This is a genomic window from Spirochaeta cellobiosiphila DSM 17781, from assembly GCF_000426705.1.
GTDB classification, from domain to species: Bacteria; Spirochaetota; Spirochaetia; order DSM-17781; family DSM-17781; genus Spirochaeta_E; species Spirochaeta_E cellobiosiphila.
Genome location: NZ_KE384559.1, coordinates 87,538 through 145,208, shown reverse-complemented (window position 1 = coordinate 145,208; position 57,671 = coordinate 87,538). Strand labels below are relative to the sequence as shown.

The 57,671-nt window shown below is 37.6% G+C and carries 49 protein-coding genes and 1 pseudogene (1 of these 50 running past the window's edge); 32 read left to right on the top strand and 18 right to left on the bottom strand.

Annotated features, from left to right (window positions below; translation table 11 throughout):
• The 6 genes from K345_RS0118675 to K345_RS0118650 all read left to right on the top strand — a co-directional run.
• On the top strand, positions 1-149 hold the 3' end of the coding sequence (locus K345_RS0118675) for an MBL fold metallo-hydrolase (RefSeq protein WP_053228466.1). 550 nt of this gene lie to the left of the window's left edge; the window shows 149 of its 699 coding nt (coding positions 551-699); the start codon falls outside the window, past its left edge; it ends in the stop codon at positions 147-149.
• An 834-nt stretch (positions 150-983) separates the two neighbouring features.
• Entirely contained in the window at positions 984-2,045 is a 1,062-nt protein-coding gene (locus tag K345_RS0118670; RefSeq protein WP_028975459.1) for an ankyrin repeat domain-containing protein, read from the top strand.
• Between the two features lie 313 nt (positions 2,046-2,358).
• The gene (locus tag K345_RS0118665) at positions 2,359-2,544 is read left to right on the top strand and encodes a cold-shock protein (protein WP_028975458.1); all 186 of its coding nucleotides are present in this window, start codon (positions 2,359-2,361) and stop codon (positions 2,542-2,544) included.
• Positions 2,545-2,924: 380 nt separating this feature from the next.
• Entirely contained in the window at positions 2,925-3,194 is a 270-nt protein-coding gene (locus tag K345_RS0118660) for an RNA recognition motif domain-containing protein (protein WP_028975457.1), read from the top strand.
• Positions 3,195-3,348: 154 nt separating this feature from the next.
• Positions 3,349-3,543, top strand: coding sequence for a hypothetical protein (locus K345_RS0118655; RefSeq protein ID WP_028975456.1), 195 nt, complete (start codon positions 3,349-3,351; stop codon positions 3,541-3,543).
• A gap of 174 nt (positions 3,544-3,717) precedes the next feature.
• Positions 3,718-4,077: a hypothetical protein gene (locus K345_RS0118650; protein ID WP_028975455.1), complete on the top strand. Its 360-nt coding sequence runs from the start codon at positions 3,718-3,720 to the stop codon at positions 4,075-4,077.
• A gap of 312 nt (positions 4,078-4,389) precedes the next feature.
• Here K345_RS0118650 and K345_RS0118640 read toward each other — a convergent pair whose 3' ends face one another.
• The 4 genes from K345_RS0118640 to K345_RS0118620 all read right to left on the bottom strand — a co-directional run bounded on the left by K345_RS0118640 (position 4,390) and on the right by K345_RS0118620 (position 8,231).
• Complete coding sequence (locus K345_RS0118640) at positions 4,390-5,253, bottom strand: hypothetical protein (protein WP_028975454.1); 864 nt, start codon at positions 5,251-5,253, stop codon at positions 4,390-4,392.
• 62 nt (positions 5,254-5,315) lie between these two features.
• Positions 5,316-5,591, bottom strand: a complete 276-nt coding sequence (locus K345_RS0118635) for a DUF4258 domain-containing protein (protein ID WP_028975453.1) — start codon at positions 5,589-5,591, stop codon at positions 5,316-5,318.
• A gap of 101 nt (positions 5,592-5,692) precedes the next feature.
• Complete coding sequence (locus K345_RS0118630) at positions 5,693-7,432, bottom strand: hypothetical protein (protein ID WP_028975452.1); 1,740 nt, start codon at positions 7,430-7,432, stop codon at positions 5,693-5,695.
• Positions 7,433-7,841: 409 nt separating this feature from the next.
• Positions 7,842-8,231: a tetratricopeptide repeat protein gene (locus K345_RS0118620; protein ID WP_028975451.1), complete on the bottom strand. Its 390-nt coding sequence runs from the start codon at positions 8,229-8,231 to the stop codon at positions 7,842-7,844.
• A 111-nt stretch (positions 8,232-8,342) separates the two neighbouring features.
• Between K345_RS0118620 and K345_RS0118615 the strand changes: the two genes are divergently transcribed.
• Genes K345_RS0118615 through K345_RS0118595 form a run of 5 tightly spaced genes read left to right on the top strand, consistent with a single transcriptional unit; the run spans position 8,343 to position 17,685 of the window.
• Entirely contained in the window at positions 8,343-8,528 is a 186-nt protein-coding gene (locus K345_RS0118615; RefSeq protein WP_028975450.1) for a helix-turn-helix domain-containing protein, read from the top strand.
• Complete coding sequence (locus K345_RS0118610; protein ID WP_028975449.1) at positions 8,525-11,377, top strand: SNF2-related protein; 2,853 nt, start codon at positions 8,525-8,527, stop codon at positions 11,375-11,377. The genes K345_RS0118615 and K345_RS0118610 overlap by 4 nt, the downstream gene beginning before the upstream one ends.
• 3 nt (positions 11,378-11,380) lie before the next feature.
• Complete coding sequence (locus tag K345_RS0118605; protein WP_028975448.1) at positions 11,381-13,042, top strand: site-specific DNA-methyltransferase; 1,662 nt, start codon at positions 11,381-11,383, stop codon at positions 13,040-13,042.
• The gene (locus K345_RS21875) at positions 13,035-15,749 is read left to right on the top strand and encodes a DEAD/DEAH box helicase (RefSeq protein WP_053228465.1); all 2,715 of its coding nucleotides are present in this window, start codon (positions 13,035-13,037) and stop codon (positions 15,747-15,749) included. The genes K345_RS0118605 and K345_RS21875 overlap by 8 nt, the downstream gene beginning before the upstream one ends.
• A gap of 31 nt (positions 15,750-15,780) precedes the next feature.
• Positions 15,781-17,685: an ATP-binding protein gene (locus K345_RS0118595; RefSeq protein ID WP_028975447.1), complete on the top strand. Its 1,905-nt coding sequence runs from the start codon at positions 15,781-15,783 to the stop codon at positions 17,683-17,685.
• 140 nt (positions 17,686-17,825) lie between these two features.
• Here K345_RS0118595 and recQ read toward each other — a convergent pair whose 3' ends face one another.
• Together recQ and K345_RS22665 are read right to left on the bottom strand one after the other, a co-directional pair.
• Positions 17,826-19,646, bottom strand: a complete 1,821-nt coding sequence (gene recQ / locus K345_RS0118590) for a DNA helicase RecQ (RefSeq protein WP_245584642.1) — start codon at positions 19,644-19,646, stop codon at positions 17,826-17,828.
• A 13-nt stretch (positions 19,647-19,659) separates the two neighbouring features.
• Positions 19,660-20,433, bottom strand: coding sequence for a methyltransferase domain-containing protein (locus tag K345_RS22665; RefSeq protein ID WP_028975445.1), 774 nt, complete (start codon positions 20,431-20,433; stop codon positions 19,660-19,662).
• A 407-nt stretch (positions 20,434-20,840) separates the two neighbouring features.
• Here K345_RS22665 and K345_RS0118580 point away from each other — a divergent pair, with 407 nt between their 5' ends.
• From K345_RS0118580 to K345_RS0118560, 5 genes are read left to right on the top strand one after another with little or no spacing between them, the layout of a single operon-like run.
• A complete protein-coding gene (locus K345_RS0118580; protein WP_028975444.1) occupies positions 20,841-21,443 on the top strand; it encodes a TetR/AcrR family transcriptional regulator in 603 nt (200 codons plus the stop codon).
• Entirely contained in the window at positions 21,440-22,297 is an 858-nt protein-coding gene (locus K345_RS0118575; protein WP_028975443.1) for an ABC transporter ATP-binding protein, read from the top strand. The genes K345_RS0118580 and K345_RS0118575 overlap by 4 nt, the downstream gene beginning before the upstream one ends.
• The gene (locus K345_RS0118570; RefSeq protein ID WP_028975442.1) at positions 22,294-23,004 is read left to right on the top strand and encodes a fluoroquinolone export ABC transporter permease subunit; all 711 of its coding nucleotides are present in this window, start codon (positions 22,294-22,296) and stop codon (positions 23,002-23,004) included. The genes K345_RS0118575 and K345_RS0118570 overlap by 4 nt, the downstream gene beginning before the upstream one ends.
• Complete coding sequence (locus tag K345_RS0118565) at positions 23,001-23,711, top strand: hypothetical protein (RefSeq protein ID WP_028975441.1); 711 nt, start codon at positions 23,001-23,003, stop codon at positions 23,709-23,711. The genes K345_RS0118570 and K345_RS0118565 overlap by 4 nt, the downstream gene beginning before the upstream one ends.
• Before the next feature lie 22 nt (positions 23,712-23,733).
• On the top strand, positions 23,734-24,249 hold the full coding sequence (locus K345_RS0118560) for a DinB family protein (RefSeq protein WP_028975440.1): 516 nt from the start codon (positions 23,734-23,736) through the stop codon (positions 24,247-24,249).
• On the opposite strand, the gene K345_RS0118555 is transcribed toward K345_RS0118560, so the two are convergent.
• On the bottom strand, positions 24,233-26,767 hold the full coding sequence (locus K345_RS0118555; RefSeq protein WP_156888472.1) for a methyl-accepting chemotaxis protein: 2,535 nt from the start codon (positions 26,765-26,767) through the stop codon (positions 24,233-24,235). The two genes, K345_RS0118560 and K345_RS0118555, sit on opposite strands and share 17 nt — an antisense overlap.
• A 233-nt stretch (positions 26,768-27,000) precedes the next feature.
• On the opposite strand from K345_RS0118555, the gene K345_RS22660 reads away from it, so the two are divergent.
• Positions 27,001-29,163 (top strand): histidine kinase dimerization/phosphoacceptor domain -containing protein, encoded by a 2,163-nt coding sequence (locus K345_RS22660; RefSeq protein WP_211227927.1) that lies wholly within the window; start codon positions 27,001-27,003, stop codon positions 29,161-29,163.
• Here the strand turns inward: K345_RS22660 and K345_RS0118545 are convergent.
• Positions 29,148-29,846, bottom strand: coding sequence for a T9SS type B sorting domain-containing protein (locus tag K345_RS0118545; protein ID WP_028975437.1), 699 nt, complete (start codon positions 29,844-29,846; stop codon positions 29,148-29,150). The two genes, K345_RS22660 and K345_RS0118545, sit on opposite strands and share 16 nt — an antisense overlap.
• Before the next feature lie 3 nt (positions 29,847-29,849).
• Complete coding sequence (locus tag K345_RS0118540; RefSeq protein ID WP_028975436.1) at positions 29,850-30,746, bottom strand: LysR family transcriptional regulator; 897 nt, start codon at positions 30,744-30,746, stop codon at positions 29,850-29,852.
• Between the two features lie 145 nt (positions 30,747-30,891).
• Between K345_RS0118540 and K345_RS0118535 the strand changes: the two genes are divergently transcribed.
• Positions 30,892-32,013 (top strand): 5-methyltetrahydropteroyltriglutamate--homocysteine S-methyltransferase, encoded by a 1,122-nt coding sequence (locus K345_RS0118535; RefSeq protein ID WP_028975435.1) that lies wholly within the window; start codon positions 30,892-30,894, stop codon positions 32,011-32,013.
• Here the strand turns inward: K345_RS0118535 and K345_RS0118530 are convergent.
• From K345_RS0118530 to K345_RS21860, 3 genes are read right to left on the bottom strand one after another with little or no spacing between them, the layout of a single operon-like run.
• On the bottom strand, positions 32,010-32,381 hold the full coding sequence (locus K345_RS0118530) for a VOC family protein (RefSeq protein ID WP_028975434.1): 372 nt from the start codon (positions 32,379-32,381) through the stop codon (positions 32,010-32,012). The two genes, K345_RS0118535 and K345_RS0118530, sit on opposite strands and share 4 nt — an antisense overlap.
• Before the next feature lie 46 nt (positions 32,382-32,427).
• Positions 32,428-33,423 carry a ribonucleotide-diphosphate reductase subunit beta gene (locus K345_RS0118525; RefSeq protein WP_028975433.1) on the bottom strand — a complete coding sequence of 332 codons (996 nt, stop codon included), beginning with the start codon at positions 33,421-33,423 and terminating at the stop codon, positions 32,428-32,430.
• A 13-nt stretch (positions 33,424-33,436) separates the two neighbouring features.
• Positions 33,437-36,172 carry a ribonucleoside-diphosphate reductase subunit alpha gene (locus tag K345_RS21860; RefSeq protein WP_037573236.1) on the bottom strand — a complete coding sequence of 912 codons (2,736 nt, stop codon included), beginning with the start codon at positions 36,170-36,172 and terminating at the stop codon, positions 33,437-33,439.
• Between the two features lie 246 nt (positions 36,173-36,418).
• Between K345_RS21860 and K345_RS0118515 the strand changes: the two genes are divergently transcribed.
• The 9 genes from K345_RS0118515 (at position 36,419) to K345_RS0118475 (ending at position 45,125) form a co-directional block, all read left to right on the top strand.
• Positions 36,419-36,772, top strand: coding sequence for a hypothetical protein (locus K345_RS0118515; protein WP_028975432.1), 354 nt, complete (start codon positions 36,419-36,421; stop codon positions 36,770-36,772).
• Between the two features lie 127 nt (positions 36,773-36,899).
• Entirely contained in the window at positions 36,900-37,517 is a 618-nt protein-coding gene (locus tag K345_RS0118510) for a hypothetical protein (RefSeq protein ID WP_028975431.1), read from the top strand.
• Between the two features lie 3 nt (positions 37,518-37,520).
• Entirely contained in the window at positions 37,521-38,057 is a 537-nt protein-coding gene (locus K345_RS0118505) for a DUF2764 family protein (RefSeq protein WP_028975430.1), read from the top strand.
• Positions 38,058-38,069: 12 nt separating this feature from the next.
• A complete protein-coding gene (locus K345_RS0118500; protein ID WP_028975429.1) occupies positions 38,070-39,848 on the top strand; it encodes a V-type ATP synthase subunit A in 1,779 nt (592 codons plus the stop codon).
• A gap of 3 nt (positions 39,849-39,851) precedes the next feature.
• Positions 39,852-41,147 (top strand): V-type ATP synthase subunit B, encoded by a 1,296-nt coding sequence (locus tag K345_RS0118495; RefSeq protein ID WP_028975428.1) that lies wholly within the window; start codon positions 39,852-39,854, stop codon positions 41,145-41,147.
• Between the two features lie 9 nt (positions 41,148-41,156).
• Positions 41,157-41,759, top strand: coding sequence for a V-type ATP synthase subunit D (locus K345_RS0118490; RefSeq protein ID WP_028975427.1), 603 nt, complete (start codon positions 41,157-41,159; stop codon positions 41,757-41,759).
• Positions 41,756-43,582, top strand: coding sequence for a V-type ATP synthase subunit I (locus K345_RS0118485; protein ID WP_028975426.1), 1,827 nt, complete (start codon positions 41,756-41,758; stop codon positions 43,580-43,582). The genes K345_RS0118490 and K345_RS0118485 overlap by 4 nt, the downstream gene beginning before the upstream one ends.
• Positions 43,583-43,616: 34 nt before the next feature.
• On the top strand, positions 43,617-44,042 hold the full coding sequence (locus K345_RS0118480) for an ATP synthase subunit K (protein ID WP_028975425.1): 426 nt from the start codon (positions 43,617-43,619) through the stop codon (positions 44,040-44,042).
• A gap of 183 nt (positions 44,043-44,225) precedes the next feature.
• The gene (locus K345_RS0118475; RefSeq protein WP_028975424.1) at positions 44,226-45,125 is read left to right on the top strand and encodes a hypothetical protein; all 900 of its coding nucleotides are present in this window, start codon (positions 44,226-44,228) and stop codon (positions 45,123-45,125) included.
• Between the two features lies 1 nt (position 45,126).
• Here K345_RS0118475 and K345_RS0118470 read toward each other — a convergent pair whose 3' ends face one another.
• Positions 45,127-46,191 (bottom strand): metallophosphoesterase family protein, encoded by a 1,065-nt coding sequence (locus K345_RS0118470; RefSeq protein ID WP_028975423.1) that lies wholly within the window; start codon positions 46,189-46,191, stop codon positions 45,127-45,129.
• Positions 46,192-46,257: 66 nt separating this feature from the next.
• On the opposite strand from K345_RS0118470, the gene K345_RS0118465 reads away from it, so the two are divergent.
• The 5 genes from K345_RS0118465 to K345_RS0118445 all read left to right on the top strand — a co-directional run bounded on the left by K345_RS0118465 (position 46,258) and on the right by K345_RS0118445 (position 51,520).
• A complete protein-coding gene (locus K345_RS0118465) occupies positions 46,258-48,027 on the top strand; it encodes an aminopeptidase P family protein (protein WP_028975422.1) in 1,770 nt (589 codons plus the stop codon).
• 22 nt (positions 48,028-48,049) lie between these two features.
• On the top strand, positions 48,050-49,021 hold the full coding sequence (locus K345_RS0118460; RefSeq protein ID WP_211227926.1) for a dihydroorotate dehydrogenase-like protein: 972 nt from the start codon (positions 48,050-48,052) through the stop codon (positions 49,019-49,021).
• Positions 49,022-49,117: 96 nt separating this feature from the next.
• Positions 49,118-49,312 carry a hypothetical protein gene (locus tag K345_RS0118455; RefSeq protein WP_028975420.1) on the top strand — a complete coding sequence of 65 codons (195 nt, stop codon included), beginning with the start codon at positions 49,118-49,120 and terminating at the stop codon, positions 49,310-49,312.
• 47 nt (positions 49,313-49,359) lie between these two features.
• The gene (locus K345_RS21855) at positions 49,360-50,580 is read left to right on the top strand and encodes a M48 family metallopeptidase (RefSeq protein ID WP_053228464.1); all 1,221 of its coding nucleotides are present in this window, start codon (positions 49,360-49,362) and stop codon (positions 50,578-50,580) included.
• Position 50,581: 1 nt separating this feature from the next.
• Complete coding sequence (locus tag K345_RS0118445; protein ID WP_028975419.1) at positions 50,582-51,520, top strand: ribonuclease Z; 939 nt, start codon at positions 50,582-50,584, stop codon at positions 51,518-51,520.
• 8 nt (positions 51,521-51,528) lie between these two features.
• Here the strand turns inward: K345_RS0118445 and K345_RS0118440 are convergent, their stop codons facing one another.
• The 5 genes and pseudogenes from K345_RS0118440 to K345_RS23395 form a co-directional block, all read right to left on the bottom strand.
• Positions 51,529-52,506 (bottom strand): hypothetical protein, encoded by a 978-nt coding sequence (locus tag K345_RS0118440; RefSeq protein WP_028975418.1) that lies wholly within the window; start codon positions 52,504-52,506, stop codon positions 51,529-51,531.
• Between the two features lie 51 nt (positions 52,507-52,557).
• Positions 52,558-54,204: a motility associated factor glycosyltransferase family protein gene (locus tag K345_RS0118435; RefSeq protein ID WP_028975417.1), complete on the bottom strand. Its 1,647-nt coding sequence runs from the start codon at positions 54,202-54,204 to the stop codon at positions 52,558-52,560.
• Positions 54,197-55,681, bottom strand: a complete 1,485-nt coding sequence (locus tag K345_RS0118430) for a 6-hydroxymethylpterin diphosphokinase MptE-like protein (protein WP_028975416.1) — start codon at positions 55,679-55,681, stop codon at positions 54,197-54,199. Before K345_RS0118430 ends, K345_RS0118435 begins: the two co-directional genes overlap by 8 nt.
• Positions 55,678-56,616, bottom strand: coding sequence for a hypothetical protein (locus tag K345_RS0118425; protein WP_028975415.1), 939 nt, complete (start codon positions 56,614-56,616; stop codon positions 55,678-55,680). The genes K345_RS0118430 and K345_RS0118425 overlap by 4 nt, the downstream gene beginning before the upstream one ends.
• Positions 56,616-57,671, bottom strand: a pseudogene (locus tag K345_RS23395) (hypothetical protein); the annotation flags it as partial. The pseudogene K345_RS23395 and the gene K345_RS0118425, both read right to left, overlap by 1 nt.

Sequence of the window (57,671 nt, the reverse complement as noted above, 5' to 3'; positions counted from 1 at the left end):
ACAGCGAGAATCCTGTCCCTGTCGATATCATCCCTGAATTAATCGCTGGAGCACAGGCTCTACAGGATGGAAAACTAGAAGGAGTTAAGCCTCCTATGGATCTTCCTTGCAAGTTATACACTCAGGGGCGAGCTAAGTTCCTTTATTAGGAAAAGACAATAACAGTTTTGTCTCATTTGCTTAGTGTATATTTGACCAAAGTGTTATTGTATTCTCTAGTGTTTTCAGAGGTTTGATTGATGCTGTAGTTTAAAAAAGGGCGTGAAAATACACTATTAGTTTAGTTTAAGAGCCATAATTAAACCCATTGTGACAGAAATATTACTGTTCCTTTTACTCAACATGTTCTCTGTAGGGATACTTCTATATGAAAATCGTTCTATATATCTTTATTATCCAGTAAAACATAATACAAATGAAAGGCAAAACCATAAAAATATTCGTCCTGCAAGACTCAAAGTACCGTGACCTTAAAACAGTAGAACTCTCCAATTGGATCAGCTATCTATTATCTTCTTTCGGATAAATCTGAATCATCACAAATCGATCTCTATGTAGGAAAAGCAGATACGGGATCTAAAAGGGTAATTCAACATAGCTCAGAGGACTGGTGGGACACTTTTGTTGTCTTTGTTAGTAAAGATACAAATCTTACCAAATCTCATGTACGTTACTTGGAGCGAGTCTCTTATGATTTAGCTAAAAAAAATCCTTTTCATGTCATACCTATTATCCATTAAGGAAAAAGTTAGATAGTCAGGGGTAGTGAAGAACCGGGCGACCAATGGGAAGAAAGAATAGCTGTTGAAGAATGGGGTGACCTTAGCAAAGTATCTATCAGGAGAGTAAGACATATATTCCATATGGACAAAGAAGTTTTACAGACTACCTTGTCTCTCCATAAAATAATTTAAAATAAGAAAATCAAAACAAAGCTGATATAATAATACACGAACAGATAAAAACCCTAAAGGCAAGACCCCATGATAAAAATAAAAGACATCGGCAACTTCGAAACCCTCCCAGCAGTCATAACAGACATACTCCATAACGATATCCCCGCTCTAGAGAAGCACTTCTCAGATGGTTGGGATATCAACCAGCCCGTCCCCATAGGAGAATATGTCGCTGAAACTCCCTTGGCCATTGCCATTATTATGGGCTGTCAGGATTCCCTCCGATGGCTCGTAGAGCAGGGAGTAAATCTGAATGATTCGACTAACCCAGCTTTTCTCCTAGCTGTTCGCTATGCCGATGAAAAGATCATCCGTTATGTTTATGATCAGGGTGCTGATATCAACCAAGTCAACAATGTTCGCTCTGAAGCCTTTGGGCAAGCTCTCTATGGGGATAAATATGAAAACCTGGAACTGATTCACTCCCTGGGACATACTGTTCAAAAGTATGGAGGAGAGGCTTTTCGTAGTTCAGTATCCAAGGGAGATTTCCCGGCTATAGAGTTCTTTCTAAGACATAATGTGGATATCAACTATAACAAAGCGGATATGGTCTATCCCTTTAAACCAACGCCTCTCTGTGTAGCCGCGCGCTATGTGGATCTGGATATGTGCAAATACCTGGTAGATCATGGAGCGGATGTAACCCTAGCCGAAGAGGATGGCATGCGTCCCTATAGCATCGCTGTAGAGCGGGGTGACTCGGAAATGGCTGAGTATTTCAAAGCTCTTGAACCTGAAGATTTTCATAATATCCAGAACAAGATTCTGGAACTAAAGCCTTATAAACTATCCAAGGATCTTAGGGAATATCTTCAAGGAAATGATCTCCACTTAGATCTACAGGATAATGATTTTGAATATATTGATTTCTTTTCTCTGATGCAAACCGTCCCTATGAAGATAGGAAGAAAGAAATACCTACGCTTATCTAGAACTACTGGGGATTACAGTCATATCGTCTTCCTTTGGAATCCCCGAACAAGGAAGATCGCTTACTACGATAAGGAACATGAAGAGACAGAGGATATGGCAAGCTTTAAGGACTTCATCACTTCTCCTGGGGAATATTTGGGAAAACTCTTCTAGTAGTATCTATGGTCTCTGTTTATTTAATCTGTGTGATAACTTAAGAGGCTTTCTTTCTCCATGAAAATCCTTGTATTACTATTGAAATCCCCTTTTTCCGAAGAAAATATTCATCCCCGGAGAAGTTGGCAGAGCCCCTTAAATGCTTCGCCTTCCTCATGGATTACCTCTTTTGCCAACAGATTTATGTTAATTTTGCGTAAAATGACCGATATTGTAAAGAATTAATCAAAAAGTTTACTTTTTATGATAGCTATTCTTTGCAGAAGGGCTTATTATCAACGCATAATTTTTTTATTAAGAAGGTTTATTTATGACAGGAACTGTAAAATGGTTCAATTCGACAAAAGGTTTCGGATTTATTGAACAAGAAGAAGGAGACGATCTATTTGTTCACAAGAATGAAGTTGACGGCTATATCGATGAAGGCGATAAAGTTGAGTTTGAAGTCGGTAGTAGTCCAAAAGGACCATGTGCCGTTAAAGTGAAAAAAGCTTAACAATATTTATCTCATCTAATTATATCTGAATTGCTCGGTATTCTCCAGAAATCGTAGACACCAATTTTTCTTAGTTATAAGTGTATTGAGGTTCTACTGTTTCTAGGAGATAACCTGGCTATTTTGCCTCCGTGTTTTCATCTCTTAATATTCTATAAAACAATCGTTTCTCTTATTTCATAATTTTTATACATTGACAAAGGTTTCTAAAACAGGTACTACTTTTGAAGTAGTTTGATATTTTTATTTGTAGAAACGTTATATTGTTTTCATCGTAACCATTTTTTTGTTTTCAGTCTTCAATTTCCGATTCCAACAGTTTCAATATTCATTCAATACACATTATAAAACCGGATAACCCCCGGAAATAGGAGACATATATGTCAAAGAAAATTTATGTAGGTAACCTTAGCTGGAATACCACAGAAGACGATTTAACTAACCTTTTCGCACAGTATGGAGAAGTACTCTCTGTAAATATCATCATAGATCGAGATACTAACAGATCAAAAGGATTTGGATTTATTGAAATGGCTGAAGACGATGCGGCAACAGCTGCTATCTCAACCTTCAATGGAAAAGAACTAGATGGTCGTAATATTCGTGTTAATGAGGCCGAAGAACGTCGGGATAATAACCGAAGATACTAATCTTCTCATGACATCCTAAAGCGCTATCTTGTAATTGAATAGTGAGTCTTTATTGACTCACAAGGGTGTATCTAATGCATTTTTGTGATTTCCTTTTCCATTATTGAGATAGCTTTTTTTGTATTTCAAACTGTTGAGGAGGTTCTCATTGGCAATGCACAGATATTCATCTGAGAAACGTCAGAAAGAAATTAAGCGTCAGAAACGTAAAGAGCAAAAAAAACTCCGTAAAGAGCAAAAGGGTACCCCTGAGGCTGAACGGGATGAACAGGCATTGATTAATAAATACCTGGGAATAGAAGAGGAAGAATCAGATGAGTCAGATTCTTCTGAACAGGATTCAAAATAAATCTTTTACGTCTTACCTCTCTATATTAGAGAGGTTTTTTTATACCATCCTTAGAGGACGCTATGTATAAATCACTTATTTCTTTTATCAGAACTAAGCAAATTGATCAGCTCTTGATGAGCGATCTATCAGACTGGGCTCAACAGAACGGACTGACATCATTGGATGCAGACTATGATGTTAACATTTCAGTTTGAAGATCATGAGGGTAAGGTCATGCTATTAGGGAAGGCTAGAGACAAGAAAGTAGAAGTTTGCATTTGTCCTGTGAGTTATTGGCCTCTAGGTCATCAAATGTCAGAAGCTGAACGTAAAAGCCTGGATGATGACTACCATAATATAAGGAATTATCTTCTAGACCTACTTCAAGACAAGGGAATTGAGTCTATAGATGATGATAATCATGGCTTTAGAAGTACTAAGTGGTTTAGAGATCAAGGGGCTCTGTATTTATACCAAGACGCCAGAGATCCTATGTTTGGTACAGAACTCGCCCTCTCGATTGTCAAAAGCAAGGACGTCGGTCCTTACTAAGCATAGAAGGATGATCTCACTCCTCCAAATAATCCCTTATAATAGGAAGGAATAAAGTCCCATAGACCTCAAGCTTCTTCTCCCCAACACCAGACATTAGGAGGATCTCTTCTTCATTCAAAATAAAGCTATTATTCTATATATCAAAGATTTATAGCTTTATACAAAATTTATTTACAATGGCTATCTATTTATAACAGCTGTATTTCAGCAACAAAGGGTTAAAAGAGTTCATTGAAGTTCGATCATTAGCTTTTCTCCAGAGTTTTTTGAATTACATAATGGTGGTTATGAAGTATTAGACAAATGACTCTATTTTAGGAATTTAGCCGTTTTCATAATCTTAAATAGCTTATACCGTTCTGAAATACCTACTCCTGCTTTTAGGACATGACTATCTTTGTTATGAGTATACCGGTGTTTTATATAGTTTTTATCCTTATCCTTTTTTACTAATGACATTAGTTTCGAATAGACATCAGAGGAGAATCTTATTGATGCATTTTGTGAATGAATTGATGCTACCATTCTATCATAAATCTGAATCATATCAGTTACTTCATTTGAATTCCGTTCTTCTATAGATTTGAAATCCCTTCCATCATATGCTCCCCATACTTCAGTACCGGATTTTCTTTCTCTATTAATATTGAAGAGATCCAGTAACTGCCCAGTGGTTTTAGGATAGAGAAGACCATTTTTATTACTAAAGAAAGGCACTGCCATACTTTCCAATTCAATAATTCGAAGCTGATAGAAAATTGAGAATAGATGATCTTGGCTTCTGGTATTATGCTGTAAGGATTTTGAATATAGATATCCTAAATCAGCTCTTGAAACGCCAATCCCAGCAATAATTAAATCAGTCTGGTCGGGCTTTTCTTTAATTTCATTCCAGACATTCTCAAGGTAAGTAACGATTGCTTCTAATAATACCGTTTCGTTATCATGGTATCTCCAAATCCAGAAGTCTATTGTGTTCAGTTTCTTATCGGGTAATAGGGGGTTTTTTTTTGTAAAAGTTCCGCCCATCAAAAAATGACCTTCTTGAAAAGGGTTTGCTCTTAAATCTTTTCGTTCAGATTCTCTATCCTTCACAGGAACGTAAAATTCCAGATCAAAAAAAATGATTTGTGTTAGGTGTTTATATTGTCGGATGTGATTATTACTACTCATCAGAGCTCCTATCTGGGAAAATAGGAAATGATGGGAAACGAACTCCCCATCATTTCAGTTGATTAAATATTCTTCAAATACGCTGTTTTAAGGACATTATCCATCGATACAACTATTGTAGTGAAGAAGAAAGGAAAAAGGTTGACGCCATCTTCTTCGGCGAAGCTACAGGCATCAAGGTCGATGATTACCTTTCTGGCTCCATCATCAATAGTTTCTGTTCCATATTTACGAGTGAGCTCAACAGCCTCCAGTGAAATATGTCTCTGTGCAATTCTTTGAATTGCGTGGTTGGTGTAAATTATTTCTGTTGAATGGGTTGTGTTGTTTCCAAACATAACAAACGCTCCTAATTTTATTGAGATTAATTTCATAGGTTTGTTTCGATGGCCCTCGATTGAGGTTGGAGAATATTGGATTCTCAAGCCATTGTTATTGTTTATTTCTTCATTCTTACTTTACATCGTTCTACCTCCTTTGAGTAAGTGCGCTGAGCACCCCTGGTATCCAGACTGTTGATTCCTAATAAGGAAACATAATATGCCTGCCTTAAATACCAGAATACTCTTCTTATTGTAAGAACCCTTTCCATATTAGTAGGAAGAGGGTTGTTATGACGAACTTCTTTATAAGCTTTTGCCGCTTCAGATTTCACATCTGCATCCGGGTCTGAGTTGCGGGAAAAGTTAATGGTTTGATGTAATTTCCCACCTGGATTACAGTGAAGCGCTCTAATACAGCTTAAATAGGCTGTACGCCAGATAGAATTTGGTTCTATTAAATCGGACTCTTTTGGAGTCTCAGTTTTAACTCCTTTTTTTGTTTTAAGTCGTGTTCCAAAGAACTTTGCCAAGTCATCTCTCGCAACATCGATATCAGCTTCACCTAATTCAAAGAATGTACTGATTATCCATTCAGTTTTAGAAATAAACCATTCCGCATTTAGAGGTGGTTCTTGATCAGGATGCTCTTGCTGTTGAAGTGGGGCTAAAAAAGGATAATCCCTCTGCTTTGGCAATAGAAATGTTAGGTCATCGTTTATGGAAACTTTTCCATAATTCCGAAGAAGCTGAACTAATTGCTTAATTCCCTCAGCTGGTGAACTGAAATAGCACAAAAAATTTACCGCTTCATTTACAGTACTTAATCCTTTTAAATACTCATGTGTCGAGTAATCAGCATCTTTAATTGAGGACCTGAAGTTTCCTATTGCTTTTTGGCTTAAATATGTAAGTTCTTTTCTTATTGATTCTGGCATTGTGTCAGTCTTATACCTATATGCGATATGAGCTGACCGAAGAAGAACACTAAGATTTTCATCATCAAATTGAATCCTGTTGAATTCATCGAGAAGAAGATTAAAATATGCCTGTTGCTTTTCAAACAGCCATTCAAAAGAAGAGGCGGAAATATGTCTTGTACTTGGATATCCTGCAACCTCAAGAACATTGGACAGATAGATATCTGTATATTTGAATAGAAATTTACCAGACTCCTTTTTCAAATAATTTATGAGAAAGGTTTCGTCTACTTTGGTATATATTTCTTCAAATTGGTCTTCTGGAAGAGCAGTTCTCAAGGCGAACATCCAGAACCCCCATCCCTTTACAAACTTATATAGATTTTCATCTATGGTAAAATTTTCCAGTGTCCATTCCTTCCCATTTTTACACAAGTGGTAGAGTGCCTTAGGTACATCTTCAATCTTTATGAATTTTGCGTAGTCAATAAGCTTTTCTTTCAGCAAAAATACAGCTATTTCATGAGTGTGAATGTAGAGCGCCATACCTCCTGAATAAAGTCGATCTTCTCGTTCTTGAATAAACGAGTGCATGAAGCTGTGGTAATCAGGTGAATAATTTGAGGAAAGAAAACTTTTGATTTCTTCTTCCAACTCATGATTGGATTTTATAGGCAAGTTCGGAGCATTAATATACCCTTTGATTGTTAGCAAAAGACGGAAGATTGTATAATCTTCTGGTATTTCCTCTTTTCCGCCTAATATTTTTATATATTGAGCTAACAATAATGCTTGGTCGAGATCATCGTCATAAATTGATGATATTACCTCTACCAACCAATTTACGGTAGTATCTGAAAGATGGGTTTCGTTTATTACAGGACCTACTTTTCCTGCTAAGTTGTTGCTATAAGAGTTTTCTGGATTGATTAATTTCATAGTCAAAAGGTTTCCTGAGCATTCTCATGGAATCCTGACCCCCTTGGTTTGAATTTAGGACGTGGGGTCTTTCGTGTTGCACGAAATAGGGGCGCTATTAATCAATAGCAAGCTTCTCGTCCAATAATCAAAATATATGACAGAAAATCACAGTCGTCAAGATTTCACCTGAAATCTTTTATATGGATTATCAATCAAGCATTAATTGAGAAATTCTTCCACATTACTACCACCCATCCAGAAGACTGTACAATTCATGCACCAGGGCAGAACGCCTATCTCCCCGAGGGGTATCTTCCAGCTCCTTCTCAATTTTTATGTACCTGTTTAGCACCTTTTGGAAGCGGTCAGATTCATATCGTTCCCGAATCCAGGTCAAATCATACTCAGTTATGGCTTCACGAACCCTCTACGGCAGGTACTCAGCATAATCAGGTTGTTTCCAATTGGATGAATGAGGTACTTTTTCCGTCATTTCCTCTCCCTGTAGGTGAGGGAGGAGATAGATGTTGGAGAGCATAGTCCTGGCAAGTATCAAATCTCCATCCTTCCCCATACGATGTAATATTAGAGTCCAACACAGTAATGCAAAAGGCTCATCGCTGTCGTCTGGAAACTCATTCTGGAACCAGCGCAGATACTCTGAAGACCGGCGGTTTTCACCAAGTAGGAAGTAGAGATAGTACCTGGCACCGCCTGAATCATCATGACCACCGTACTCCAGTTTGAAGGCTGAGAGCTGTGAGCGGATTTTGGTGATTCTGTTGGATATGCCTTTCGGTGTTTTGGGGATGGTCATATCATATTTATCCTAAAATAATCCGTAATACTATTTTTAGAAGATAGTGATTGAAAAATCAACGATTTTCTTTATTATGTAGTAGTATCAATTGGACAAAAAAGGATTCCTATGGAAGACAGATGGCACTCGGTCGAAGAAGTAGCTGAGTATCTCGGTGTTAAGAAAGACACACTTTACAAATGGATTCAGAGAAAGGATATTCCTGCTCATAAACTAGGACGGCTTTGGAAGTTCAAACTGAAAGAAGTTGATGAATGGGTAAAACAACAAAGGGATACTAAAAACGGCAGATGACCAACTACCATGCTAAGTATTTTGCACATGAATTAGTAAAACGCTCACCGGCCAACAGCTATGAAAAGCTTACCAACACGATTCTGGATGCAAAGGTCGATCTCAACCCTCATCAGGTGGAAGCTGCTTTATTCGCCTTCCAATCCCCTCTTGGGAAGGGAGCAATACTGGCAGATGAGGTCGGTCTTGGTAAAACTATCGAAGCTGGTATCATCATCTCCCAGAATTGGGCTGAGCGAAAGAGGAAAATTCTCATAATTCTGCCCTCAAACCTTCGTAAACAGTGGTCTCAGGAGTTGATGGATAAGTTTTACATCCCATCAGTCATCCTTGAGACAAAAAGCTTCAACGCAGCAATCAAATCTGGAAACTTTAACCCATTCGATACCAATGAGATTGTTCTTTGCTCATATCACTTCGCCAGGAATAAGGCTGATTATATCGCCAGGACAAACTGGGACCTGATAGTAATAGATGAAGCCCACCGTCTTAGAAATGTTTATAAGAAGAATAATGTCATTGCTAATACCATTAAGAATGCCGTCAATCCTTACAAGAAGATATTGCTTACAGCAACACCACTTCAGAATTCTCTTCTTGAGCTTTATGGACTGGTGAGTTTCATTGATGAGTATGCTTTTGGTGATTTGAAGAGCTTCAAAGCTCAGTATTCACATCTCAATGGTGATAATGCTTTCCTCCATCTTAAAGAGAGACTAAAACCTGTATGCAAAAGGACATTGCGTAAGCAGGTTGTTGAGTATATCCGCTATACAAAACGAATACCGATGACCCAGGAGTTTATCCCGTCTGACGATGAACAGCAGCTGTATGAATGGGTTTCTGAGTATCTTCAACGTCCCAATCTAAATGCTCTACCCGCAGGACAAAGAACACTCATGACCTTGGTAATGAGAAAGCTTCTCTCCTCCTCAACTTATGCCATTGCCGGTGCTCTGAACTCTATCATGACCAAGCTTGAAAAGAAGCTGAAAGGATTAAGTAAGGTTCAGACTGGCGATAGTTCCTGGATAGAAGAAATCCTCGAAGAAGTAGCTGAAGATTATGAAGGTCTGTCTGAAGAATCTGATGAATGGGAAGATGAAGAAGGCAACCTCTATACAGAGGAAGATATTGAAGCAATCCAGAGAGAGATAGATGACTTAAGAGACTTCCGAGACCTTGCCATCTCTATTACTGAGAATGCAAAGGGTGAAAAGCTTCTTACCGCTCTTTCCAGTGGTTTTCAAAAGATAGAAGAACTTGGGGGAGTTAAGAAAGCTGTTATATTCACCGAGTCCAGGAGAACCCAGGAATATGTCCTGCAAATCCTTTCAGAAACTGAATATGAAGGAAAAATAGTACTCTTCAATGGTTCTAATAATGATGAGAAGTCAAAGGAAGTCTACAAGAACTGGCTTGAGAAGCATAAAGGTACTGACAAGATAACTGGTTCTAAGACTGCTGATATGCGCGCTGCATTGGTCGACTACTTCCGAGAAGAGGCTGTTATTCTTATAGCAACAGAAGCAGCTGCTGAAGGTATAAACCTCCAATTCTGCTCCTTCATCGTAAATTATGATATGCCTTGGAATCCACAGAGGATAGAACAGAGAATTGGTCGTTGTCACCGGTATGGTCAGAAGTTTGATGTTGTTGTCCTCAACTTCCTGAATAGGAAGAATGCAGCAGATGTTCGTGTTTATGAACTCCTGAATGATAAATTTCGACTCTTTGAAGGCGTCTTCGGTGTCTCTGATGAAGTTCTTGGTGCTATTGAATCTGGTGTGGATTTTGAAAAGCAGGTATTAGCCATTTATCAGAACTGCCGGACACAGGATGAAATCAAAGACGCATTTGATGAGCTTCAATCACAATTCCAAGATAGCATTACCACAGAGATGCACAATACCAGGCAAAAGTTGCTTGAGAACTTTGATGAAGAAGTTCATGAGAAACTTAAGGTGGCAAAAGAGCGTAGTGAATCTCTTCTGTCCACACATAAGCAGAGACTCTTTGATATAACCAAGAAAACCCTGGCTGGATATGCAGACTTCGAGGAAGGTGGTTTTGTATTAAATACAGTTCCTGATGCAGTAGATGCAACGGTCGGTCGGTATACTCTTTCTCAGGATGAAAACCTTGGTCATCGATATAGGATTGGACTACCTCTGGCTCATTATGCAATTACACAGGCTCAGAATCTTGAAACAAGTAATGTGGAAATTGTTCTCAATTACACCGGTATTCCAAAGGTCTCAGTTATTGAACCATTTATTGGGAAATCAGGTTGGATGATGGTTAAGAAGGTGACAATCGATAGCTTTGAGATTATTGATGAGATTATTGTTTCCTGTATCTGTGATGATGGAACTGTTGTTGAGCCCGATATCGCCCGACGTCTTTTCTCTGTAGATGGCAAGATCGTTGGAGATGTAGATTCTGCCCCAGATGCCATTGAACTGAATTATAAATCTCTCTTCAAAGGCTTTACTGGCTGGTTGGCAGAAGAGAATGCCAAGTTCTTTGATGAAGAAATGACAAAACTTGATGCCTGGGCCGACGACTTGAAGAAGTCTCTGGAGATTGAAATTAAGCAGTTGGACGTGGAGATTAAGACTCGGAAGACTGAATCGAGAAAGATTACTGAATTAGCTGCCAAAGTATCTGAGCAAAGGGAAATTAAGAAGCTTGAATCTCAACGGAACGAGAAGAGAAAGTTTCTTTTCACTGCTCAGGATGATATAGAAGAGAAGAAAGAAGGGCTTATCGATAACATTGAGAGCCGGATGAATCAAGAAATAACTGAAACAGAATTATTCACCATTAGATGGGAATTGAGAGGATAGAATATGGGAAAACAGCGATTAGAACTTACATGGATTGGAAAGAATACTCGACCGAAACTGGAACCGAGAATCTTGATAGAAGACCCGGAAAAATCGTATGGAGTTTCGGAAACAGATAATATGCTTATCCATGGTGATAATCTGCTTGCATTGAAAGCGTTGGAGCAAGAATACGCTGGTCATATAAAATGTGTTTTTATCGATCCCCCTTATAATACTGGTTCTGCTTTTGCTCATTATGATGATGGTTTAGAACATTCTGTTTGGCTTAATTTAATGCGTGACAGACTAATCCTACTAAGAAATTTGCTTTCGAATGAAGGGTCAATTTGGATTTCAATTGATGATGATGAAAGTCATTATTTAAAAATTCTTTGTGATGAGGTATTTGGTCGATCTAACTTTATTGCGAATGTTATTTGGCAAAAAAAATTCTCACCACAGAATGATGCGAAATGGTTGAGTGATATGCATGACCATATTTTAGTTTTCGCAAAGGACAAGTTAAACTGGTATCCTAACCGGATTCCTATTGATTCGAAAACAAGTAAAACTCGAAAGAATATCGATAATGACCCACGGGGATCATGGATTTCTGTTGACTATACATGTAATAAGAATAAGGACGAACGACCTAACCTATACTATCCGATAACGAATCCTAATACAGGAGAAGAAATCTGGCCTAAGGAAACTGCGGTCTGGAGATATAATCAAGAAAGGCACCAAGAGAATGTATTAAATGATTTAGTGTACTGGGGTAAGAACGGAACAAATAGTGTTCCAAGATTTAAAAACTTTAAATCAATCTCTATGAAGGGGCAAATACCTACTACTGTTTGGCTTCATCAAGATGTAGGTAATAACCAAGAAGCAAGAAAAGAATCTCTTGTATTCAATGATAAAGATCCATTTTCAACGCCAAAACCTGAACGATTGATTGAGAGAGTGTTACAGATTGCATCAAACCCCGGAGATTTAGTACTGGATTCATTCCTCGGTTCTGGTACCACTTCAGCTGTTGCTCATAAAATGGAAAGAAAATGGATCGGGATTGAGCTTGGAGAACATTGTTTAACTCATTGTAAACCTCGTATGGATATGGTTGTTTCTGGTGAAGATCAAGGAGGTATATCTAAATCAGTGGTTTGGAAAGGTGGAGGTGGATATAAGTTCTATTCACTTGCTCCCAGTCTTCTAAATAAAGATAATTACGGGAATTGGGTAATAAACCAAGAGTACAATGCGGATATGCTTGCTGCTGCAATGGCAAAACAGGAAGGGTTTAGGTATAGCCCTGACTCAGATATCTACTGGAAGCAAGGTCAAAGTACTGAGCAAGACTTCATCTTTACAACAACAGAGTTTCTGACTCAGGAGCATGTTGAATACATTCATTCTCAGATGAAGGAAGGAGAATCCCTTCTGATATGCTGTAAAGCATTCAATGCTAATGATTCTCACTTTCCCAACATCACTATAAAGAAAATTCCCAAAATGCTTATGGGAAAATGTGAGTTTGGTAAGGATGATTACTCCCTCAACATTATCAACATCCCGATTGATGATAATGAAGAGAATTTTCCAGATTCAGTTACTGAACCAAAACCCAAATATGTAGCTGGTCAGGCTGAACTTTTCGACTTGGAGGGAGACAATGAATAAAACAGCACAGATGATTACACAACGGCTTTCTCTAAGAACTCCACAGGCAAAAAGCCTTGAAATTCTTGCAAATATACTTGATGAAATGGAGCTCTCAAAATCGCCCGACTTAAATGCTCTTTTGGAACATGTGCATGATAAATTCGGTACCTGTACTAACTTTGAACGGGATTTCCCTTCCATCTGTTTTGCTCTTGCTACAGGTGTAGGTAAGACCAGGCTTATGGGCGCCTTCATTTCTTATCTTGCTATCGAAAGTGGTATCTCTAACTTCTTCGTTCTTGCTCCAAACCTTACTGTTTACAATAAGCTGATTGAAGACCTTTCCAATCCGGCTTGTGAGAAATATGTCTTCAAAGGGATTGCTGATTTTGCCCAGAACCCTCCCAGAATAATCACCGGAGATAATTACAATACCAAGATTGTGGATCAGACCAGGTATGCTCAAGAGTTTGAAGGTATGGAAACTATCAATATCAACATTTTTAACATCTCAAAGCTCAACGCTGAAACCAGAAGTGGTAAAGAGCCCAAGATGAAACGCCTATCTGAATATCTGGGAGAATCCTACTTCCAGTACCTGATGGGCTTAAAAGATTTGGTGCTGATTATGGATGAATCTCATCATTACCGTGCTGATAGAGGAATGGCTGTACTTAATGAGCTCAATCCTATCCTTGGTCTTGAACTTACTGCCACTCCTCAGACACAACAGGGGTCAAATGCTATTAAGTTCAAGAATGTGGTATTTGATTATCCTCTTGGTAGGGCAATGAAGGATGGGTATGTCAAAGAACCAGCTGTTGTTACCCGAAAGGATTTTGACCCATCACAGCATACTCCTGAGGAATTAGATAGGATTAAACTTGAAGATGGAATCCGTATTCATGAGAATGTTAAACCGGAAATAGATATCTACTGCCGGAATAACAACCTCCCACGAGTTAAACCGTTTGTTTTGGTTGTTGCTAAAGACACTACTCATGCCGGTCAGCTAATGGATTTAATAAAACAGCAAAACTTCTTTGATGGGTATTATGCCGATAAGGTTATGGAAATCCATTCTAATCAGCGAGGTTCTGAAAAGGATGAAAATATCCAGCAGCTTCTTAATGTAGAAGATCCTGACAATTCAATAGAGATAGTAATTCACGTAAATATGTTGAAAGAGGGATGGGATGTCACCAATCTCTATACAATCATCCCTTTGAGAACATCTGCATCCGCAACCCTTACAGAGCAGACGATTGGTCGTGGTTTACGCCTTCCGTTCGGAAAGAGAATGAATGATGATGCAATGGATAAGCTCTATATTGTTTCCCATGATAAATTCCAGGCGATTATTGAAGAGGCCAATAAACCGGATTCTCTCATCAACACCACGCAGATTGTTGATATGGGTGATTTAGAACTTGAAGGACATCAAGAAGTTATTACAGCTGGCAACTCATTAAATGAAGAACTTGATGAGACAGCAAAGGCTATTGAAGAAGCTGATATTAGTCAGGAAGAAAAACGAAAGAGAGTCTTTGTCGAGGTAGATTTAGTCAGAAAGGTTTCAACTTACTTACATACTCAGAATACAATCCATAAAGCTGAGGACCTTAAAAAAGAACAAGTCACTCAAGCAATTGTTGAACGGGTCCTTAGGGAAATGGATAGCCGAGACCAGAAGGAGCTTTTTGACAATCGAGAAGAGATTGTTGAGCAGGTAAAAGTGGCTATTCAGCGGGTCTATGAACATGAGATCACCAGCTCAATTAAGATTCCCCGTATTTCGATTGTCCCAGAAGAAGATTTCGAGGTAGGTTTCAGAGACTTCGACCTGGATACTCAAAATCTGAGGTTAAGCGAGATATCGGAAGACTTACAAGAAAAAGTTTTAACCCGGAAAGAAGGAATTAAGCTACTTCTTAAGGGAGGTAGGCACCGGGATGTTTCAGACCATCGGGATATCATAGTCAACGAACTCATCAACTACAATGAAGTGGATTATGATGAACATGCCGACCTTCTGTACAAATTATCAGGTCAGGCTCTCGATAGCATCAAAGAAGGTCGTGACCAGGAAGCCGTCGACAATATCATCTGGAACCGGAAGAAGAATATAGCAGAGTTTATCTATACTCAGATGAAGCCTCATTTCTTTCTTACCGCAAAGGGTTTTAGAACTGAGATTTCTACGAGTTTTTCTGAAATACGACCCCATAACATGAGTAAGATTGCAGCTGATAAAGTCCATCTCTATTCTGAGACAATAGAACCAGCCTCAAGGATTAAAAGCTGTGTTTTTAATGGTTTTAAGAAGAGTTGCCATTCTCTACTTAAGTTCGATTCTAAGAGTGAGAAGGACTTCGCATTCATCCTGGAAGAGGAAGCAGGAAGTCCTGTTCTGAAATGGCTGAGACCGGCACCTCACCAGTTCAATATCACATGGGGAGTTCTTAATCCTAAGCAGTATGAGCCAGACTTCGTAGTTGAGACTGGTGATTGTATTTATCTCATTGAGGTTAAGGCCGAGAAGGATATTCAAACTGCTGATGTTCAGGATAAAGCCAAGGCAGCTATCCAGTACTGTAAACATGCGACTGAGTATAATGCGGAGCATGGGGAGAAGCCTTGGAAGTATATTCTCATCCCGCATGACAAAATCACAATGCAGATGGGATTTATGACATTAGCTGAGCAGTATGAGGTAGGACTGTAAATCAAGATGATATTTATGGAAAGGAGTTGAAATGGAATCTGAATTATCCCACTTGAAGAGCTATCTATATCGAAACCCTAATTTCATGAATATTTATGAAGAAGCCGTTAAGAACTCATTAGATGCTGGTGCTGACAAAATAGATATCATTATCAAAAAAAAGAAGAAGATTAGCGATGCTGAGCTTACCATTATTGATAATGGAACTGGTTTTAACCAAAGTAGTTTCAACCGATTTTCTGTTTTAGGGAAGAAGGCTGATATTGAACATAAGGGACTTGGTCGTGTTGTTTATCTAATGTACTACGGTGAAGTTAAAATAAGTAGTACCTATCAGTTTAACGGTGAATGGTTGAAGAGAGACATTAATTTTACAGATGATTTTAATCCGAAAAGTGCACCAGACTTATATAAGGAAGAAAAAAGTTCTCAACAAATTTCTCGAACAGAGCTGATGTACAAACGACTTATTCATCAGAAGATTCATGATAGTAAGTTTATTGATGTTCACTATGTAAGGTCTTTTCTATTTGCAAAATTCTTATCTGAATTTTATACCCTCAAACAAAAAGGGAAAGATGTAGTAATAACGATACGAGATGAACAAGAAGGTGAAGATGATTTAGTCAGTAATGATGTGAAACTATCTTCTACTGATTTCCCCACTTTTGATACGAGGGATATTGATTTATCTGGGAAGGAACTTTTTGATATTGCTAATCCCAAGACTAAAATACTGTATAAGATTGAAAATGATTATAGCCCGATAAATAGCTATGAGCAAAGCATCATCACCGCGATAAGTGTTGACGGTAGGTCTTTTGAAGTCAATATAATCGATTTACTACCACCCGGTTTTAGAGTGATATTTCTCTTACATTCAGAGGAAAAGATTTTTAAGTCGAAACCAGATAGATCTGGTCTTGATATTGATAACGATAAACTAAAAAAAATAGAAGAGATATTTAAGTCTTACATTATCAATATGGTAGAAGAGAAAATCCCAGAAATTAAATCTGAAAATAAAAAGACTATACGGGAGATCAACAAAAAGTACCCATTCCTAATAGGGTATTTAGAGAGTACTGGGGTTACTCTGTATCGAAAGGACCGCCTCATTGATGATGCTCATACAAAATATAACAAAGATAAAAAAGCATTACTGGATTTACAGAACTTATCTGATTCCCAATTTGACAATGCTTTGAAAATTTCATCAAGAGTCCTTACAGAATACATTCTCCATAGAGAGACAGTGATCAGAAAAATTGATATACTCCAGAAAAATGGTGAAAATGATGAAACTTTGCTTCATAACGTAATTATTCCTCAAAAAGATGTATATGTTGATGCAGAAATTGAACTGCAACGTAACAACATCTGGTTGTTTGATGATAAATTTATGAGTTTTTCTACTGTCTTAAGTGAACAGTCCATAAAGCAGTTATTCAAGAGTCTTGATGATGAGAGAGAAGGAAATGATGATAGACCCGATATATCGATTGTCTTTTCTAAAAACGGAGATTCTGAACAGACGAAAAGCGCAGATGTGGTCATTATCGAATTGAAAGGACAAAGCCCACATAAAAATGATCTACCTATAATAGTCAAACAAATCGTTGATAGAGCTAAAGTTTTATCTGAAGAATACCCAAGTAAGATAAATCGTGTTTGGTATTATGGGGTATTAGGATTAAGCGATAGTCTAAAACGCGATCTATATGGAAGTGACCGATATCATAAGATGTTTTCCAGTGATGAATATTGGTATGGACAAGAGACATTTATACCAGATTATGAGAAAGACCCTTCACAGGCTAACCGTATACAAGTTGATTTCTTCTTACTTTCTTATAAAGCTCTTATTGATGATGCTAAGAGTAGAAATAGTACTTTCCTTAATTTACTTAGAGAAAACATAACTCATAATGACTGATTTATTTAGAAGCTGTGAAATAAATAGCGATTAATTTCCACATTTAAAGCGAAGGGGAAATCTGCCGCACCTCCCATTAGCTCCAACGGCGCTAGTTACTGTGAATTAAGAATGAATATTGTAATTCCTACCAATTAAAGTCACTCCTCCAAATAATCCCTTATAATAGGAAGGAATAAAGGCCCATACACTTCTAACTTCTTTTCCCCAACACCAGATACCAACAGAAACTCTTCCTCATTCTGAGGCTTTATCTGTGCCATATCCTTAAGGGTTTTATCAGAGAAGACAATATAAGGAGGGACCTGGTTCTCTTGAGCTATCTCTGTACGTTTATCCCTTAAGCGTTTATACAAGTCATCATCCTGGAAATCTGATCTATCTAAGAGATCATTACGGGAGAGACCTTCTTTTTCTGGAGATACGGCTGTATCACTAATGTAGAAATCCCTTTTCCCAAAGAGAATATCCTTCCCTAAGGAGGTAAGGCAGAGGACATTAAATCTCTCTGTGTCCTGATAGATCGCCTGCTGGGCTATCAACTCGGTAATAATATTTCGCCACCATTTCTTACTTTTATCTCTCCCCACGCCAAAGGTCTTGAGTTCTTGATGATTCCGGCTTCTGATTTTCTCCGTATCCGCACCCCAGACAATATCGATGATATGGTTAATGCCAAACCCTTCATTAGTTCTAATGATGGCAGATAGAACTTTCTGACCATCGATGGTGGCTTCTATCTTGTTTGTTGTATCATTACAAATGTCACAATTCCCACATTCGCCCCTATGATCTTCATCAAAGTATTCCAGTATCTGCTTACGACGGCATACATTAACCGTCGAATAACGGATGAGACGATTGAGGTTATCCTTAGCCTTGACCTGTTCTGTAGGATCGTCTATCTGATCGATGAAGTATTGCTGCTTACTAATGTCCCCTGTGCTGAAGAAGAGCACACATTGGGAATCAAGGCCGTCTCTTCCGGCTCTCCCTGTCTCCTGATAGTAGCCTTCCATACTTTTCGGGAGGTCTCCATGGATGACATAACGGATATTGTTTTTATTGATACCCATACCAAAGGCTGTTGTCGCTACTATGATATCCACTTCATCCTTATTAAAAGCTTCCTGATTCTGGCTTCTTTCTTCCTTGCTAAGACCGGCATGGTAGGGGAGGGCTTTTAAGCCTTGCCCTATGAGATAAGCTGCTGTCTTACTCACATCCTTACGGCTCAGGCGGTATACTATCCCCGATTCTTCAGGATGATTCTTGATAAAACCGGATATCTGGGACAGGACCTCTGTCTTAGGCTTAACCTGATAATTCAATTCCTGACGATTAAAAGACGCTCTCACCACAAGAGGATCTTTTAAACCAAGTATACGAATGATATCTGATTGGACTTTAGTCGTAGCTGTTGCGGTGAAGGCGGCCATAGGAACATCTGGGAAATGGGAACGAATGCTTGATAAGATCAGGTAATCAGGACGAAAGTCATGTCCCCATTCGGATAGACAATGGGCTTCATCTACGGCGAAGAAGTTAATATTGAACTGTTCCAGCTGTTCTAAGTAGCCCTCAATGGCTAAACGTTCAGGGGATAAATAGAGAAGCTTGATCTCCTTTCGATTAAGCTTAGAATAGATTTGGCTTATCTCTTCCTTCTGTAAGGTACTATTGAGGAAGGCCGCTGGTATCCCTTTACTGAGTGCTTCATCTACTTGATCCTTCATTAGGGCTATTAAGGGACTGATAACGACCGTGAGTCCTTCAAACATAAGTCCAGGTATTTGATAACACAAACTTTTGCCACCCCCTGTCGGCATGGAGGTAAAAACGTCCCGTCCCGAAGTAATAGCTTCTATAACATTCTCTTGGTTATCACGAAAAGAACTATAGCCAAAGATGCTTTTCAGGAGCTTATGGGCGGTCCCTGGTGTGTTGTTTGTATCAATCAAAACTTATCCTTTATTATTTCTTTTTACAATAAAACAATCCAAAACGAGCCATATGATAATAAGGGAACTTATCCGCCATATAGATCTCCAATTCTTTTTGCTTATTATAAAAGTCTGGTTCGTACTTTATTTCATTATTAACAATATAGTTATTTAAGGACATGACACCATATCGATGAAGGCAATCTAATCCGTTTTGTGTAATAAACTCTTCTACTTCCTCTCCTGTATAAGTCATCATGGTAATATCGAAGGAGGAATCAAACTCAGGAGTCTTCAAATATTTTTCCACTATATCAAGGTTATTTTGAAAGAGGGCAGGGGCAACCATATTGGTGTATCGATTTAAATGTCGAATAGAGAGTATCCCCTTATCCGATAGAAGGGATTTTAATATAGCTATAGCTTGCTTGGGATCGTCAATGTATTCCAATACATTATGGAATAAAATCAGATCATATTTCCCAGTAATCTTTGATTCCAGTTCATACACATTAGAAACGATAGCCTTATAAGGACTATTGAATCCGGCATGGGACAAGAATTGTTCCGCTTGATTTATCATCTCTTCTGAGTAATCAACTAGCAAGTGCTCTGCCTTAAGATCATCTAGCAAAAGAGATTCAATCCCATCACCACAACCTACATTGAGTATCTTAAGAGGTTTTTCTGTTATGGTCTCCATCAGAAAATGATGGCTTATCTCATATCGCATCTTTGCCCAAGGCAAGTCTTTCATTTTCACCCATGAGGAGGCCTCTGCATTAAATCTTTCTTGTTTATTCATCTGATTTTGATCCTTAACTTAGGGGAAGGTCTATTCTAACATCTTAAGTCTTCTCTTTATAGACCGTACAAAAGGGAATCCTGATTCATTTGAGCATTGAGGATGATACCAAAGTAGCCTGTCACCTACGCCCATCGTCAAGTGAGGATGACACCAAAGTAGCCTGTCACCTACACTCAACGTCACTTGAGGATGACACCAAACTAGCCTGACACTGACACCCATCGTCAAGTGACAATGACAGAATTCCTCAATTGACAAATTCCTCCAAGGTCAATTGACAAATAGGGAAACCCACAACTGTGCCATTGGAGAAATCTTAACTTTTCTCTTGCCTTTTAGTTCTTTAAGGTATCATAATGACTGTATGACCAGATATGAATATCGGTCATACGTAAGGAGATAGGATGCCAAAAGCTTTTGGTAATGAAGAAAAAGAAGAGATAAAACAGACCCTTATCACAGAGGGGCGTCGCCTCTTTGAACGTTATGGAATACGTAAGACAAGTGTCTCGGAGATAGCCAAAGCCGCCGGTATTGGAAAGGGGACATTCTATCTATTCTATCAATCCAAGGAAGAGCTTTTCATCGATGTACTAGATATCTTTGAAGGGGAGATGCAACAAGCCCTCATCTTACAAATAAAAGAATCCTCCCTTAGTAAAAAAGACAAGCTCAAGAAACTCTTGGGATTTCTCTTCGAAAAGCAATATGACAATCCCCTTATGGAGGTCTTGATGAATGAGAAGCAAATGGAAGAGATCCTAAGCAAAATCCCTGAGGATAAATTAGAAGGTTTTCTCAATCGAGATGAGGCTATGGTGGAACAATTAGGGGCTTTTTTCGGAGATAGCTTTACAGCCTTTCCTCCTAAAGTCCTAAGTGGTTTGTTCCGGAATTTGTATGTCATGAACTTCCAAAAGCGCCTTATTGGGGAAGATGTCTTTGATGAGGTGGCTAGCTTGATGATTGATTTTATAGCAGATGGTCTTGTTAAGGAGGACCAATGATTAGGGTATCAGATCTATACTATCATTATCCCAAGACAGAGGGTGATATTCTCAAAGGAATTAATTTCCAAATAGAACAGGGAGAAATCTTTTCCCTGTTAGGCCCTTCCGGGGCTGGTAAAAGTACGACACTTAAGATTCTCATCGGTATCTTAGATAAGTATCGAGGAACTGTACAGGTTGATAAATGGGATTTGGCCCATAAGAATCGCTCCTATTATGACAAGATAGGAGTCTCCTTTGAATTCCCTAATTTGTATCTCAAGCTTACAGCCCTAGAGAATCTTCGTTTCTTTGCTTCCTTGTACCATGATGTCAAACCTTCCTTTGATCAACTCCTGGATCAGGTTGGTTTATATGAATATAGGAACAAGCGGGTAGAGGATTATTCCAAGGGTATGAAGATGCGTCTTAATTTCTGTAGAGCCCTCATTAATGATCCTGATGTCTTATTCTTAGATGAACCAGTTAGTGGCTTAGATCCTGTTAATGCCCGTAAGGTAAAGGATATTATTCAGAACTTAAAATCCCAAGGGAAGACTATCTTTTTAACAACCCATAATATGACCATAGCTGATGAATTATCAGACCGTGTGGCCTTTATGGTCGATGGTAAGATTCCCCTTATTGATAGTCCTCATCATCTCAAAGTGGAAAGAAGTCAGGGAACGGTCAGGCTAGAATTAGAACAAGAAGTCTGTGAGTTCCCCTTAGCTAACTTGGGTGTTAATCCAAACTTTCTTCATAAAATCAAAGATAATACCATTCTATCCCTTCATTCTACAGAAGCTACTTTAGAGGATGTTTTCATTGAAGTAACCGGCCAACGGTTGGAGCAAGGGGAAGGGCTATGACCAGTTCCTTTATTCCTTTATGGAAAAACGAATGGAACCTTGCCCTTCGCTATGGTTTTGTTAGTATCTATATCGTTCTTTCTATCATTTATATTGTCATTGTGCGTCATGTTCCTACCAGTATCCGTTCAGAAGTCCTTCAGTTGTTGATCTTTACAGATCCTGTAGTTCTAGGCTTTTACTTTGTGGGAGGTTCCGTATTATTTGAAAAAAGTGAAAAGGTGCTCTCCTCCTTATTTGTTTCTCCTATTCCCTCTTACTCCTATCTATTAGCTAAAGCTTTGAATTTCTCCTTACTAAGTGTGATGGTCAGTTTTGTCATTACCATAGGAGGGATTGGCTTCTCCTTTCAACCTTTGATATTGTTTTTAGCCGTTGGCTTGACCTCCTTAGTTTTCACTTTATGGGGGCTGATTGTCGTATCACGAAAAGAGAATGTTCCCGAATACCTTTTATATAGCCTTGTCTATCTAATACCTTTTTTTATTCCTTTATTAGGATTCTTTCCCTTCACAGATGCCTGGTGGCTTTATCTTTTTCCAACTCAGGCCACCTTGCTTTTATTGAAGGGAAGTTTTCAGGGGATTAGTGCTTTTGATCTTGTCTACAGCATTGTTTATCTCTTGGTATTTATCTGTATCAGTGCTTTATGGGCGAAAAGATGGTTCGACAAATATGTCATTGCCCAAATAGGAGGGGGAGAATGAATGTTCCTGTCTTATTTAAGTCTTCATTAAAAAGTGTCCTTAGAGATCCTCTTCTCCTGTTTGCGCTTATATTGCCAATCTTTATGACCGTTCTCTTTCGCTTTCTTATTCCCTTTATCGCAGGGATAGTCAGTCACTATGTAGAACTACAGAATTATTATGGTCTTATTCAAAGTATCCTATTATTAATGTGGCCCATGATGCTTGGATGGTTAGGGGGATTCCTTGTCTTGGATGAGCGGGATGAGGGCACTCTCCAAAGTGTGGCTGTTACAAGGGGTGGTGTCGGTTTTCATCTTCTCATTCGTTTTGGCACAATCTTGCTCTTGGGTCTATTATTATGTTTAGGCTTGTCACCTATATCCGATCTCTATGCCATACCTTTTCTTCCTCGTCTCGCTTTTGTCTTTGTGAATAGTCTATTGGCTTTGGTATATCTCTTAATGCTACCCGCCTTTGCTAGTAATAAGGTGGAAGGATTGGTTGTGGCCAAGACTTTTGGCTTATCAATGTTACCTGCCTTCGCTGTTTTGCTTCCCACTCCCTATAGAAGCTTAGGTATCTTGTTTCCAACCTATTTTCTAACCCAGAGTGTCCTTAATGTGGATGACTTACCTAAGTTCCTACTGTATTTAATGGGGGGATTGATAGAAATATTACTATTAACTCTCTTCTTTTCTTATCGCTTTAGTAGGGACAATAGGTAATATTTCCTCTACAATAAGAACCATGGATAAACAAACTCTCATATTATTAGCCCAATATAATCGAGCTGCTAATTTAGAAATGAATCAGTTAATTAAATCATTAACAGATGATCAGTGGAATCAACGTTTTAAGGCCTTCTTTTCTTCCCTTAAATCTATGTGTAATCACATCTATGTTGCAGATAATGTGTGGCTGTATCGATTTAGTCAGCTTCGAACCTTTGAATATGTTAAATCTTTAGGTTCTACCAGTCCTCTCTCCTTCAAAGAATTATATACGCCAACTATCTCTGAGTACTTAACTAAGCGAGATATAACAGATCAGCTTCTGCAAGAGTTCGTGGAAGAGATCACCCAAGAGGACATCGATTCTGATTTAACCTATTTAGATTCCCGAGGGGGAGAACATTCCCATAACTTTGGAGACTTAGCTCTTCATATGTTCAATCATCAAACTCACCATAGGGGGATGATTTCTGTCTACCTGGAAGGCTTGGACATTGATAATGACTTCAATAGCATTATGAGTTATTTATAGGAAGCCTTGGTTGGGAATCCTTTGCTCTTAGTTTGAATTGTTTCATCATATTCTGAAGTTCCAGAATTTGACCAGTCAATTGTTCTGTAGCGGCCGAACTTTCTTCTGAGGCCGCTGCGTTCTCTGTTGTTATATTCGATATATGATTAAGATCCTCTGTAATCCGATTTACTCCTTCTGCTTGGGAGGAACTGCTTTTCTTGATTTGAGCAACAACTTCAGATAACTCTTGAGCTCCTTTCAGAATGGTAGATTGCAGGGAGGATGTTTTGGTAACAGCTTCCAGCGCATCTTCCATGTGAATACTTGCTTGTTCAATTATCCCAGAAGTATCCTTAACAGAGGCTTCACTTTTATTGGCCAGTGTTCGCACTTCATCAGCGACAACAGAAAAGCCCCTACCATGTTGGCCTGCTCTGGCCGCTTCCACATTAGCATTAAGGGCCAATAAGTTAATCTGAAAGGATAGACTGGAGATGATTCCTACGATTTTCTTTATCCCGTCAAAGCTATCTTTGATGTTATGAACAGATAGGATTAGTTCTTCAATCTGATTGGCACTGTCTTCTGCGTTTTTCTTACTCATTTGGGCGATTCTATGGGCGGATTGGGCTCCTTGGGAGTTTTCAGTTGACTGCTGGTCAATGGCTTTTAAGTTATCAAGAATTTTTTCTACAGAATCTGCCTGAGTAATGACTCCTCTAGACAGATCCTGACTGGCTGTTGATATGTGATTAGCTCCAATCTGGACTTCGCGAATGATGATATCGATTTGATAGAGGAGGTTATTCAAGTTATCAGACATAAGCAAAAGTGATTCTCCTAATTGATCCTCTTCACTGCTTTTGCTTATAAGAGGAGAAAAATCTCCCTTGGCAAATGAATTGATAATATCCGCTTTTTCCTTTAGTGAGATAACCATTTTATTAAAGGAGTCTTCTAATAATCCGATTTCATCTCTTTTCTTGTAATTCATGGGGTTAATATTGAAATCACCATTAGCCAGAATATCTGCATTCTTACTCACCTTTTGTAGAGGGATGGCCAGGGATTGGGCGAACTTAAAGGCTATGATCGTTCCTATAATGATCGTAAGTAAGATGATGATCATCATAGCAAAATTAATTCTTCTTAGTCCTTCCTCAAAGTCAGACATATTAACAATGGCCCCTAATTGCCATTCCCAGGGGGCAAAATAGCTTTGGCTGTATATAAGTCTATCTTGATAGGCTATAATGGGTGTCGATTCATGCGAGGTATATCGCTCTCCTTTATAATCACCTAAAAGGGATTCTCCTTTTTCATCGAGTATATAGATGCGTCCTGTTTTCCCTATGGTCAATTCTCTTAAGTTTTTAATGAGGGAATCCTGATATTGGGATTCCGGTACACCAACGTACAAGGCTCCTACTAAATGTCCATTATTATCCTTGAGAGGGTAATAGGCCGTCATATACCAATGTCCTAAGATATTAGCTCTACCTAAATAAGTATTCCCTTGCTTCATTTGATCATAAATGGCTTGAGATAGAATGGTCCCTGTGGCTCGTTGTCCACTGTCTAAAAGTATATTAGTAGATATCCGGTAAAAAGCATCTTTGTTGTTCCATTTTTGGGATAGGGAATCATCAGGTTTCCTTCCTTGAAAGGGTTTTAATTGAAACACTGTAGCTGTTGATCCTGTCAGCTTCGATATTCTATCCACTAAATCATGATCAGATTCAGGTATGTATTTTTGTTCATGGGCTCCTACATAGAGTGCGCCTATGATGATACCCTGTCTATTTTTGATAGGTTCATAAGCTGTCAAATACCAACTGTCCACAACATAGGCTCTCCCATAGTAGGTCGTTCCCTGAGATAATTGCTTTGCCACTTCAGATGAGTTTGGAATATAGGTATTAATGGCTCGCTCACCTTGTTTGTTAATAACATTGGTCGATACCCGCAGATAACCTTGGGGGATCTTTTGGAAAATAGTTGCTGTTTCTATTCCTGTTGTATTCTTGATTTGATCCACTAAGCCATAATCATAGGGGATATTTTTATCTCCTATCCTAAGAGGGTTAAATCTGAGGGTGGTCGTTTCAAGGGTAATCTGGTCCTTAACCTGTCTTGTCAATGTTTGATTTGTGTTTAATTCGGGTGTACCTAGATCATAGAATAATTTGTTGGCTATGATGATATCTGACTTAACCTTTTGTCGAACCAATTGATCCGCTTTTATATCAACGACTGATAGTTTACCACTATCATCCACCTGGATTTGGCCATAGTTGTTTAAAAGGTATTTGGCTATCTCCAGGTCCGTATTAACTTTTTGAAGGGCCAGGTCGTATATATTTTTGACATTTTGCAGGATTTGCTGGGTTTGTTGTTTGAGCCTGTCTTCATTTTGTGATTTTGTTTCCTTTGTTAGGATTTGATATGTCGTTAAGCCCAGTAATAATATGGGAATCAATACCAGTAGAAGGGACATGAGAATTAATTTGTCCTTGATCTTGAAATGAAACACCATAATAAATAGTCTGGTTAATTTTTCTTCTACTTGCAACCTTTTTTCTTTAGGATAAATTGGTTTGAAATTGAACCTGGTATAAACGAGACTGATTAGTAAGATCTCTTTTGAGAAGGTTAATGAAGAAACAGTTTCCAAAGTTAGCTTTTAATTTAAGTTTTATAATCTTGATAATAGAAACTTGTGTCATAACACTAGCTGGATATATATTTGTGTTCCTGATCTTTGGACAAATGAACCAAAACTGGGAAAATCGCATTCTTATTCCTTATACTCTGCTTCAATCAGGTGTTATTTCTCATAATACTTTGCCACAGGAAGACTTTTGGATGCCTCTTTTAGGTCAGTCTAATAGTCATATTTATATCACCGATAAGGATGGTTTTATTAGTGAATCTTATCCCTCTATGGATAAGGGCCTAAGAATTAATGATATTCCCTTGTTTTCTGATATATCATTACCTTTAAATTTCAAACGTAATTTGTATGATGATCAGGGTGAATCCTTTCGTTTAGGTGCGCAATTCTATTCAGATGATGAGCAAAAATATTATGTTTTTGTGGATCTTCCAAAAACATTACTGCATAAGCAGAAGCTCAGCATCCTTCATACGATATTCCTGGGAATGCCAATCTTTCTAATTGTTAGTTTTATTATGATTCTGATCATTATGGAATTTTTACTTGCCCATAGACTTACTATCATCGATGATTCCCTTAAAGAAGTAGAACAAGGAAATTTTATGGTCAGGACTCCTGTGGATCATCATCATGATGAAATCACAAGGCTACAGACAGATATTAATGCCGTATTAGTATCTCGCCAATCTTATATTGATCAGATAAATCACCTGAATAGAGTATTAGATGCTATTCGTAATATAAATCAGTTAATTGTACAGGAAAGGGATAAGGACAAACTTCTTCGTAAAGCCTGTGTTAGCCTATCCCATATTGATCAATATCAATTAGCCCGTATTTATTTGGAAAAAAAAGAAGAAGGACAGGTCAAATGCTTCTCTAGTATACGCGGGCAAGAAACGGTAACTATTGATCAGTTTTCGATTCATGATAATTCTATGGGTTGTCGTAAGGTTATTACCAATAAACAGGGGGCTCACATTATACCTGTCGCTACCTGTGACTGTAATGGTTGTCGTTTCTATAAAGATTCCCGAAGCTACAATGTTATGGGGATACGTCTGGAATATGGCACCCAATTCTTTGGTGTCCTTAATATCCATGTCAATCTTGACTATGAAATAGATGAACGTGAGTTATCACTCTTCGAAGAAGTAGCAGGTGATATCTCCTACGCTCTATTCAATATTGATCTAGAGAATGAACGTTCCAAGATAGCCAGCGCTCTTATAGAGAGTGAGAATCGTTTTAAACTTGCTATGAAAGCGTCTCAAGAAGGATTATATGATTGGAACTTTAGTAATGATGAGATCTATCTGTCACCAGGTTGGAAGAGTATGTTAGGTTATGGTTATAAGGATATACCTAATAATCTAGAGGCTTTAAAGCAATTAATGCAAGAGGAGGATTATCAAAAGTTTCTTTACTATGCCGATCAACTCAAAGAAGGCGCTAGAGAACGCTTTGTCCTGGAAGTGAAGATGCGTCACAAAGAGGGCCATTGGATTGATGTTTTATCAAGAGCTCAAATGATATTTGATTCAACAGGTAAACCTTCCCGTTTAATAGGCACTCATCTGGATATTACAAAACGTAAAGCCATTGAAGATAAAATTAAAGACGATCTGGAAGAAAGGAATACGTTAATAAAAGAATTGTACCATCGTACTAAAAACAATATGCAATTGATCATATCGCTATTAAGCATGAAGATGACGGGCATAAAGGATGAATCCTTGAATAATGTGTTATATGATGTTGAAAATAAAATCCAATCCATGGCACTTGTACATCAAATGCTATATGAAAGTCAGAACTTATCCAAGATTGATTTCAAAACATATATTCTTCAATTGGTAGACCATTCTATAGATGATGATATTAGCTTAGTGGAATCTTTGGAATCTATAGAAATATCCATTGATGTAGCATTGCCTTTGGGGATGATTTTTTCTGAACTTATCACTAACTCTATTCAACATGGTTTTTATAATCACCCTGATGATAAGCCTAAGGAAATACACATTAATCAGACAATAGGAGAAAATAATATTATTCACCTTACTTATAGGGACAATGGTATGGGGCTTCCTGTTGGTTTTGACCCTTCCTCCTCAGAGCATATGGGTTTTCAAACTATTATAAACCTTGTAGAAGGTCAGCTAAAAGGGAGAATTAAGTGGGAGAATGATCCAGGTCAAGGAGTAACCTGGTTTATTGATTTTGGAGAGTGGATACCTCAAGATCGGTTGTGAAGAACGATCTCTGATACGATATGTAAGGCTGTGGTTAAGGTTGTTATATCTGAATCAATGGACCCACTTGTTCCATCAGGACTGCCATGGCCAATGATCTTGAGTTTTGTATCTGTATGAGAATTGGTATCAACAGTTGTGGAATAAACAAGGGAAGGTTGTCCCGACCCTAGATGACCACCACTGTAGTTTTTATCCCCTTCGTGGGCGTCTTTGGGCCAATAATGATTCCAGTCTGTGGAATGATTCACTTCTACGAATATTGTGAAGCTTTTTAAGTCTTCGGGAATGGAAAAGTCTACTGCCAAGTCGCTCTTCGGTGTGGCTCCTGTAACCGCATCTGGTAAGGGTTCTTTCTTGGAAGGAAGCAAGATTCCTTTTTCATCAGCCTTGTTTCTTTTAAACATCCATGTGGGCAAAGCTTCTACTCTACGATTCCCTCCACTAAAGAGCCAACTTTGGGAGGCTATTTTGTCTGTGGCATAGAGGGTTTTGACATAGTGACCTTCTGTATCTTCTAACCAAATGACGATTTGGGGAGGATTCTTACGGTAAAAAGCAAAATCATGTATCCATTCCGGACCTGCTTTGATATCAAGTTCATAATTATGGACATCCGCCCATAAGGGGCTAGAACCTACGAGTCCTACCCAGCATAATAACGTAAACAATAGTGGCTTCATTTTTTACTCCTTTTGCATTCTATGATTCCGGGCTATCTCTATGAATGATCTTATGTAGTCTTTGTTAGGTGTTGATTTCTTTTTGATGATAAAAAGACTTTTATGGATCCCCATAGAACCAAGTGGTAATCCTTTGATGGATAAAGTATCTTTATATTCTTCGATGAGCCAATCAGGTAAAGTCGTTAATCCTCTTCCTGCATTAACCATCTGAAGCATAATGTCTGTGGTTTCAATTGTTTTGAACTGCTTGGGGTTACGATAGGCGGGGAGCAGAAATTGGGTATAGACATCCAGCTTTTCTTTTCCCACCGGGTAGGTAATTAGTATTTCCTTTTGCAAATCTTCTGGTTCAATATAAGCTTTGGAAGCTAAAGGATGATTGATTGAGAGAGCTAACAGTAATTCATAGTCAAAGATGGAATAGGATTCAAGTTCATCCGATAGAACAGGATCCGGGGTTACTAGTAGATCAATATCGTTATCCTTGAGGGCCCGGAGTCCATCAAATTGAAACTCTTGGCGAACGTCCAAATCTACATCAGGCCAGACTTGCAAGTAAGGATCTACCACTTTAACTAACCATTTGTAACAAGGGTGACATTCCATACCAATCCTAAGGACGCCTCTCTTGCCTTGGGATATTTGCTTAAGGAGTTCTTCACTATGAGTGACTTGAGGCAAAATCTGATCAGCTAGTTCTTTGAGAAGTAATCCCCCTTGGCTTAGACGTAGATTACGTCCCTCTTTTGTCCATAAAGGAAGTCCTAACTGTCCTTCGAGCTTCTTGATCGCATGGCTTAGCGCTGGTTGGGTAAGGTTTAATGTCTCTGATGCTTTGGTGAGAGTTCCTTGATTGTAGACGGTCTGAATGATTTGTAGATGAATTATTTCTATCATAACTATCCCTATGAAACACCTTGTGTGTTCCCTTTTATTTCTTTTAACCATGAAATATATTCATAGATCCATGAGATAATATCATTTTTATTTATCAATGTCCTTTGTTATGCTTGTTTTACATTAGTTATTAAGGAGTCAACCCATGTCATATAATCCTTTTAGATACGATATCGTAGGTAGTTACCTTCGCCCTCAGGTTCTTAAACAGGCACGGGACCAATTCTTGCAAGGACAGATATCTGAGGAAGAATTACAGAAAGTTGAGGATCAGGAAATCTTGAAGCTTATTGCAAAGCAGAAATCTCTGGGGTTAAAAGCTGTCACTGATGGGGAATTTAGAAGGTCCTGGTGGCATCTTGATTTTATGTGGGGCTTCAAGGGGATAAGAAAGACAGATTTACAAACAGGATACCCATTCCAAGGTGTTGAAACGCGGAAGGAAACGGCTCAATTAGAAGGAAAGGTCGAATTTGATGGGACCCATCCTTTTCTTAAACATTTTACATTTTTAAAAGAGGCGGTAGGAGAGGAGCTCATTCCTCGTCAAACTATTCCCGCTCCTAGTCAATTGTTATCTGAGTTACAGCGTCCTGAAAATCAGCCTTTTATCGAAAAATACTATGATAGTGAGGAAGAGTTGGCTCAGGATATAGCTCTGGCTTATCAAGGGTTCATTCAAGCCATATATGACTTGGGATGCAGGCATTTACAGCTGGATGATTGTACATGGGGAATGCTTAGTGATAAGAAGTTCCGGGATAATGTATCTACCCATGGTGTTGATCTGGATCAGATGGCGGATACTTTCTCTTCCATTAATAATAAGGCCATTGAAAAACGACCTGATGATTTGCAACTAACAACACATGTATGCCGAGGTAACTTCCGTTCAACCTGGGCTGGTTCTGGAGGGTATGATCCTATTGCTCCTCAACTCTTAGGTAAAGAGAAGGTTGACGCCTACTACTTAGAGTTCGATACGGATAGAGCGGGAGATTTCACTCCTTTAAAAGAGCTTACAGATAATAAGCATGTTGTTCTTGGGTTAGTGTCTTCAAAAATTGGTGAATTAGAAAAGAAAGAAGAAGTTATTGCCAGAATAAAAGAGGCGGCTAAAATCATTCCCTTAGATAGATTAAGTCTTAGTACACAATGTGGCTTTGCCTCCACAGAAGAGGGGAATGTTCTCTCTGAGGAACAGCAGTGGAATAAGATTTCCTTTGTGAAGGAAGTGGCTGAAGAAGTTTGGGCAGAAGTAAATTAATTACTTCTGTCTTTTCGTTCAAGAAGCTGAATCTTCAGTCCATCTGGATCTCTGATATAAATGAATTTAGTAGATGGATCTGGTTGAATAGGCCCTTCGATATCTGCAATACCATGGCCTTTCAGAAAGTCCATGGTTTCTTCCAGGGAACTGACGTTATAGCCAATTGATACATCACTACCATGATGGGGGGCTTTTTGTGTTTTGTTTTCTATCAACTCTAATTGGGAACCATTATGTTCCAGGAATGTGATTTTATTAGGTCCTGCCTGGATTTGCCGTATAATAGGCAATCCTAAGATCTTTGTATAAAATTCAAGTGATGTGTCCATATCCTTAACATAAGTAGTGATTAGGGAATAATTCATCTGTTATACTCCTTTTTGCCGAGTATAACAGATAATCATAACAACTTTAATCCCAAGAAAGGCTGGATCCTTGCTGGTATTCAGTAACTCTAGTCTCAAAGAAATTCTTTTCCTTAGACAAATCTGTAGATTGACTCATCCAGGGGAAAGGATTTTCCCTATGATATTGTACTGGTAGATTGATTCGTTCTAGACGCCTATCAGCTATGTGTTCTACATATTTACTGAACTCAGTAGCATTTATACCAAGAATCCCTCCCGGGCAGGCATCATTCGCATAGATTTTTTCCAGTTCTACGGCCTCTTTTATCAAGGCGATAATTTCTTCTTGAAACTCTGGTGTCCATATTTCTGGATTTTCGCTAACAATGGTGTTGATTAAATCACAACCAAAGGCGAGGTGAAGACTTTCATCGCGCATAATATATTCGAATTGTTCCCCAATACCGACCATCTTCTTTTGACGTTTCATGGCCAGCATCATAGCAAACCCTGCGTAGAAGAAAATTCCTTCCATTATCACATAGTAACCAATGAGATCATGGACGAATTTTTGAATATTATCAGAACCTTCTGTAGAAAAGTTTGGATTGAAGACAGACTGGGTCAAATTCACGACATAATCATCTTTTTCTTTTATAGAAGGAACGGTTTGATACATCTTATAGATTTCGTCAGGATCTAAGCCCAGGGAATCGCAACAGTAGATAAAAGTATCCGTGTGTATAGCTTCTTCAAAAGCCTGTCGTAAGAGGTATTGGCGACATTCCGGGTTTGTTACATGCTGATAGACTGCCAGAACGATGTTGTTTGCGGTCAAGGATTCTGCCGTTGAGAAGAATCCCAAATTCCATAATATCAAACGACGCTCTTCCTCTGTGAGGGTATGGGGATTCTTCCATTGCTCAATATCATCTTGCATAGGAATTTCTTCTGGAGCCCATGTATTGGCTATTCCGTCTTTATAATGCTGTCTGGCCCAACTATAGGTAATAGGTAAGATCTTATTAGGATCTGTTTTGCTATTGTTAATTATACTCATCTCATTATCCTTGTTATTGACATGATTCACACTCAGGGTCTGTTAGTGAACATATATTTCCTACAACAGAAGCAGGTTGTGTATATTCTCTTTTCTGTGTGAATCCGTAGGTTTTGGCATCTAGCGTCGATTTTTCAATTTGGGAAGCCGCTAGCGTTCGTAGATAATAAGTGCTTTTAAGACCTTTTTCCCAGGCTGTCATATAGATTTGGTCCAGCATTTTACCACTAGCTCCCTTCATAAAAACATTATGACTTTGACTTTGATCTATCCATTTGGCTCTTCTAGCGGCCATTTCAATCATTTGTATTGGTGATATTTCAAAGGCTTCTTTATAGAGTTGTTTATATTCAGCAGGAATCTCAGGTATCCCATCAAGATTTCCATCGAAGTATTTGATCTTGTCCAACATGTCTTTGGACCATAAGCCTTGATTCTTTAAATCTTCAACCATATAAGTATTAAGAATGGTAAATTCTCCACTCATATTGGATTTTACATAGATATTTTTGTAGATGGGTTCAATAGTCGGGAAGGATCCTGCGATATTGGAGATAGTCGCCGTAGGTGCTAAAGCCATTGTATTGGAGTTTCGCATTCCCTGTTCTTTGATCTTATCTCTAAGTTCATTCCATTCGAAAGTTTGACTACGATCTACGTCTACTGTTAGACCTCTTTGAGCCTCAAGAAGATCCAATGTATCAATGGGTAGTAAACCACGGTCCCATTTTGAACCTTTAAAAGAAGAGTAGCTTCCTCTTTCCTTGGCCAAATCAGAAGAGCCCTCCAGCGCATAATAGGAAAAGGCTTCTGTGAATCGGTCGGTGAATTCCAGAGCTTCCTTACTATCAAAAGGTATTCTTTGGATAAAGAGAGCATCCTGTAATCCCATCATTCCTAAGCCAACAGGTCTATGTCTCATATTGGAGTTTTTGGCTTCTTCAGTAGGATAGAAGTTAAGATCTATCACATTATCAAGCATTCGCATGGCTGTACGGATCGTTGCTTGTAATCTGGTCATGATGATGCCATGGCGTGTGACCATATTTCTCATATTAATGGATCCTAAGTTACAAACAGCGGTCTCATCAGCACTATTATTTAAAGTGATTTCAGTACAAAGGTTTGAGTTATGTACAACACCTACATGATCCTGTGGGGAACGTATATTGGATGGATCTTTGAAGGTTATCCAGGGATGTCCTGTTTCAAACAATCTCGTTAGCATTTTTCGCCATAGCTTTTCTGCTTCTATTTCTCTGTATTGAGCTATTTTCCCTTCTTTGGCTAATCCTTCGTAATATTCATATCTATCTTTAAAAGCGCGTCCATATAGATCATGAAGATCTGGTACTTCAGAAGGAGAAAAAAGTGTCCATGTTCCTTTATTTTTTACTCTTTCCATAAATAGATCAGGAATCCAGTTTGCTGTATTCATATCATGAGTACGTCTACGTTCATCTCCCGTATTACGTCTTAAGTCTAGAAAGTCTTCAATATCCAGATGCCATGTTTCCAGATAGGCGCAAGCGGCTCCTCGACGTTTACCGCTTCTGTTAATAGCAAAGGTTGTATCGTTGGCTATTTTTAAGAAAGGGATGACCCCTTGGGATTCGACTCTGGTACTTTTGATCATAGCTCCTGTGGCTCTAACAGGGGTCCAGTCATTCCCAATTCCTCCAGACCATTTGGCTAGTTGGGCATTGTCTCCTAATACTTTGAAAATCATTTGTAAGTCATCTGGTACGGTGCTTAGATAACAGGAAGATAACTGTGGTAAATCTGTTCCCGAGTGAAAGAGGGTAGGGGTTGAGGGAATAAAGTAGAGTTGACTGAGGACATGGTAGAACTCTATTGCCCTTTCGTTTTTATTCTGTTCTTCAATAGCTAAGCCCATTGCCACTCTCATCCAAAATGATTGAGGTGTTTCTTTGAGTTCTTTATCCCGTTGATAGAAATAACGTTCTGTCAGGGTTTCAAGAGAGCGGAATTGCAATAATTGGTCTCTCTGATAATCGAGATGTGTGGATAATAACTCAAGATCAAAACCCAATAGTCTTTTGTCAAAATGATTAAGTTCTACCGCTTCCTTTATGTTATTAATAAAGGAGTTACGAAGCTCGTGTTGCCCTTGGTGATTCCTGTCACTTGTCTGTGTAATTTCCTTATATATCTTTTGCAGGAACAATCTAGCGGCTGCTCTCTCATAGGAAGGGTCTCGCTCTATATAATTAGAAAGTGACTGGATAGCTGCCTTCTCTAATAGCTTTGTTGTAATCCCCGGATAGATATTTCTTATGATGTCCTGGAATACTAAAGGGATATCTATGTCCCGGCTATAACCTGTTGTAACCCTCTCTAGTGTAGAAACGATTTTGTCCGTGGAAAAAGGCACACGGTCTCCTGATGACTTTGTTACCTCAAGGTTCCCTTGTAATGCCTGTTTTCTCATCTGTTCTAGTCGATCTTCCCTGTGTTTACGATGTTCTTCTCTGTAAAGAATGTAGGCTCTGGCTACTTGGAAGTAGCCTGCTTCAGCCAAACTTAGTTCAACACAATCCTGAATAGATTCTATGGTTAGGGTACTGTTTTGCACCGATTCCAGTTTCTCCACTATGGAGTCAACAAGGGCATCTAACACAGTATCCAGTATATTTAGATTTTGAGCTTCAAAAGCCTTACTTATAGCTGAATGAATACGGTCTTTATTGAAATCCACATGAGAACCATCACGTTTTATTACTTGCACTTTACCACCTCATCAAATATTAGTATAAAAATCATGTTAATGTTCCTATTAGTAAAAATCAAGAGGTTTTCTACTGTATATGGTGTTGTTATAATGTGTTGACACTAATTGTAGTGTTTTATGTATGGGTAATTAAACTTTGGCAACACTAGTTGTGGACTGGCTTCACAGGGAATAGGAATATTTTTTTTAATCTTGCAGTGAGTTCAATAGATATTACAATTTAAATAAAGGAGTGTATGCTGTATGGAGAAACAAATTCGGAAGTTTGTAGACATTCTTAAAATTGAGTTGCGTGATTTAGAGCAAGATATACATACCCTGAGTACTGCCCTTGCGGATAAGCTCAAAGAAAAAGAAATCACAAATTTTGTCTATAAGGAGAATACAGCTTTGCTCATGAGAGAAGTGAGACTAGTTAAGGAGGCAATGAAAGATCTGAATAATTTTGATTTTGCTCAATATGAAGAGATAGATCCTTTTATTGATGATCTTCAAGAATTGTTTCACAATCATTTAAACTCATCCGCTTTTCCTCAAGCTATCCATGTCCTTTTAACAAGAAAAATAGAAAAAGTACGAGATTATATTAAGTTATAATGGACAAAAAGCAACAATAATAAACAAGATTGTTTTTTACTTGCTTAATTATATTTGATCCAATAATATTAAGTTCGATTAAAGCGTGTGATTAATAAATCGTAAGAAATTCATATAGAGGAAGGCTATGGATAGTACACTCAAAGAATTAATTGACAAGATTAAAACGGAAGGTGTGAAGAGCGCCGAAAGTCAGTCAGAGCAAATCCTTAAAGACGCGGAAAAAAAAGCCGCGGCTATCATCAGCGAGGCAAAATCCAAAGCTGCTGCTGAAAGAGAACAGGCTAAAGTAGATATTGCAAAAAGGGAAGCTGCTTCAAATGCTTCCTTAAAACAGGCAGGAAGAGATCTACTGTTAACTATGGAAAAGAAAGTAACTGCCCTGTTTGATTCTGTTGTTAAATCCCAGGTCGATTCAGCAATGACAGGGGATACTTTAAAAGACGCGATTGTTACAGTCGTTAAAAACTGGAAGAATGGCGAAGTAGCGGAGTTAGATGTTCTTTTAAGTGAAGAGCAACTTAAAAAACTGGAATCGTCCTTAACCGCAGAGTTGTCTGCTGAATTAAAAAAGGGAGTTGAAATTAAGATCGGTTCATCCGTTAATAATGGCTTCCAAATTGGTGAAAAAGACGGTAGTGCTTTCTACAATTTCACCAGTGAAGGGTTAGCAGAGACGATTAGTGAATATCTTAATCCAAAATTATCCCAGATTATAAGAGAGTCCGTAAAGGATAAGGAGTAAACCGTGGGGATGTATTATTTCACGGTCGCTTCTTTACCTTCATTAACTTATCAATCCCAACCTACCTTATCTGATGTTGATTATTTACAATATCTTCAGGAAAAATTAACTCCAAAGGAATTTGCATTGGTTGATGCCTGCAGACTTATTCCTAAGGAATCATCAAAAGCTAATCACATTCTAAGAGAATGGATTAGTTTTGAGAGATCCTTGCGTCTGTATTTAGCCGTTCAAAGAGCTCAAAAGAGACAATGGGAATTCAATGGTTCTTATCAACCAACTGCCAATTTGGAGGATAAAGCTAGGGAAGCAGTTAGTAAGGGTAATCCTTTGGAAGCTGAGAGTTACCTAAACGAGCTTCGATGGGAGTTTTTGGAGAATCTTGAAACAGGACATTATTTTGATTTGGAATATCTTCAAATATACTATTTGAAGCTTCAAATTCTGAATCGCAAGACATTGTTCGAACCTAAAATGGGACGTATGAACTTTGAAGGTACCTATAACGAGATTCGTAACAATATGGATATTGAGATTTAATTGGAGTAGATAATGGCAAGAGCGACGGGAATCGTAGTAGGTGTCAATGGTAACATGGTAACTGTGAGTTTTTCAGGGCAAATAGCCATGAACGAAGTTGCCTATGTTATCGTTGGTGACAAAAGATTAAAAGCTGAGGTCATCCGTATTCGAGGTGATAGAGCAGATATGCAGGTATTCGAGATAACCAATGGTATTGGTATTGGTGATATCGTCGAATTTACCGAAGAAATGTTGGCTGTTGAGTTGGGGCCAGGACTGTTAACACAGGTCTATGATGGTCTTCAGAACCCTCTTCCTGAACTTGCTGCAGAATGTGGGTTCTTTTTAGAAAGAGGTATATATCTTCAGCCATTACCAAGAAATAAGAAATGGGATTGGACTCCTGTAGTTCAAGTAGGAAGTGAAGTTACAGGTTCAGCAACATTAGGAACTGTTCCTGAGTTTTCTTTTGAACATAAAGTTCAAGTTCCCTATTATATGACAGAGAATTATAAAGTAGTTAGCATTACAGAACCAGGTTCATATAATGTTGACCAAGAAATAGCCGTACTTGAAGATTCCAAGGGCAATAAATACCCTTTAACGATGAGCTTCTTCTGGCCAGTAAAAAAAGCAATTACTGCCTACGAAGAGAGACTTCAACCAACAGAACCAATGGTAACACAAATGAGGTTGATCGATACCTTTTTACCAGTAGCTAAGGGCGGGACTTATTGTATTCCCGGTCCATTCGGAGCTGGTAAGACGGTTCTTCAGCAAGTAACGAGCCGTAACGCTGACGTAGATGTTGTAATCCTGACAGCTTGTGGAGAACGTGCTGGTGAAGTTGTTGAGACTTTGAAAGAATTTCCTGAGTTGTTAGACCCTAAGACAGGGCGAACGTTGATGGAACGAACCATTATCATTTGTAATACCTCATCTATGCCGGTAGCTAGCCGGGAAGCTTCTGTATATACAGGAGTTACTCTGGCGGAATATTATCGTCAGATGGGACTTAATGTTCTTCTTTTAGCAGATTCTACTTCAAGATGGGCTCAGGCTATGAGAGAAATGTCTGGTCGTTTGGAAGAAATTCCGGGAGAAGAAGCTTTTCCTGCTTATCTGGAATCAACTATCGCTGGTTTCTATGAAAGAGCTGGTGTTGTTCGACTTAGAGATGGAAATCAAGGTTCTATTACTATAGGAGGTACTGTATCTCCTGCTGGTGGTAACTTTGAAGAGCCTGTAACTCAGGCCACATTAAAAGTAGTCGGTGCTTTCCATGGTTTGACAAGAGAACGATCGGATGCCCGTAAATATCCTGCTATTCACCCTCTAGAGTCCTGGAGTAAATATAAAGGTGTTATCGATCAGCCAAGAGCGGATTTTGCTAGAAAAGTTCTTATCCGAGGAACAGAGATAGGGCAAATGATGAAGGTTGTTGGTGAAGAAGGAACAAGTCTGGATGATTATCTTATTTTTATGAAGAGTGAATTCTTGGATGCTGTTTATCTTCAACAGAATTCTTTTGATCCAGTAGACAATTCGGTTAGCCCGGAAAGACAAACCTTTGTTTTTGATTTGATGTATCAAATTCTTGGTTCAGACTTTGACCTAACAGATAAAGACACTATTCGTACCTTTTTCAATCAGTTGAGACAGAAGTTTATTGACTGGAACGGGGTTGAATGGAAGAGTGGTGAGTTTGAGTCATTAGAACGTGAAATCCGATCAATGGTTAAAGATAAGAGTAAAGGACTATCCAAAGAAGCTGAAGACATTTCAGCAAGTATAGTTGGAGGACAGTGATAGATGCGTAAAGTATATACCAAAATCGAATCCATAGCAGGTAACGTTATCTCTGTAAAAGCTGAAGGTGTTCGTTACAAAGATTTGGCCGTGGTTAAGTCTTCTCAAGGTTCAAGTCTTGCTGAAGTTATTCGTCTTGATGGTGACAAAGTAAATCTTCAGGTATATGCAGGGGGTAGAGGTGTTTCTACAGGGGATGAAGTTAGATTTCTAGGTCATTCCATGAAGGTTTCTTTCTCAGATAATCTGTTAGGTAGAATCTTTGATGGTTCTGGTAAACCAAGAGACAATGGCCCTGAGCTTGAGGAAAACCTTATTGATATTGGAGGACCTTCTGTTAACCCTGCTAAAAGAATTATTCCTCGAAATATGATAAGAACCGGGATTCCTATGATTGATGTATTCAATTCATTAGTAGAATCTCAAAAACTTCCTATCTTCAGTGCCTCAGGTGAACCCTATAATCAATTGTTAGCTCGTATTGCCATGCAAGCTGAAGTTGATTTGATTGTTCTTGGTGGTATTGGACTTAAATATGATGATTACCTCTTCTTCAAGAATACCTTGGAAGAAGGTGGTGCCATGAATAGAACGATTTTCTTTACCCACACAGCTAGTGACCCTATGGTAGAAGCTTTGTTGGTTCCAGATATATCTTTGGCCGTTGCTGAACAGTTTGCTCTTCAAGGTAAAAAGGTATTAGTACTGTTGACTGATATGACAAACTTCGCAGATGCAATGAAAGAAATCGCTATCACTATGGAACAAGTTCCTTCTAATAGAGGATATCCGGGAGATTTGTATTCCCAGTTGGCTTCGAGATATGAAAAGGCTGTCGACTTTGAAGGAAGTGGTTCCATCACTGTATTAGCTGTTACTACTATGCCTGGTGGTGATGTAACTCATCCCGTACCAGATAACACTGGATATATAACAGAAGGTCAGTACTACCTTCGTGGTGGAAGAATTGAACCTTTTGGTTCCTTAAGTCGTCTTAAACAAATGGTTAATGATGATACAAGAGAAGATCATCGAGCCTTAATGGATGGTATGATCAAGTTATACGCAGCTTATAATGAGTCACTTGAAAAGAAATCAATGGGTTTTAGGATGACATCCTGGGATGATAAACTCCTGAAATATGGGGATTTATTTGAAAAAACTATGATGGATTTATCTGTGAATATTCCATTAGAAGCTGCTCTTGATAGGGGCTGGGAAATCATGGCTGCTTGTTTCTCTCCTGAAGAAACAGGTATGAAGACCAGTTTAATTGAGAAATTTTGGCCAAAAAACTAGGAAGGTCCTATGGCAAAGATAAAACTGACGAAAAATGAATTGAAGAAGCAGAAGGACGATCTTAAAAGATTTAAGAGATACCTTCCTACACTTCAATTAAAAAAACAGCAACTTCAAGTTGAGATTCGTCAGGTTGAGCAAAAACAAGAGGAAAAGAGAGCTGTCCAGGAACAGATAAAGCAAAGTCTGGACACTTGGATAGCTGTATTTGGTGAACCTGTAGATCTATCAGCACTGGTCCAAATTGATTCTGTTCAAACAGAGTCTGGTAATATTGCCGGAGTTGATATACCAATCTTTACTGGTTTAACTTATAAAAAGATTTCCTATGACTTGTTTGAAACTCCTCTGTGGGTGGATGAAGGGTTGGAACAATTCAAATCCATCTTGGCGATTGATGTTGAAGTTGAAATTCTTAACGAACAAGTGAAACGGCTGTCTGATGAATTAAGAACAACTTCTCAGAGAGTTAATCTTTTTGAGAAAGTTAAAATACCTGAAGCTCAGGAAAACATCAGAACGATAAATATATATCTTGGGGACCAGCAAACTGCTGCTGTCGTTAGAGGTAAGATTGCTAAAAATAAAGTAGTCAAGGAGGTAGCTGAATGATTGTTCCCATGAAGAAGGCTTCCTTGGTCATCTATGAACATTTCAAACAAAGTACTTTAGATGGGCTAAAAAGTCTTGGTGTTGTTCATTTGGAAACCAAATACGGTGATAATGAAGCAATACGGAATGTGACTGATAAAATCGAAGTTACCAAAAATGTTTTAACGACACTGAAAAATATAAAGTCCAAAAAGCAGGAGAATCATCCTGATGGTGGCTTAGGTGTTGTTGAAAGTGTGGATGAGTTACTTAAAGAACAGGCAGATCTAAAGTCGGAATTAGACTCGATAGATAAAGAAATTACCTCCTTGAATCCTTGGGGCGATTTTGATCCAAAAGATTTTGTCTATTTAGATCAACAAGGCATAAAACTTAGATTATTTGCATCAACAAATAAAGTGTATAAGAGTTTACCTGAAGATATGAAAGTATTTTTCATTAATCAGGATAAAAGCAAGGTTTATTATGTTGTTGTTGATAATGGTGAGGACTTAGCTATTCAGGCTGATGAAGTGAGATGGCCAGAAAGAGGCTTAGCTTCTTTGCAAAAGGCTAGATCTATCATCGTTAAAAGGATGTCTGAAATAGCTATTCTAATAAAAGATTTTGGAGTGAATGCTGATCAGGTAGCTCAATTACTGGTTTCTTATGAGGATAAGCTCCAGGATGCTTTGGTTGATCATTCAACGGAAGATATCGATTCACTGTGTGTCATTGATGGTTTTGTTCCCATAGATAAGGTTGATGATCTAAAATCCTTGGCTAAAGAAATCGGAATAGGACTATTATTACGTGAACCCACAGAGGAAGACCAAGTCCCTACTTTAATACGAAGGAAGGGGCCTATTAAATTGGTAAAGCCCCTATTTAATCTGTTGGGGACCCTTCCTGGATATGAAGAAGTGGATATTTCTGCCATGTTTCTTATCGCTTTTTCCTTATTTGTCGCAATGATTGTTGGTGATGCTGGATATGGTTCTATATTCTTAGTGGCAAGTGTGTTTGGTTTTGCTAAGACTAAACCTACGGGTAAATTACCCTTTGCACTAGCCATAGTATTATCGACCTGTATAGTCATTTGGGGAGCTTTAACTGGAACATGGTTTGGGTCAGCTTATATTGCATCCTTACCAGGTTTTAAAGATATTATCATACCGCAAATAGCCTCCTTTGCTAGGGACGGAATAGATTCTGGTACTAATGTACAAATATTGTGTTTTGTTATTGGTATTGTTCATTTGACCTTAGCTCGAGGGCAGAATTTCTTTAGGAAGCTTCCTAAGTTAAATGCTTTTGCTGATTTGGGGTGGTTAATAACTCTTTGGGGTCTTTTCATCTTAGTCATGCAAGTTGTTGCCAAAAAAACGACACTCTTTGGTTTCGAACTAACACCTTATGCGATTCCCCTATTGGCTGTCGGTTTTCCAATGATTATTATATTTGCTGGTCAAGATGGCAACTTTTTTAAAGGTTTGTTGAAAGGATTAAATCCTATGAACCTATTAACAACTGGCTTGGATGGAGTGAGTGCCTTTAGTGACATCATCAGTTATATTAGACTTTATGCTGTTGGGTTAGCTACTGTAGCTGTTGCAGAGAGCTTTAATTCTTTAGCTGGTGGGGTTATGAGCATGCCCTTGGGAATGCTATTTGGAGGCCTCATATTGGTGTTCGGTCATGGATTAAATATCATATTGGCCATTATGTCTGTTCTCGTACATGGGGTACGATTGAATATGTTGGAGTATTCAGGCCACTTAGATTTAGCGTGGGCTGGATTCGAATATAAACCTTTCGCAAAGAAAGGGTTGAATGTTGAATAAAAATTTTGAGTATAAAGGTTAAAGGAGTATTGAAATGAACTTGGGATTATTAGGTTATTCTGCAGCTATTGCTTTTGCCGGAATTGGATCTGCTTTAGGAATGGGTGCGGCAGGTATGGCAACTGTTGGTGCGTGGAAGAAATGTTATATGCAAAATAAACCAGCTCCCTTTTTACTTGTTGCTTTTGTCGGTTTTCCCTTATCGCAGACTATCTACGGTATGATTTTAATGGGGGCATTAAAGGCTGTTGAGAGCCAGGCCACTTTAGCACATTTAGGTATTGGTTTATTTGGTGGTATTGCTATGGGATTTAGCGCCTGGATGCAGGGTAAAGCAGCAGCGGGTGCTTCTGATGCATTAGCGGAAACTGGTAAAGGTTTCGTTAACTACGTTATTGTACTAGGGCTTATTGAAACAGTTGCCTTATTCGTCATGGTTTTCTTGATGGGTAATATCTAAACACTCCTTATACAATAGATATGGCGGAGCATTAGCTTTGCTTCGTTAATAAAGGGACCTAGGTTTTTGACATAGGCCCCTTTTTTTATTTAAATCATGTCTACTATTTGAGAGAATATCTCATTTTGATCTTTTATTACTCAATCATTTACCTAATCATGAAAAAAAGATAAAAATTAATATATGTCATATATATGGGAAGTCACTCTTGAGACGGTACAGGAGGCGGACAAGGACATTATTTTAGAGTTCTCATGGGATCAATGGGAGAAGGTGTCTTCTTTCATTACTGGTAAATCAGATACAATCCTGAAATTGCCTGTGCCTACTGACCATAAGCAGGCTGAGGACATGACTCATATGATTCGTGATTATAGAGATCATAAAGGTTGGATCCTTCCTATTACTGAAGATATTTCTTATGAATACTGGACGTCTTTACTTAAATCAAATGATCAAGTATATGGCTTTTATTTTGAAAAATCTTCCGTGGAGGACCTATCTTGTTATGAAAGGATTTCTGCTGATGTTACGAGTATATACGATCATATTGGATTCTCAAAATTATTAAAATACAAAAGTGGGATTACTGGTTTAGCTTCCTATTTACATCATCTGTATTCCCTAAGGACCATATCACATCTACAAAATAAGTTAGTACGTTATTTTGAAACGCCACAATGGACTGGACAGCTGTTTCATGGTAATGAAAATAGAATTAACTGGTATCTATTTTTCTGTGGTGTATCCGGTACAACTGTATTTAGGCGAGATGGACTTGCAAGCCAAATTGATTCCCTGTGGTTAGATTATATGGACTGTATAACGAGAATAAAAGAGAACACCAAGCATATGGCATTAACTGAACTGATTAAAGGTGTTATTTCCCTGTGCTATTGGAATGAAAAAAAGAAATATAGCTTAATAGTTAATCTAGAAGATAGGGTAGGCAAAGTAGCTATCCCCTTGTTTATTAGTGGAAAAGATCTAATCAGTAATGAATATGTCCAGATTAATGGTTCTATGAACATATATTCTATGCCATTACTTATCGAAGAGGATCTTACATTGAGAGTTCGTTAAGCTAATGTAATAATTCTATACGATTAAAAATATAGTCTAAATCATCCTGTTTTATAATTATCTTTTGAAAGGGAGAATTTTTCTTTAAAGACTTACGTTTCTTTTTAGGATCATAGAATTTTTTATTACCTCTTCGAACATCTATCCAATGAACAAGTTTGATTTTTCCTTTACTGATTTCTAAAGCTGTAATTCCATTTTTCCCTATGCCGCAACCTGAATTAAACAAATTTGGTTGAAGCAAATCTTTTTGGTAAAGACCATTATTGAATGGTTGTTCCTTTTTTTGCTGTTTGCTTAAATTATACCATTCCTTCTTTAAAGCTTCTAAACGTATACGCAGATCTTTTTTTTTAGATTCTTCTACTTTTCCGTATTTCCTTAGAATAGCCTCCATCCTAAGTTTTAAATCCTCTCTTTTAGATAAAGATTCGAATAGAGGTCTATGAGTATGCCCAATAATGCTTACAATACTATTTTGACGAGAAAATTGGTAAATTCTTTTCTCTGTAGTAAATTGTTTTCTAGAATCAGCTGCAAAATATAGATTTTTTATCCCTAAAGGATGAAATATAAATTTAAGTAGAAACCCAACTACAGCATTAAACTTACTATATAACATAGTTGCTTGGTGACCATGAAGGATAAAAAGTTTTCTCCCCTTGTAATTGAGTTTTATTGCTTCTCTAATGGGAAATGTCAGGTTTTCTTCTTTTTGCAAGGTAAGCTCTGCATCATGATTCCCCCAAATCTTAATGATGTTTTCGTGACCAAATTCTTGAAAGAGGTCAAAAAAATCTTTGTTTGATTGGTGAACTGTCTCCAAAGTGAATTTCTGCAATTCTTCTATATCACCATTTAGTATTATCTTATAATTATTGGGTAGGTAGTAGTCTCTAAGTATCTGATAAACTAAGTCTCTATTTAGGATGAAATCGTCTTTTTTGGATCTATTACCCATATGGAGATCACTAAGAATAAGGTATTTATCGTCGTTATCTAGTGGAAGTTCTTCACAAGATTCATATAAACTAGCAAGATGACGTTCATATATTTTGTTACTCATAATGAAGACATATTTTATTTTTTTCGTTAATTTATCTTTAGTAATTCATGAGAAAAGGATTAAGCCATGATAATATTAGAACAATTAAGACAAACATTAAGACAGAAGGGATATGGTGCCATTATTTTTACGGGAACAGATCCTCATCTTTCAGAATATCCTCCCGCACATTATTTAACCAGAGCTCTCTTTTCAGGGTTTAAAGGAAGTGCTGGTATTGTAGTCATTACACAGGAGGGGGGAGGTTTATGGACCGATTCCCGTTACTATATTGAAGGGGCCAATAGCATCAAACCATACGGATTGAATTTATTTAAAGCCGATCAATCTGATACCTTAGCTGTTGATAAGTGGTTAAGCAATCAATTGCCTGAAGGCGCCAAGGTCGTTGTTGATTTCAAAACTATTAGTATCAATCAGGCATTGGCTTGGAGTAAAACCCTGGCAAATAAAGAACAAATACTTGTGAATGATACTGATATCGTTGAAAGTATTTGGCAGGATAGGCCTGCATTACCCAAAGAAAAAGTTTTTTCCATTAGTTCAGAAATATCTGGAAAAAAACGAAAGGATACTATAGATAAGTTTAGAAGAATAATGGAAGAAAGAAATATTCAATATCTACCCATTATGTCTATAGATGAGATCGCTTGGTTTTTTGATTTAAGAGGCTATGATGTTCCTTTTAACCCGGTCTTTATTGCGTATGCTTTATTAACTCAGCAAGAGTGTTATCTCTATGTTGATAAGGTAAAACTGTCTGATGATCTTATATCTCTACTGGAAGAAGATAACATTATCATAAAAGATTACGATGAATTCTATACTTCATTATCAGAATGGAAAGGAAATGTATTAATTAATACTGGTAATACAAATTTCTATTTCTACAATCAGTTATCTTCAGACACTAAGATAGTGTCTGATATTAGTCCTGTTGCTTTAACAAAAACGATAAAGAATGAAGTTGAGATAGCTGGAATTCGTTCTGTCATGGAACGAGATGGCCGGGCAATGGTTAAATTCCTAATGTGGTATGAGGCCAATAAAGCTAACGATATAAGTGAAAGAGATTGTGCTGATCAACTTGAACGATACAGACGGGAAGATGAATCCTTTTATGGATTAAGTTTTGAAACAATAGCCGGTGTCAATGAACATGGGGCTATGCCTCATTATCGAGTAACTGATGAGAGTAACAAGATTTTAGGAGAAAATGGTCTTTTTCTTTTAGATTCAGGAGGTCAATACTATCAGGGGACTACTGACATAACACGAACTATGGGGTTGCGCACCTATACCAAGGAAATGAAAAGGGATTATACCCTTGTTCTAAAAGGTCATCTTCGTCTTAGTAGGATTCCTTTTCCTGAAGGAACTCGAGGTGCCCAGATCGATGCTCTTGCTCGTATTGATCTGTGGAGTGAGGCAAAGGATTTTGGTCATGGTACAGGTCATGGTATAGGCCATTTCCTAAACGTACATGAAGGTCCCATTAGTATTCGAAAGAATTGGGTTGATATCGGTATGACTGAAGGTATGATTCTAAGCAATGAACCTGGTATCTACATAAACGGGGAGTACGGCGTAAGGATTGAAAATCTCATATTGGCTGTCCCTATGGTGAAGAATGGAATGGGTAATTTTCTCCAATGGGAAACTTTGACCCTTTGTCCTTATGATATGGATCTCATTGATATGGAATTGTTGGACAAAAAAGAAATTCTTCAGATAAACAAATATCATGAAAAGGTGTACACTAGAGTGTCTCCTTTATTAAATGAGGAAGAGAAAAAGTGGCTAAAGGAAAAAACATTGCCACTTGCAATAAGTTAGTTTGAGGAACGTGACTATGAATTTGAAAACAAAGTATCTTGGTCTGGAGTTAAAAAATCCAATCATTGTATCTTCTTCTCCTTTAACAAAGAATTGGGAAGGAATTAAAAAGTGTGCAGATGCTGGTGCCGGTGCCATTGTGCTTAAGAGTCTCTTTGAAGAACAAATGTCAGCTGATTTGAAACCGGCAACTGATGATCAATCCTATTTTAGTCATCCAGAAGCAGAAGCCTATGTGCAAAACATGGGAATGACTCTGAACTCTGATGAATATTTGGATTTGATTACCAAGGCCTCAACAGAACTTGATATACCTGTTTTAGCCAGCTTGAATTGTGTAAACCCTGAATGGTGGACTACCTACGCAGTTGAAGTTGAGAGAGCAGGAGCTGCAGCTATTGAATTAAACATATCTTTAGTACCAGATTCAAAGAAAGAAGATGCTGTAGCTATGAAGAAGCGTTTAATTGAGATTATCAAGTCTGTAAAAAGTAAAGTCAATATACCTATATCTGTTAAACTTGGGCATGAGTTTGGTGCTCTACCCAATTTGCTGGATGCAATTGAATTGACAGGAGTTGATGGTGTTGTGCTTTTTAACAGATATTATCAGGCAGATATCGATTTGGATTCTCTGAATTTGAAAATCGGTAAAAGATTTTCAGCTCCAGAAGAGTTCTTAGCTGTACTAAGAGAGATTGCTCTTGTTTCTGATCAAACGACCCTGGATATTGCTGCATCTACCGGTATTCATACGGAAAATGAAGCTATTAAAGCTATTCTGGTAGGCTCCTCTGCAGTTCAAGTATGCAGTACCTTGTTCAAAAATAAGATTGATCAAATAGCTACGATACAGTCAGGTATCGAGAATTGGATGAAGGATAAAGGATTTAATTCAATAGAAGAGTTTAAGGGAAAACTAAGTCAAAAGAAAGAAGATTCCCTTAAATTTGAAAGATTGCAGTATATCAAAGCATTGGTTGGTACAGAATAAGTCCTGATGTTGTAGGGAGAAATTAGTCTATTCTTGACTTTTTCTCCCAGCTTCTATATAGTTCCTTCAGGTCTAAAAATCTGGAGAGGAGTTTCTATGTCAAAAGCTCATAGAGGTAAAGGCCTGGTCGAACATGTTAAGGGTGGTCGAGCTACTTGTCCCCTTTGCAAGAGAACTGGTATTAAGGTTATCTACGAACAGGATATTAACGAGAAAAAATTTACAGTATGCAAGCAGTGTAAAACTGCTCTAGCTAAGGGTAAGTTACAGGAAGCTGTAGCTGCTCTTTAATAAAAACCCTGCCTTCATAGCAGGGTTTTTTTTGGAGATAACAATCAATGATATATATAATTATTGCTACTCTTACGACTATATTTTTTATGTATTTAAATCATATTAATATAAAGTATTTGAAGCATCATCCCATACCTTCCTTACTTAATGGACTGTTTACTGAGTCGGAAGAAGAAAAATCTAAAAAATATACCATAGCCAAAAGCAAAGTAAGTGATGTTTCCCATGTGGTTAACTTAGTTTTCATCTCTATGTTAATCCTGTTGAGAATACCTGCCTTATTAGATAATTTGCTTAATCAGTTTGAATTAAACATATATGTTCATAGCCTTGTCTATATGGGCTCCATATCCTTGCTTATCTACTTAGTTGGTCTTCCTTTTGACCTTTATAGACAATTTCGCTTAGAAGCTCAATTTGGCTTTAATAAACTAACAATCCAGACATATATTGTGGATCAGGTGAAAGGTTTTCTTCTATCATTAGTAGTTGGTATTCCCTTAGTACTATTACTCGTTTTTGTGTTGTCAACATTTAACCTATGGTGGTTATGGGCTTCGATGATAATGACGGGGATAGTCTTGTTGTTTTCTTTTGTCTATCCTTTCTTTATTGCCCCTCTCTTTAATAAGTTCACTCCCTTGGATGATGGCGAAGTAAAGACGACTATAGAAGCATTAGCTAAAAAGTGTGAATTCCCTATACAAGGCGTATATGTTATGGATGGTAGTAAAAGATCTAGTCATTCCAATGCTTATTTTACAGGGTTTGGTAAATTAAAGAGAATTGTATTGTTTGATACGCTTCTGGATACTCTTGATACTAGTGAAATATCATCTGTTATGGCCCATGAAATAGGTCATCAGAAGAAGGGGCATGTCAACAAAATGCTGTTATTTAACATCCTAATAATAATGGGATCATTCTTTATAGCTGGTCTCCTCTTTGACAAGCCTATTATCTTTGAGCATCTTGGGCTGGGAAAGGCTTCTCCTTGGAGCCTATTGCTTTTTTTGATGTTGTATCTGGAACCTGTTAACATTATTCTTACTTTCATAATATATAGTTTTAGCCGTAGATTTGAGTTTCAAGCTGACAATTATGCAAAAACAACTATTAGTACAGGTGATAATCTTATATCTTCCTTGATTAAGCTAACTAAAGAGAATGCCTCTAATCTAAATCCTCATCCTTTATATAGCCGCTTCTTCTATAGTCATCCCACTTTAGTAGAAAGAATTAATGCATTAAAGGGAGGTGTGTAAATTGTCACTTGAAGTATTTGTTTTAGGTACTAGTGGAATGATGCCGCTTCCCGGGCGTTTTTTAACATCCGCCTTGGTTAGAAGAGAAGGTGACCTGTTTTTATTTGATGCAGGAGAGGGAACACAAGTATCCTTAAAAATGTTAAATCTAAAATGGAAGAAAATATCTGCTATCTTCATTAGCCATATACATGCTGACCATGTAACTGGTTTACCAGGTATATTGATGTTGTCTAGTCAGGTTGATAGAACAGAGCCTCTCTATATATTTGGTCCTGCTAAGGTTGGTGAATATATTGAAATGTCTAGATCTGTTTTAGAAATGTACATTAATTATGAAATAATTTTTAAAGCCATTGATAATTTTCAGACCAGTGAAATTTTAATAGAAAATGATGAATATCTGATTAGAAGTGTTCCTCTAAAGCACACAAAGCCCTGTTTAGGTTATGTTATTGAAGAGAAGGAACGTCCCGGAGTTTTTCATCCTGAGAAAGCTAAGGAGTTCAATGTTCCTGTAGGACCTTTGTGGTCCAAACTTCAGAAAGGGGAAAGTGTAACTAATCTGGATGGAGAGAATATTTTACCTTCTCAAGTTCTGGGAGAACCAAGAAAGGGATGTAAGTTCAGTTATATCACTGACACTCAATATATCGAAAGCATTAGTCCTGAGATATCAGGTTCAGACCTTGTGATCTGTGAATCCATGTTTATGGATGCTTTGGCTGATAGTGCTAAGGAAAAAAAGCATCTTACTAGTAAGCAGGCGGCCAGGATCGCTCTGGAGGCGGGTAATGTGGGGCAATTAGGTTTAATACACTACAGTCCACGTTATACAGATTGGGAACTTAAACGCCTGTTAAAAGAAGCACAGAGCGTATTTCCTAATACATTTCTTACAAAAGATAGGCAAGTTATCATGTTAAATAACCAAGATTAAATTCTTGGTTATTTAACTTTAAATCCATATAGTGTTGTATCTTCGTTACGAGCTTTACGTAGAGCTGCTTTGGCTTCTTCGATTAATGTGATCCCATGAATTGAACGACCTGAAACAGAAGTAAATCCACCTTTTCCATCCAGCTGTTTGAGAACTGGATTAAAAGTTTTTACGGCTCTATCCAAATTCATCCCAGGGATTAATAATGCAATAACGGCTTGTCCGACCTTATAGATACGACAAGCGTATTTGTGGAAAGACTCATCCCTTTCCAGTCCATTTTTAATCTGCATATTATGTCCTGAGTTTGACGATATTAACGCTAATGACAAATCTTGACCAAGATCATAGCTTAAACTCAGTTGGTGATTCACCCAATCTTCGAGGGATGTTGCAGATACTTGTGTTGATTCTGCTGAATCCGGGATTATCTCTTCTTGTATTTCCTCATCTTTTAGGAAGGGAAGAAAGATAAGAGCAATGAATAATAAGAACAGACACAGAATTATAAAATATATAATTTGATTAAACACATCTGATGATTGAACCGTATCAATCGTTACTTTTAACTCAATTCCTGTTTGATTTGGAATGATTAAGGATTCCCTTATCTCATGCTGAAATAACATTTGGCTCGTATTATCTGTTTTCTGTATTCTATTGCCAGAGGATGTTACTATAAGGTCAGATGTCTTTCGATAAAAAACAAGCTGTACGCCAGTATCATTTGAATAAATAATTAAACTATTCACTCTATCATCTTTGAGCAACCACTCCTTTAGTTGCTCTTTTTTCTCGAGGGTGAAGAGTCCATTATAGGATTTCAGATCTTTTGTTATATTAACAGCTAATGATTGTGCTATCTTTTGGGTATCAAGGATGTTTTTATTCCTTTGATCTGTAAAGTTTACTACTGTTATGGTAATAAAACCAATAAGTGCAAGAGTGGCAAGTATTAAGTATATGCGAGACAACAATCTTATCATGATTCATATTATACTGAAAAAGCTCTTAAATGGAATAACTTTTTACTCAGCTTAGTGATTTTGAGTAATTTGATTTATTTGGTTCTCAACTTGTTCAAGACACCAGTGAAAGGCTGATTCAGCATTCTCCTTTGTAGTATTATCTGGGTTAATACGGCCAAAAGCAGAAACTGTTGGCAGTACTGTCATAAGTATATCTTTTTCCTTCATAGAGAACTCATAGAAATGTTTATCTTTATTAAGAAGAGGGTGAGAGCGTAAATCTCTGCTGTAGTCTTCCAAAAAAGTCGATAGATCTTGTTTAAGAGGTCCTGGACCAAACAATCTAGAGTCAGTCCTTGGGGGTGTTTTGTTTTTCTTGATGTTTAGAGTAACTCCTTTGGTAGGAGGGAGTTTTATCTGCATAGGTAGCTCGTTAAGGTACTCTTCCATTCGTGTTTTATAGTTAATCATTGGTTTTGTTGTATATCTGTATCCAGAAGAAGTTTTCTCAATCATTATATTTTTATTTTTGAATACTAGTTTTAGTGTCTGATCTAAAATAGGAGAATAACGACTTTCTTTCGTTTGAAAATAGGGATATACGTAAGTACCTCTCGCATAAGGCTTTCCCCAAGGATAGGAAAGATCAATTCCTAATAAACTTATATCTTGAGCACCTAAAGCATGGGCCAGACTAATGGCCGTATGACTAATATTCCCTCCTTTTGTATTGAGAGAGGGGAATGTTCTTAGATTGTTACCTATATATTGGCTTAAGGGATGACCACTGGAAAAGAATATTGGCTTTTGAGTTAGTCGACTTAGGACGGGAGGAGACGCGAGATCCAATATAAGGGGAATATCCTTTGGCAAACCTTGAAGGAAATGAAGGTAACTAAAGCTTTGGCAATCCATACTGATCACAAAATCAGGTCGTATTCCATGGTTGAGAAAAACAGGAAGGGCAGTATCCGTTGCAATAACAGTTTGCTCTTTCCTAATAAATTTTAATTGCTCTTCAAGAGAGGGGCCAGCCCCAGCAATGACAGCATGTTTGATAGGAGAAAGCAGACCATGGATTTGAGAAGCTAAAGGTAGATTTAAAATGGTATTTCTATACCACTGCTTTCCAAAATAGCTTTGTACGGTATAATCATCAGCTATTACATTGACTGTTTCTTGAATCGCAAATTTTATTCCTGAGATAAAATCCGGTTCATTATCGATATAGTTTCTCAGAGGGAGAAAATTTAAATTCCCATATAAGCTTGGGAGATAGTCTGATAGAAGATAATTTTTAATTCTTTCAATTGAGTCATCACAGCAAACACATACTCTTGGATCAGAAAGGATAGAAGACAGGTCAATCTTTTGAAGTAAGGACTTAACTAGAGTTATGTCTTTTTCAACAATGAAAACTCTGGACACATTAGGTTTTTCTAAAAGTTTTTTTATATGGAACCCACCACCAATACCTACTACCAAAACATAGTCTTTTATATCAGAGTGATCAATCCAACGGGTTACTTCTTTCACTGGATCAAAGCGACTGTGATAGGGTTTGTTATTATCTGGACGCAAAGGTACTAACTCACCGGTTTGACTTGTGATAAACTTTAATGGTATTTGATCAGTACATGCACTAAGTTTTTCTGCTAATAAAGAACTTTGAATTGATAAGGATAGTAGGTTGCGCTCATATAGACTATCAGACATTGGGGCTCCTCAAAGGTAGTATTTTATCTACTTTACTAAGCCATGTATTCGTAAGCTTATTCAGATGAAATTGTCTTTCCGTTTCTGAGTACCCAGAAAGCTGTTCATAATCCAGGGGGAAAAATTCCGTTAGATATTTGCTTTGTTTTGTTCTTGCCGTTTTTTTTATGCTACCTATTATATTTTGAGAGCGTTCTTTATCTGCCTGCTCCCATTGTATAAGCTCTAAAGGAAGGCTTTGCTTTTCTTTCTTATTAATACTTTTATAGACAGGAAGATCATAATATCTCAACTTATGAGGAGTTAATTGATTTAGATTTGTATCTTTATACTGCTGAGCAAACCAGTCTCTATAATAATCTAATGAAAAAATACTTCTGTAATTATCCTTAATAGTTTTAGCATTAAAATCAATCATACGTTTATATTTCTGAGTCAATTCACCTAGAAAACGAGAGCCTAACTGATCAAAGTATTGATCAAAACTGTGAGGGCGTATATGGGTTTGTATGTCCTTTTGATAAAAATCGGCTCCTCCTAAAATAATGGCATCATCTGTCATAGTTTTGGCAAACTCAATAGCAGAGAAAATAACTGATCCCAGTTCTGGTAGAGATAAAACAGGTTTGTCATCAAAGATTATCTTTTCATACCAACTGTGATTCGAAAAAAGTAAGGGCTTTTTTGTTAGGTGCTTAATCCTTCTTGAAGCTTTGAGAGAGCAAACTATATGAGAAAAGTATGGTAAATATTCAAGATGGTAATCAGCCCAAAAACCAGAATCTTGTGTAATTATAAAGTCGACAGGAATGTTCAACTGTCTAAAAAAACAAAGAGAAGAAGGTAGGGCTATGATTCTGATATATTTATGATTATTTAGTAGCCAGTCTTTATGTTCACTAAGAGAAGTTCCTGAGGCCCCTATAAAATAAGGTATTTTTTCTTTTTGTACAGGGCAGTAATACCCTTCAATGAAATTCGAATTCTGTAGACAATTTTTAAACCATTGAAAGGCAAAGTGTTGAACAGTGGATTTTATACTGTTTATTTGCTTTATTTCAGTAAGGATATATTGATAGATCTTTGAGATTTCTTGAGGAAAAAGTTTTTCCATAGCAGGCCAAATCAAAATTTGTATACCAACAACACCCTTAGATAAAATGTCAGAAATAAATTCTTGCCAGGACATTGGTTTTGAAGGATCCCAACCTGTTTCATAGGAAAAGGGTAGGGCATTTTGTTCTAGAGTTGTCTCTAGCCACATAGGGTGTATGATTGTATTCGGATATATTTTTGCGATGGACTGTCCTAAATAGCCAAGGCATTCACCAATTATAATAACTGTTCGTGGTGCCTTTGACACTTGGTTTCTTAAATATCGTTCTGCTTCCCGGACGGGATCATAGGGAGAATGAATATGAATATTATTTACATTGGCTGTTAAATATCCTCTTTTACTGGTACTAATTGTAATCATTCAAGAATACGCTCGATACTAAATTGCTCCCTTGATAAACTTGTGATCTGGCTAATAGACTTGATATCAAGAGAGTCTGTCAAATAAAGTTTTCGTAAAGAGATATTTAACTGATTTATCCAAAGATTCACATTGATTCTTCTCGGAGTAGGAAAAGCAATGATAATATGATCGGGCAAATTGAAATACTTTGCTTTTGTTCCAGCCAGTTTCTGTATGAGTACTAATAATTCCTGGGTTAGACGAAATCTGTCAATATCTCTTTGAGATGGCAATTGTTGTATAAAAGTCTTTGCATTAATAGTAAGAAAGACATGATCCATTTCATTCTGTTCATATAATGTTCGGATAGAATCTTCTAATTCTACCTTTGTTACTAAATTATAGTCACCCAAATTAAGTGCTTCATCTTTTTCATAATTCTGATTAAGTCTTCTGTTAATATTTTCAATATCGTCTAAGGAAATATTCTGACTAATGTTAAAAAACATAAATAAAACATCTATATCATTAAATTGTGCTAACGGAATAAACAATATAGAATTTAGATCTATCATCATACGAATAGAAAGATACCTTCTCCATTGTTCAAATTGATTTTTATCAGTAATTAAATGACATTTATCATCAATATCTGTAATTGGTATATGTAATCTACGTCTCGTTGTTTCATCTAAACCAACACTAGACCAATGCACTAGGTCGTTAGATCCATTTTCGATTACAAGAACCGTCCCGCCATCAGCTTTGAGGATTTCTTGTAACAAGGGAAGTACATCAGTTAACCAGTTTCTTCCTTTCTGAATTTTGTCTATGTCACTTAGGTTTGCTATTAAGGACTTATTATTTTTTACTAGAGACGAAGCCTCTATCTTAGATAAAAGGCCCGAAGAACTTCGGGCCTCAAACTTGGCTGCCTTATCTAATAGTCCCATTAATTTGTAAGACCTAATTCTTCAAAAAGTTTCTTATAAACTTCAAAATGTTCAGATTCTGCAAATTCTTTTATTTTTTCTTCTGGAAGTGATTCCAGTAGTTTATCCATATAAGTTAGGACAGACTTTATGTCTTTACGGAGGTTTACATCCTCGTCGCCTTCTTCTTCTGCCATCTCATCAATAACTGTGGTAAGGCCAGGCTCATTATCAGAGAAATCATCAATAGAATCTTCCTGAGTTAAATCTTCAATGTCTTGCGGTATTTCTTCCGGCTCAAATATGTCTTCTTCATGGTCCTTTTGAATTTCTTCGGGGATAATAGAATCCTCATCATCAACTATCAAATCTTCCATGTTTTCTTCTTCAACTAAATCTTCATCAAGACTAATATCATCATTAATATCAATTTCTATTTCATTGTTGTCTTCTGATTCAGAGGCTTCGTCGGTTTCTATAATTAAATCATCGTCAGAGGAACTTTCAGTATCTTCTAATTCGATAGAGAAGTCGTTGAGACTGTCATCTTCTTCGAAGGAGAGTTCGCTATCTACATCATCCAGGTTGATTTCATTTTCCGATTCCTCAGAGTCTTCTTTAGGTTCAATATCATCCAAATCAATAGTGAGGTCTAAATCTTCTTCTAAATCAATATGACTATCTTTGATATCCTGTTCATCTATATGTACATCTTGAATATCATCATCTGTTAATGGTTCGTTTGATATCATTTCCTCAGTAGTCAAACTATCTGGTTGAGGAAGATCTTCTTCCAATTTATCTAAATCAACAGCTGGAATTGATGCCATATTATCATCTTGATCCTCTACATCAATAGGATCTTCTTTTTCTTCACCTTCATCTAAATCAATGTCATCAAGGTCTAATTGATCAATATCTAAGTCATCATTTTCCAAAATAAGTTCATCAAGACTATCTTCATCTAATTCATTTTCTTTATTATCTACGGAAACTTCTTCTGTTAGATCTAAATCAAGGCTTTCTTCTTCCGCATCATCAATGTTGAAGTCCTCGTCATTTGAGTCTTCCTCTGT

Excerpts from the sequence above, each read along its gene's own strand:
- K345_RS0118535 (WP_028975435.1), top strand. The coding sequence starts at position 30,892 with ATGTCATATAATCCTTTTAGATACGATATCGTAGGTAGTTACCTTCGC.
- K345_RS0118540 (WP_028975436.1), bottom strand. The coding sequence starts at position 30,746 with ATGATAGAAATAATTCATCTACAAATCATTCAGACCGTCTACAATCAA.
- K345_RS21875 (WP_053228465.1), top strand. The coding sequence starts at position 13,035 with ATGAATAAAACAGCACAGATGATTACACAACGGCTTTCTCTAAGAACT.
- K345_RS0118515 (WP_028975432.1), top strand. The coding sequence starts at position 36,419 with ATGGAGAAACAAATTCGGAAGTTTGTAGACATTCTTAAAATTGAGTTG.
- K345_RS0118615 (WP_028975450.1), top strand. The coding sequence starts at position 8,343 with ATGGAAGACAGATGGCACTCGGTCGAAGAAGTAGCTGAGTATCTCGGT.
- K345_RS0118480 (WP_028975425.1), top strand. The coding sequence starts at position 43,617 with ATGAACTTGGGATTATTAGGTTATTCTGCAGCTATTGCTTTTGCCGGA.
- K345_RS0118565 (WP_028975441.1), top strand. The coding sequence starts at position 23,001 with ATGAATGTTCCTGTCTTATTTAAGTCTTCATTAAAAAGTGTCCTTAGA.
- K345_RS0118610 (WP_028975449.1), top strand. The coding sequence starts at position 8,525 with ATGACCAACTACCATGCTAAGTATTTTGCACATGAATTAGTAAAACGC.
- K345_RS0118570 (WP_028975442.1), top strand. The coding sequence starts at position 22,294 with ATGACCAGTTCCTTTATTCCTTTATGGAAAAACGAATGGAACCTTGCC.
- K345_RS0118640 (WP_028975454.1), bottom strand. The coding sequence starts at position 5,253 with ATGAGTAGTAATAATCACATCCGACAATATAAACACCTAACACAAATC.
- K345_RS0118485 (WP_028975426.1), top strand. The coding sequence starts at position 41,756 with ATGATTGTTCCCATGAAGAAGGCTTCCTTGGTCATCTATGAACATTTC.
- K345_RS21855 (WP_053228464.1), top strand. The coding sequence starts at position 49,360 with ATGATATATATAATTATTGCTACTCTTACGACTATATTTTTTATGTAT.
- K345_RS0118440 (WP_028975418.1), bottom strand. The coding sequence starts at position 52,506 with ATGATAAGATTGTTGTCTCGCATATACTTAATACTTGCCACTCTTGCA.
- K345_RS0118430 (WP_028975416.1), bottom strand. The coding sequence starts at position 55,681 with ATGATTACAATTAGTACCAGTAAAAGAGGATATTTAACAGCCAATGTA.
- K345_RS0118655 (WP_028975456.1), top strand. The coding sequence starts at position 3,349 with ATGCACAGATATTCATCTGAGAAACGTCAGAAAGAAATTAAGCGTCAG.
- K345_RS0118560 (WP_028975440.1), top strand. The coding sequence starts at position 23,734 with ATGGATAAACAAACTCTCATATTATTAGCCCAATATAATCGAGCTGCT.
- K345_RS0118470 (WP_028975423.1), bottom strand. The coding sequence starts at position 46,191 with ATGAGTAACAAAATATATGAACGTCATCTTGCTAGTTTATATGAATCT.
- K345_RS22665 (WP_028975445.1), bottom strand. The coding sequence starts at position 20,433 with ATGAATAAACAAGAAAGATTTAATGCAGAGGCCTCCTCATGGGTGAAA.
- K345_RS0118660 (WP_028975457.1), top strand. The coding sequence starts at position 2,925 with ATGTCAAAGAAAATTTATGTAGGTAACCTTAGCTGGAATACCACAGAA.
- K345_RS0118620 (WP_028975451.1), bottom strand. The coding sequence starts at position 8,231 with ATGACCATCCCCAAAACACCGAAAGGCATATCCAACAGAATCACCAAA.
- K345_RS0118495 (WP_028975428.1), top strand. The coding sequence starts at position 39,852 with ATGCGTAAAGTATATACCAAAATCGAATCCATAGCAGGTAACGTTATC.
- K345_RS0118650 (WP_028975455.1), top strand. The coding sequence starts at position 3,718 with ATGATGTTAACATTTCAGTTTGAAGATCATGAGGGTAAGGTCATGCTA.
- K345_RS0118425 (WP_028975415.1), bottom strand. The coding sequence starts at position 56,616 with ATGGGACTATTAGATAAGGCAGCCAAGTTTGAGGCCCGAAGTTCTTCG.
- K345_RS0118630 (WP_028975452.1), bottom strand. The coding sequence starts at position 7,432 with ATGAAATTAATCAATCCAGAAAACTCTTATAGCAACAACTTAGCAGGA.
- K345_RS0118545 (WP_028975437.1), bottom strand. The coding sequence starts at position 29,846 with ATGAAGCCACTATTGTTTACGTTATTATGCTGGGTAGGACTCGTAGGT.
- K345_RS0118525 (WP_028975433.1), bottom strand. The coding sequence starts at position 33,423 with ATGAGTATAATTAACAATAGCAAAACAGATCCTAATAAGATCTTACCT.
- K345_RS0118670 (WP_028975459.1), top strand. The coding sequence starts at position 984 with ATGATAAAAATAAAAGACATCGGCAACTTCGAAACCCTCCCAGCAGTC.
- K345_RS0118465 (WP_028975422.1), top strand. The coding sequence starts at position 46,258 with ATGATAATATTAGAACAATTAAGACAAACATTAAGACAGAAGGGATAT.
- K345_RS0118665 (WP_028975458.1), top strand. The coding sequence starts at position 2,359 with ATGACAGGAACTGTAAAATGGTTCAATTCGACAAAAGGTTTCGGATTT.
- K345_RS0118530 (WP_028975434.1), bottom strand. The coding sequence starts at position 32,381 with ATGAATTATTCCCTAATCACTACTTATGTTAAGGATATGGACACATCA.
- K345_RS22660 (WP_211227927.1), top strand. The coding sequence starts at position 27,001 with ATGAACCAAAACTGGGAAAATCGCATTCTTATTCCTTATACTCTGCTT.
- K345_RS0118635 (WP_028975453.1), bottom strand. The coding sequence starts at position 5,591 with ATGTTTGGAAACAACACAACCCATTCAACAGAAATAATTTACACCAAC.
- K345_RS0118455 (WP_028975420.1), top strand. The coding sequence starts at position 49,118 with ATGTCAAAAGCTCATAGAGGTAAAGGCCTGGTCGAACATGTTAAGGGT.
- K345_RS0118575 (WP_028975443.1), top strand. The coding sequence starts at position 21,440 with ATGATTAGGGTATCAGATCTATACTATCATTATCCCAAGACAGAGGGT.
- K345_RS0118605 (WP_028975448.1), top strand. The coding sequence starts at position 11,381 with ATGGGAAAACAGCGATTAGAACTTACATGGATTGGAAAGAATACTCGA.
- K345_RS0118580 (WP_028975444.1), top strand. The coding sequence starts at position 20,841 with ATGCCAAAAGCTTTTGGTAATGAAGAAAAAGAAGAGATAAAACAGACC.
- K345_RS0118435 (WP_028975417.1), bottom strand. The coding sequence starts at position 54,204 with ATGTCTGATAGTCTATATGAGCGCAACCTACTATCCTTATCAATTCAA.
- K345_RS0118510 (WP_028975431.1), top strand. The coding sequence starts at position 36,900 with ATGGATAGTACACTCAAAGAATTAATTGACAAGATTAAAACGGAAGGT.
- K345_RS0118490 (WP_028975427.1), top strand. The coding sequence starts at position 41,157 with ATGGCAAAGATAAAACTGACGAAAAATGAATTGAAGAAGCAGAAGGAC.
- K345_RS0118475 (WP_028975424.1), top strand. The coding sequence starts at position 44,226 with ATGTCATATATATGGGAAGTCACTCTTGAGACGGTACAGGAGGCGGAC.
- K345_RS0118595 (WP_028975447.1), top strand. The coding sequence starts at position 15,781 with ATGGAATCTGAATTATCCCACTTGAAGAGCTATCTATATCGAAACCCT.
- K345_RS0118555 (WP_156888472.1), bottom strand. The coding sequence starts at position 26,767 with ATGGTGTTTCATTTCAAGATCAAGGACAAATTAATTCTCATGTCCCTT.
- K345_RS0118500 (WP_028975429.1), top strand. The coding sequence starts at position 38,070 with ATGGCAAGAGCGACGGGAATCGTAGTAGGTGTCAATGGTAACATGGTA.